The 57,671-nt window shown below is 71.8% G+C and carries 48 protein-coding genes, 1 tRNA gene and 1 pseudogene (2 of these 50 only partly in view); 28 read left to right on the top strand and 22 right to left on the bottom strand.

The window, feature by feature from the left end; all coding sequences use genetic code 11:
- The 7 genes from FLP10_RS06065 to FLP10_RS06035 form a co-directional block, all read right to left on the bottom strand.
- Nucleotides 1–325, bottom strand: partial view of a type II toxin-antitoxin system VapC family toxin gene (locus FLP10_RS06065; RefSeq protein WP_149160059.1) — the 5' portion only. Its footprint begins 92 nt before the window's first position; only the first 325 of its 417 coding nucleotides appear in the window; it begins with the start codon at nt 323–325; the stop codon falls past the left edge of the window.
- A gap of 79 nt (nt 326–404) precedes the next feature.
- Entirely contained in the window at nt 405–1,940 is a 1,536-nt protein-coding gene (dgt, locus tag FLP10_RS06060; protein ID WP_149160058.1) for a dGTP triphosphohydrolase, read from the bottom strand.
- Nucleotides 1,941–2,030: 90 nt separating this feature from the next.
- The gene (locus FLP10_RS17810) at nt 2,031–5,447 is read right to left on the bottom strand and encodes a glycosyl hydrolase 53 family protein (protein ID WP_149160057.1); all 3,417 of its coding nucleotides are present in this window, start codon (nt 5,445–5,447) and stop codon (nt 2,031–2,033) included.
- Between the two features lie 15 nt (nt 5,448–5,462).
- Entirely contained in the window at nt 5,463–6,398 is a 936-nt protein-coding gene (locus FLP10_RS06050) for a sugar ABC transporter permease (RefSeq protein ID WP_149160056.1), read from the bottom strand.
- Nucleotides 6,398–8,029: an ABC transporter permease subunit gene (locus FLP10_RS06045; RefSeq protein WP_149160055.1), complete on the bottom strand. Its 1,632-nt coding sequence runs from the start codon at nt 8,027–8,029 to the stop codon at nt 6,398–6,400. Before FLP10_RS06045 ends, FLP10_RS06050 begins: the two co-directional genes overlap by 1 nt.
- A gap of 94 nt (nt 8,030–8,123) precedes the next feature.
- On the bottom strand, nt 8,124–9,341 hold the full coding sequence (locus tag FLP10_RS06040; protein ID WP_149160054.1) for a sugar ABC transporter substrate-binding protein: 1,218 nt from the start codon (nt 9,339–9,341) through the stop codon (nt 8,124–8,126).
- Between the two features lie 147 nt (nt 9,342–9,488).
- Nucleotides 9,489–11,534: a beta-galactosidase gene (locus tag FLP10_RS06035; RefSeq protein WP_149160053.1), complete on the bottom strand. Its 2,046-nt coding sequence runs from the start codon at nt 11,532–11,534 to the stop codon at nt 9,489–9,491.
- Nucleotides 11,535–11,699: 165 nt separating this feature from the next.
- Between FLP10_RS06035 and FLP10_RS06030 the strand changes: the two genes are divergently transcribed.
- From FLP10_RS06030 to rplA, 6 genes are all read left to right on the top strand, one after another.
- Nucleotides 11,700–12,713, top strand: coding sequence for a LacI family DNA-binding transcriptional regulator (locus FLP10_RS06030; RefSeq protein WP_149160052.1), 1,014 nt, complete (start codon nt 11,700–11,702; stop codon nt 12,711–12,713).
- Nucleotides 12,714–12,879: 166 nt separating this feature from the next.
- A tRNA-Trp gene (locus FLP10_RS06025) sits at nt 12,880–12,952 on the top strand.
- A gap of 39 nt (nt 12,953–12,991) precedes the next feature.
- A complete protein-coding gene (secE, locus tag FLP10_RS06020) occupies nt 12,992–13,267 on the top strand; it encodes a preprotein translocase subunit SecE (RefSeq protein ID WP_149160051.1) in 276 nt (91 codons plus the stop codon).
- A gap of 70 nt (nt 13,268–13,337) precedes the next feature.
- A complete protein-coding gene (gene nusG, locus FLP10_RS06015; protein ID WP_149160050.1) occupies nt 13,338–14,264 on the top strand; it encodes a transcription termination/antitermination protein NusG in 927 nt (308 codons plus the stop codon).
- 132 nt (nt 14,265–14,396) lie between these two features.
- On the top strand, nt 14,397–14,825 hold the full coding sequence (gene rplK, locus FLP10_RS06010; protein ID WP_149160049.1) for a 50S ribosomal protein L11: 429 nt from the start codon (nt 14,397–14,399) through the stop codon (nt 14,823–14,825).
- Nucleotides 14,826–14,901: 76 nt separating this feature from the next.
- A complete protein-coding gene (rplA, locus tag FLP10_RS06005) occupies nt 14,902–15,591 on the top strand; it encodes a 50S ribosomal protein L1 (RefSeq protein ID WP_149160048.1) in 690 nt (229 codons plus the stop codon).
- A 160-nt stretch (nt 15,592–15,751) separates the two neighbouring features.
- Here rplA and FLP10_RS06000 read toward each other — a convergent pair whose 3' ends face one another.
- Nucleotides 15,752–16,021 carry an acylphosphatase gene (locus FLP10_RS06000; RefSeq protein WP_149160047.1) on the bottom strand — a complete coding sequence of 90 codons (270 nt, stop codon included), beginning with the start codon at nt 16,019–16,021 and terminating at the stop codon, nt 15,752–15,754.
- A 34-nt stretch (nt 16,022–16,055) separates the two neighbouring features.
- Here FLP10_RS06000 and FLP10_RS05995 point away from each other — a divergent pair, with 34 nt between their 5' ends.
- A complete protein-coding gene (locus FLP10_RS05995; protein ID WP_149160046.1) occupies nt 16,056–16,412 on the top strand; it encodes an iron chaperone in 357 nt (118 codons plus the stop codon).
- Complete coding sequence (locus tag FLP10_RS05990; protein WP_149160045.1) at nt 16,409–17,140, top strand: DsbA family protein; 732 nt, start codon at nt 16,409–16,411, stop codon at nt 17,138–17,140. The genes FLP10_RS05995 and FLP10_RS05990 overlap by 4 nt, the downstream gene beginning before the upstream one ends.
- Before the next feature lie 66 nt (nt 17,141–17,206).
- On the opposite strand, the gene FLP10_RS05985 is transcribed toward FLP10_RS05990, so the two are convergent.
- A complete protein-coding gene (locus FLP10_RS05985; protein WP_246150220.1) occupies nt 17,207–17,509 on the bottom strand; it encodes an acylphosphatase in 303 nt (100 codons plus the stop codon).
- Nucleotides 17,506–18,870 carry an NAD-dependent succinate-semialdehyde dehydrogenase gene (locus tag FLP10_RS05980; RefSeq protein WP_149160044.1) on the bottom strand — a complete coding sequence of 455 codons (1,365 nt, stop codon included), beginning with the start codon at nt 18,868–18,870 and terminating at the stop codon, nt 17,506–17,508. The genes FLP10_RS05985 and FLP10_RS05980 overlap by 4 nt, the downstream gene beginning before the upstream one ends.
- 348 nt (nt 18,871–19,218) lie before the next feature.
- Here FLP10_RS05980 and FLP10_RS05975 point away from each other — a divergent pair, with 348 nt between their 5' ends.
- A complete protein-coding gene (locus tag FLP10_RS05975) occupies nt 19,219–20,466 on the top strand; it encodes an acyl-CoA dehydrogenase family protein (RefSeq protein ID WP_149160043.1) in 1,248 nt (415 codons plus the stop codon).
- Between the two features lie 44 nt (nt 20,467–20,510).
- Here FLP10_RS05975 and FLP10_RS05970 read toward each other — a convergent pair whose 3' ends face one another.
- Nucleotides 20,511–20,837, bottom strand: coding sequence for a hypothetical protein (locus FLP10_RS05970; RefSeq protein ID WP_149160042.1), 327 nt, complete (start codon nt 20,835–20,837; stop codon nt 20,511–20,513).
- Nucleotides 20,838–21,018: 181 nt separating this feature from the next.
- On the opposite strand from FLP10_RS05970, the gene FLP10_RS05965 reads away from it, so the two are divergent.
- The gene (locus FLP10_RS05965; RefSeq protein WP_149160041.1) at nt 21,019–21,741 is read left to right on the top strand and encodes a Pr6Pr family membrane protein; all 723 of its coding nucleotides are present in this window, start codon (nt 21,019–21,021) and stop codon (nt 21,739–21,741) included.
- Here the strand turns inward: FLP10_RS05965 and FLP10_RS05960 are convergent.
- On the bottom strand, nt 21,638–23,158 hold the full coding sequence (locus tag FLP10_RS05960) for a flavin monoamine oxidase family protein (RefSeq protein WP_149160040.1): 1,521 nt from the start codon (nt 23,156–23,158) through the stop codon (nt 21,638–21,640). The two genes, FLP10_RS05965 and FLP10_RS05960, sit on opposite strands and share 104 nt — an antisense overlap.
- Before the next feature lie 141 nt (nt 23,159–23,299).
- On the opposite strand from FLP10_RS05960, the gene FLP10_RS05955 reads away from it, so the two are divergent.
- Together FLP10_RS05955 and FLP10_RS05950 are read left to right on the top strand one after the other, a co-directional pair.
- Nucleotides 23,300–23,758, top strand: a complete 459-nt coding sequence (locus tag FLP10_RS05955; RefSeq protein WP_149160039.1) for a VOC family protein — start codon at nt 23,300–23,302, stop codon at nt 23,756–23,758.
- Between the two features lie 13 nt (nt 23,759–23,771).
- Complete coding sequence (locus tag FLP10_RS05950; protein WP_246150219.1) at nt 23,772–24,503, top strand: winged helix-turn-helix transcriptional regulator; 732 nt, start codon at nt 23,772–23,774, stop codon at nt 24,501–24,503.
- A gap of 75 nt (nt 24,504–24,578) precedes the next feature.
- On the opposite strand, the gene FLP10_RS05945 is transcribed toward FLP10_RS05950, so the two are convergent.
- A complete protein-coding gene (locus FLP10_RS05945; protein WP_149160037.1) occupies nt 24,579–26,027 on the bottom strand; it encodes an NAD(P)/FAD-dependent oxidoreductase in 1,449 nt (482 codons plus the stop codon).
- A 551-nt stretch (nt 26,028–26,578) separates the two neighbouring features.
- On the opposite strand from FLP10_RS05945, the gene FLP10_RS05940 reads away from it, so the two are divergent.
- Nucleotides 26,579–27,028: a hypothetical protein gene (locus tag FLP10_RS05940; RefSeq protein WP_149160036.1), complete on the top strand. Its 450-nt coding sequence runs from the start codon at nt 26,579–26,581 to the stop codon at nt 27,026–27,028.
- Between the two features lie 11 nt (nt 27,029–27,039).
- Here the strand turns inward: FLP10_RS05940 and FLP10_RS17805 are convergent, their stop codons facing one another.
- Nucleotides 27,040–27,162, bottom strand: coding sequence for a hypothetical protein (locus FLP10_RS17805; RefSeq protein ID WP_281286468.1), 123 nt, complete (start codon nt 27,160–27,162; stop codon nt 27,040–27,042).
- Nucleotides 27,163–27,180: 18 nt separating this feature from the next.
- Entirely contained in the window at nt 27,181–28,695 is a 1,515-nt protein-coding gene (locus FLP10_RS05935; protein ID WP_149160035.1) for a helix-turn-helix transcriptional regulator, read from the bottom strand.
- A gap of 274 nt (nt 28,696–28,969) precedes the next feature.
- Here FLP10_RS05935 and FLP10_RS05930 point away from each other — a divergent pair, with 274 nt between their 5' ends.
- The 3 genes from FLP10_RS05930 to FLP10_RS05920 all read left to right on the top strand — a co-directional run bounded on the left by FLP10_RS05930 (nt 28,970) and on the right by FLP10_RS05920 (nt 33,112).
- Complete coding sequence (locus FLP10_RS05930) at nt 28,970–30,478, top strand: anaerobic C4-dicarboxylate transporter family protein (protein WP_149160034.1); 1,509 nt, start codon at nt 28,970–28,972, stop codon at nt 30,476–30,478.
- A 67-nt stretch (nt 30,479–30,545) separates the two neighbouring features.
- The gene (locus FLP10_RS05925; RefSeq protein WP_149160033.1) at nt 30,546–31,898 is read left to right on the top strand and encodes a M20/M25/M40 family metallo-hydrolase; all 1,353 of its coding nucleotides are present in this window, start codon (nt 30,546–30,548) and stop codon (nt 31,896–31,898) included.
- A gap of 203 nt (nt 31,899–32,101) precedes the next feature.
- Nucleotides 32,102–33,112, top strand: a complete 1,011-nt coding sequence (locus FLP10_RS05920) for a hypothetical protein (RefSeq protein WP_149160032.1) — start codon at nt 32,102–32,104, stop codon at nt 33,110–33,112.
- A gap of 220 nt (nt 33,113–33,332) precedes the next feature.
- Here FLP10_RS05920 and FLP10_RS17665 read toward each other — a convergent pair whose 3' ends face one another.
- The 4 genes and pseudogenes from FLP10_RS17665 to FLP10_RS05905 form a co-directional block, all read right to left on the bottom strand.
- The gene (locus FLP10_RS17665; RefSeq protein ID WP_246150217.1) at nt 33,333–33,884 is read right to left on the bottom strand and encodes a hypothetical protein; all 552 of its coding nucleotides are present in this window, start codon (nt 33,882–33,884) and stop codon (nt 33,333–33,335) included.
- 733 nt (nt 33,885–34,617) lie between these two features.
- Nucleotides 34,618–34,686, bottom strand: a pseudogene (locus tag FLP10_RS17660) (hypothetical protein); the annotation flags it as partial.
- Between the two features lie 92 nt (nt 34,687–34,778).
- On the bottom strand, nt 34,779–35,141 hold the full coding sequence (locus FLP10_RS05910) for a PadR family transcriptional regulator (RefSeq protein ID WP_149160031.1): 363 nt from the start codon (nt 35,139–35,141) through the stop codon (nt 34,779–34,781).
- A 95-nt stretch (nt 35,142–35,236) separates the two neighbouring features.
- Nucleotides 35,237–35,668 carry a VOC family protein gene (locus FLP10_RS05905; RefSeq protein ID WP_149160030.1) on the bottom strand — a complete coding sequence of 144 codons (432 nt, stop codon included), beginning with the start codon at nt 35,666–35,668 and terminating at the stop codon, nt 35,237–35,239.
- Between the two features lie 114 nt (nt 35,669–35,782).
- Between FLP10_RS05905 and FLP10_RS05900 the strand changes: the two genes are divergently transcribed.
- The gene (locus FLP10_RS05900; RefSeq protein ID WP_149160029.1) at nt 35,783–36,739 is read left to right on the top strand and encodes a helix-turn-helix transcriptional regulator; all 957 of its coding nucleotides are present in this window, start codon (nt 35,783–35,785) and stop codon (nt 36,737–36,739) included.
- 50 nt (nt 36,740–36,789) lie between these two features.
- Here the strand turns inward: FLP10_RS05900 and FLP10_RS05895 are convergent, their stop codons facing one another.
- Nucleotides 36,790–37,302: a DUF5684 domain-containing protein gene (locus FLP10_RS05895; protein WP_149160028.1), complete on the bottom strand. Its 513-nt coding sequence runs from the start codon at nt 37,300–37,302 to the stop codon at nt 36,790–36,792.
- 14 nt (nt 37,303–37,316) lie between these two features.
- Complete coding sequence (locus tag FLP10_RS05890; protein ID WP_149160027.1) at nt 37,317–38,090, bottom strand: hypothetical protein; 774 nt, start codon at nt 38,088–38,090, stop codon at nt 37,317–37,319.
- Nucleotides 38,091–38,237: 147 nt separating this feature from the next.
- Between FLP10_RS05890 and FLP10_RS05885 the strand changes: the two genes are divergently transcribed.
- The gene (locus tag FLP10_RS05885) at nt 38,238–39,086 is read left to right on the top strand and encodes an alpha/beta fold hydrolase (protein WP_246150215.1); all 849 of its coding nucleotides are present in this window, start codon (nt 38,238–38,240) and stop codon (nt 39,084–39,086) included.
- Nucleotides 39,087–39,201: 115 nt separating this feature from the next.
- Here FLP10_RS05885 and FLP10_RS05880 read toward each other — a convergent pair whose 3' ends face one another.
- Nucleotides 39,202–40,143, bottom strand: a complete 942-nt coding sequence (locus tag FLP10_RS05880; RefSeq protein WP_149160026.1) for a hypothetical protein — start codon at nt 40,141–40,143, stop codon at nt 39,202–39,204.
- Between the two features lie 281 nt (nt 40,144–40,424).
- Between FLP10_RS05880 and aceA the strand changes: the two genes are divergently transcribed.
- From aceA to FLP10_RS05830, 10 genes are all read left to right on the top strand, one after another.
- Nucleotides 40,425–41,765 carry an isocitrate lyase gene (gene aceA / locus FLP10_RS05875; RefSeq protein WP_149160025.1) on the top strand — a complete coding sequence of 447 codons (1,341 nt, stop codon included), beginning with the start codon at nt 40,425–40,427 and terminating at the stop codon, nt 41,763–41,765.
- A 130-nt stretch (nt 41,766–41,895) separates the two neighbouring features.
- Nucleotides 41,896–43,593, top strand: a complete 1,698-nt coding sequence (aceB, locus tag FLP10_RS05870; protein ID WP_149160024.1) for a malate synthase A — start codon at nt 41,896–41,898, stop codon at nt 43,591–43,593.
- Between the two features lie 102 nt (nt 43,594–43,695).
- Nucleotides 43,696–44,256, top strand: coding sequence for a GNAT family N-acetyltransferase (locus FLP10_RS05865; RefSeq protein ID WP_149160023.1), 561 nt, complete (start codon nt 43,696–43,698; stop codon nt 44,254–44,256).
- Between the two features lie 23 nt (nt 44,257–44,279).
- Nucleotides 44,280–45,212: an FHA domain-containing protein gene (locus tag FLP10_RS05860; protein WP_246150214.1), complete on the top strand. Its 933-nt coding sequence runs from the start codon at nt 44,280–44,282 to the stop codon at nt 45,210–45,212.
- Between the two features lie 18 nt (nt 45,213–45,230).
- Nucleotides 45,231–46,358 carry a serine/threonine-protein kinase gene (locus FLP10_RS05855; protein WP_149160022.1) on the top strand — a complete coding sequence of 376 codons (1,128 nt, stop codon included), beginning with the start codon at nt 45,231–45,233 and terminating at the stop codon, nt 46,356–46,358.
- The gene (locus tag FLP10_RS05850; RefSeq protein WP_149160021.1) at nt 46,358–52,417 is read left to right on the top strand and encodes an Ig-like domain-containing protein; all 6,060 of its coding nucleotides are present in this window, start codon (nt 46,358–46,360) and stop codon (nt 52,415–52,417) included. The genes FLP10_RS05855 and FLP10_RS05850 overlap by 1 nt, the downstream gene beginning before the upstream one ends.
- A 104-nt stretch (nt 52,418–52,521) precedes the next feature.
- The gene (locus FLP10_RS05845) at nt 52,522–53,487 is read left to right on the top strand and encodes an AAA family ATPase (protein WP_149160020.1); all 966 of its coding nucleotides are present in this window, start codon (nt 52,522–52,524) and stop codon (nt 53,485–53,487) included.
- Nucleotides 53,484–54,851, top strand: a complete 1,368-nt coding sequence (locus tag FLP10_RS05840; RefSeq protein WP_149160019.1) for a DUF58 domain-containing protein — start codon at nt 53,484–53,486, stop codon at nt 54,849–54,851. Before FLP10_RS05845 ends, FLP10_RS05840 begins: the two co-directional genes overlap by 4 nt.
- Nucleotides 54,848–57,388 carry a transglutaminase domain-containing protein gene (locus FLP10_RS05835; RefSeq protein ID WP_149160018.1) on the top strand — a complete coding sequence of 847 codons (2,541 nt, stop codon included), beginning with the start codon at nt 54,848–54,850 and terminating at the stop codon, nt 57,386–57,388. The genes FLP10_RS05840 and FLP10_RS05835 overlap by 4 nt, the downstream gene beginning before the upstream one ends.
- Nucleotides 57,385–57,671 carry the 5' portion of a DUF5684 domain-containing protein gene (locus tag FLP10_RS05830; RefSeq protein ID WP_149160017.1) on the top strand. Its footprint extends 1,315 nt past the window's final position, so 287 of the gene's 1,602 nt are visible here — the first part of the coding sequence; it begins with the start codon at nt 57,385–57,387; the stop codon falls past the right edge of the window. The genes FLP10_RS05835 and FLP10_RS05830 overlap by 4 nt, the downstream gene beginning before the upstream one ends.

Genomic DNA, 57,671 nt, shown 5'->3' with positions numbered 1-57,671 from the left:
GCAACGTGGCGACGGCGAGGTACTCGGCCGATCGGATGTCGCGGTGATCGAGCTGTCGGGCGATCCTCCATGCGGTCGCGCGAGAGACCCGGTCGCCCAGCAGACGGATCTTGAGCGTCGCGACGCGCTCGAGCGCGATGCGCGCCGTCGCCTCGTCCAACTGCCCATCGAGCGCCTCGCGATACAGCATCGACAGCACGTCGCTGCGCAGCATGGATGGCCCGACGAGTCGCTGCCGTGCCCCGATGCCGGGGTCGTCGCGCACGAGGCGGCGCGCCGTGATCGCGTCGATCGCGAAGCGCGTGCCGTGCTCGAGCCCTGCCATGCGCCCAGCCAACACCCGCCCGCCCGCAGACTCAACCGTCCCGGGTCGGTTCCCCTCCGCGCCCAGGGTCGCCGCGAGCCTAGAGGTTCTGCCCGATGTCCCAGAGCCGGTCGGGGCGGCCGTCGATGGCCTCCGACACGGCGAGGGCCTGGTCGTCCGACAGCGAGGCGACGTAGTCGATGACGCCGCGCCCGATGCCCAGGCGATGCACTTCGGATGCCTCGGGCACGGGCAGCCCGTCGGGCCGGGTCGCCCGCAGGCGCGCGTACCCCTCGGTGGCGAGGTCGACGAGTTCGCGCAGCCGGTGCGGCACGCGGTGCCGGTCGACGTCGTCGGTGATCCAGGCGGTGAGCCCCTTCACCGCCCGGGTGAGCACCCGGCTGAGTCCGCGCTGGTACATCGCGATGTCGGCGCGGTCGAGGATGAAGTGCCGGTGCACGAACTTCAGGATCTCGACCTCGTGCCATGCGCCGCGATCGAGCGTGACGAGCCCCGAGCGCACGACGCCCTCGGGGGCCGGCACCACCGAGGTCTGCAGGTGCGCGATCCACCGGTTCGTGAACGACGACAGGGCGCGCTCGGCGGCGATCGACCCGTCGAACGGCGACGCGAGCAGCCCGTCGACGAGGTCGTCGGCGACCACGTCGACCGCGTCGGCGAACGCATCGTCGGACGCGACCCAGGCGTCGCTGCGGTGGAGCTTGCGGCGCAGCGCCTCCAGCGCGGCGCCGGGCGGGGCGCTGCGGGCACCCAAGGCGGCCTCGTCGAGCGCACGCAGGCCTGCGGCATCCTCGATGAACCCGCGGAACTCGCGCGCGACCGCACCCTGGCTGAGCAGGCCCGCCCGATAGAAGTCGTCGACGTCGTGGATGGAGTACGCGATGTCGTCGGCGATGTCCATCACCGAGCACTCGAGCGACTGGGTGAGCGGCGGCAGCCCGCGGCGGGCGGCCTCGAGGTCGACGGCGTCGAGGTCGTACGCCGAGAACTTCGCGATCTCGACGCCGCCGCCGACGCGACGCATGCCGCGCGGCAGCGGCCCCGCCGGCAGCGAGCGGGCGTCGACGAACCTGGTCCACGGGTACTTCGCGGTCGCCGCCCGCACCGCGGCGGTCAGGTTGAGCCCGTGCGGGGCGTTCTCGGTGACGTCGAGCGTCGCGAGGATGCGGTACGTCTGCGCGTTGCCCTCGAACCCGTCGGCCAGGCCCAGCGTCTCGCGTGCGAGCCGGTCGAGCACCCGCTCGCCGAGGTGCCCGAACGGCGGATGCCCGAGGTCGTGCGCGCTCGCCGCGGCCTGCACCACGACCGCGTCGCACCCGTGCTCGACCGCGAGGGCATGGGCCGGCGACGCGGCATCCGCGAAGCCGACCGCGATCGCGCGCGCGACCGCGGTGACCTTGATCGAATGGGTGAGCCGGTTGTGGATGAGCGGACCCGCGCCGGGCTGCGCGATGACCTGCGTCACCGCCGACAGGCGCGAGAAGTAGGGCGAGAACCGGATGCGCTCCAGGTCGAGACGGAACTGCGAGTGCTCGCCGGTCACCTCGACGCTGGCGCGCGGCTCGGCGACCGCGCGCCTCGCGCGCTCGGTGGGCTGCGGGCTCGACTCGGTCATGGTGCGAGCCTACGGCTCGACCCCGCCACCCGGCCCACGCCGGTCGAGGAGCGCCGTCGCCACCCGGCCCACGCCGATCGAGGAGCCGGCCTACCGCAGCACCACGAGCGGCAGCACCGCGCTCTGCGTCACCCCCGCCGCGTTCTCGAACTCGACCCGGTAGGAGTACAGCCCGCTCGGCCGGTCGGGCACCGCGAACGTCGCGCGCTGCGCGTTCGGCGTGGCCGCGACGAGCCTGCCCGCGGCGATCTCCACCCCGTTCTCGAAGAACCGGTACGAGGTCGCGTTCGTGCCCCACCAGAGGTTCGCGGTGAGGGTGAACGCGCCATCGCCGTCCCAGTCGTCGTGGCTCAGCACGGGCACGCCGGGGGTCGCCTGCGTGACCGTGACGTTCAGCGGTGCGAGCGCCGTGGTGCCCGAGGCGTTCACGAGCTCGCCCGTGTACGTGTACGCGCCGTTCGGCTTGTCCGTGATCGGCACCGAGACCGACTGCGCCGCGACACCGCCGTACGCGAGCGGCACGATCGCGATGAGCGACCCGCCCTCGAAGAGCCGGAACGCGGTCGCGTTCTCGCCCCACCAGAGGTGCATCGACACGGTGTAGTCGCCGTCGAGGAGCCCGGTGTCCCAGCCGTTGTCGTGGCTCAGCGCCCCGAGGGCGGGCGGGCGCGTCGAGGTGTCGGTGGGGCCGGCGACCCGCACGACCCGAACCTGGTCGAGCGTGCCCCACGCGCCCGCGCCGAGCGAGAAGCGCGCGGTGACGGTGAGCACGCCGTCGGCGCCGACCGCGACCGGTGCGGTGGAGGCCGTGCGGAAGGTCTGCCAGCCCGCCAGTTCGAGCGGCGCGGACGCCGTCGCGGTCGAGCCGGATGCGTCGAGCGCGAGCTGCGCGACCTCGCCCGCGTCGCCGCCCTGGGTCACCGCGGACAGCACGTACTGACCGGGCAGCAGGCCGGTGAGGCGCTGCGACACCGAGAACGCGTACGGCTCCGCGGCCCAGAACGAGACCGCACGCGAGCCGGCCGCGGCGTCGGCGCTCGCGCCGATCGACGCCCCGGTGCCGGTGACCTGCCACATCGACGTGTCCGGGTCCTCGAAGCCGCCGTTGCGCACCACATCGCGTTCGACGACCGTGATGCGCGCGAGCGCGGCCAGACCCGACGCGGTCGTGCCGGTCAGCTCGTACTCGCCCGGCCCCGAGATCGCGGGCGCTTCGCCCGTCCACGCGACGGCCTCGTCGGTCGCGGTGCCGTCGTAGGCGGTCACGCGCACGGTCGCGGGCAGTCGCACGGGGTCGCCGTCCGGCACCGTCAGCGTCGCCGGGGCGACGGTCGGCGGCGGAGCCTCGCCGGCGAGTTCGAGCGCCGCGATCGCGTCGGTGAGCCGGGCGGTCGCGCTGGCGACGCGCTCGGCGGTCGGTGCGGACGCGGCCAGGACGACGGCGGCGATCGCGCGCGCCTCGTCGAGCACCGCGACGGATGCCTCGGTGTAGACGCTGCGGTCGATCGCGTCGGCGCGGGCGGCGGTGGCGCGGAGCGCCGCGGTGTCGGCCCCGGCCTCGGCGACCGGGGCGAGCACGACGTCGTCGATCGTGCCCCACGCGCCGGCCGGCAGGGTCGCGGTGATGGCGACCGTCACGGCGTCGCCCGAGGCGACCGCGACGGCGCCGGTCGTCGGCGTCGACCAGTTCCGCCAGCCGTCCAGCGCGAACGGCGCGGCGGCCGCCTTGCCGCCGGGCTCGGTCGACAGCGTGATCGAGACGGTGCCGGTGTCGCCCTCGCCGTCGCCCTGCAGCGACGCGGATGCCTCGTAGAGTCCCGGCGCGAGCCCGGTCACCTGCTGGTGCAGCGTGAACGCGAACGCCGAGTCCGAGTAGAAGTGCGTCGACCGCTCGCCCGTGCGCGGGTCATCCGTCGCACGCAGCGTCGCGCCCGTGCCCGAGAGCTGCCACATCGAGGCATCCGCGTCTTCGAAACCGGGGTTCGCGAGGTGATTGACGGGCTGCACCGCAACCGTCGCCGAGACGTCGCGGCCCGCCGCGGTGCGGCCGGGCACCTGGTAGGTGCCGACGCCGTCGATCCAGTCGGCCGCATCGGACCAGGCGACCGGCTCCTGCTCGACCGAACCGTCGTTGTAGGTCACGGCGACGCTCGCCGGCAGCACGACCGGGTCGCCGTCGGAGACTGTGATCGAGACCGCCTCGACCGAGACGACCTCGCGGGGCGCGACCGCCCCGGTGCGCGCGTACTCGAACACCCGCAGCGACTCGAGCGGCGTGCCGTCGGCGGCGAACATCGCCTGGTTGTCCCACGCCGAACCGCCGAACCAGAGCCCGGCGTCGTCGGGGTCGTACTCGCCGGCGTAGCTCGACGCCCAGCCCGAGCCGTGCGCCTCCCAGAGCAGCTTGTTCTGCTCGAGCGCCGAGGGCGGACCGACCGGCAGCCAGGCGGGCTCCCAGTAGAAGACGCCGAGACCGGCGTCGCCCACGTCGGTGACCGCCTGGATGACGTCGCGCACCGCGGTCGCCTGCCCCTGCACGCTGACCGGGTACTGCGTCGCCTCGCTCGGCAGGTCGATGACGTTGCCGTGGCCGTCGGCGTCGTCGAGCGTGGTCGCCCACGAGGTCTCGGCGACCATCACCTGCTTGCCGTACGTGTCCGCGACCTGCCGCAGCACCGAGGTGAGGTTGCCGAGCGTGCCGTGCCAGTACGGGTAGTACGACGACGCGAACACGTCGTAGTCGACCCCGTACCGGTCGAGGTTCGCGGCGTATCCCGCGTACCGGCCGGATGTCTCGGGGTTGGTGAAGTGCACCGCGACGAGCGCGTCGGGCACGGTCTCGCGCACCGCCGCCGACCCGGCGCTGAAGATGCGCGCCATCTCGGGCCATCCGCTGACGCCCGCGACCCCGTTGTTCGTCTCGTTGCCGACCTGCACCAGTTCGACGTCGACGCCCGCGGCGACCATGCGCGCGAGCGTGTCGGCGGTGAAGTCGTGCACGGCGTCGGCGCGCTCGTCGATCGAGAGTCCCGCCCATGCCTTCGGCGACTGCTGCTTCGCCGGGTCGGCCCAGAAGTCGGAGTAGTGGAAGTCGACGAGCACGCCGAGTCCCGCGGCGGTCGCCCGCTCGCCGATCTCGATCGCTCGATCGGCGTCGACGTTGCCGCCGCCGTAGCCGTTGCCGTCGGCGTCGAACGGGTCGTTCCAGACCCGGACGCGCACGTCGGTGATGCCGTGGTCGGCGAGCACCTCGAAGAGGTCGGCCGCGCCCGAGTCATCGCGGAACACCACCCCCGACTCCTCGAGCGACAGCACCGACGAGACATCCACGCCGTTGACGAAGTCGTCGCGCAGCCCGTCCACCTTCTGCACGACGATCCCGGCTTCGACCGGCCCGTCGTCGGGTTCGGCGGCGCTCGCCGCCGGTGCCGCCAAGCCGGCGCCCGCCAGCCCCGCCGCGATGAGGGCCGCGAGCGCGCCCCTCCGTCCAGACCTCGTCGTCTGCATGGTGTCCTCTCCGACCTATCCCTTGACCGACCCGGCGGTGAGCCCCCCGACGATGTACCGCTGCAGCGCGAGGAACAGCACCAGCACGGGCACCGCCGCGATCACGGCGCCGGCCGCGAACAGTCCCCAGCGACTGGTGAGCTGGTTCGATACCCACTGGTACATGCCGACCGCGAGGGTCCAGTTGTCCTCCGAGACCAGCACGATCTTCGCGAGGATGTAGTCGCCGAAGGCGGTGAGGAAGGCGAGCAGCCCCACCACGGCGAGGATCGGCGTGACGAGCGGGATGATCAGCTTCCAGAAGATCTGCGCGTGCGTGGCGCCGTCGATCTTCGCCGACTCGTCGATCTCCATCGGCACGGTGTTGAAGAACCCGTACATGAGGAACGTGTTCGCCCCGAGGGCGCCGGCGAGGTACACGCAGATGAGCGCGATCTTCGAGTTCAGCCCGAGCGCCGGCACGACCTCGCCGAGCGTGAGCAGCATCAGGAAGATCGCGACGAACGCGAGCGCCTGCGGGAACATCTGGATGATGAGCAACCCCGTGAGGCTCGCCCGTCGACCCGAGAACCGGAACCGCGAGAACGCGTACGCCCCGGCGGCGCCCATCAGCACGGCGCCGACCGCCGCGACGCTGCCCACGATGAGCGTGTTGCCCACCCAGGTCCAGTAGCGGGTCTCCGCGAGGGCCGCGTAGTTCGACAGGTCGAACGCGCTGAACAGCGCGCTCGAGGTCGACAGGGTGCCGCGGGGGTTGAGCGAGGCGGATGCCACGTACAGCAGCGGGAACACGGCGTAGAAGACGATGACCGCGGCGACGGGGTACTTCCACCCGACCTCCGCCCACCAGCGGCGGCGCCGGGCCGGCGTGCGATTCGAGGCATCCGCGCCCCGCGAGGGCGCCGGCGTGGGCGTCGAGGCGGTGCGCGGGGACGATCCGATGGTGGACATCACTGGTACTCCTCGAGCTTGCGGGTCTGTCGGAAGGCGAGTGCCGAGATGGCGCCGATCACGACGAAGACGATGATCGCGAGGGCGCTCGCGAGGCCGTAGTCGGCGGCGCCGCCCGAGACCCCCGAGATGTCGTAGATCGCCGAGATCAGGATGTCGGTCGCGCCGAGCGCGTACGGCGCACCCGGGATCGCGGGGCCGCCGTTGTTGAACATGTAGATGATCGTGAAGTTGTTGAAGTTGAACGCGAACGAGGCGATCGCCAACGGCCCGGTCGACACGAGCAGCAGCGGCAGGATGATCGCCCGGAACCGGCGCCACCGGCCGGCGCCGTCGATCTCGGCGGCCTCGAGGGTGTCGCCGGGCACCGCCTGGAGCGCTCCGGTGCACACCAGGAACCAGTAGGGGTAGGTGAGCCAGATGTTCACCCACAGCACCGCGAACCGGGCCAGCCACGGGTCGCCGAGCCAGTTGATGTCGGCGCCGAAGAAGAACAGGTCGTTCACGACGCCGAACTCGCTGTTGAACATGCCCCGGAACAGCAGCGCCGACATGAACGCCGGGAACGCGTACGGCAGGATGAACAGCGTTCGCAGCACCCGCCGCGCCCGCACCCGCGGGTCGTTGTAGATCAGCGCGAACAGCAGGCCGAGGCCGAAGCTCGCGCCGACCGACACCGCGGCGAACGCGAACGTCCAGAGGCTCACCATCAGCAGCGGCTGCACCAGGTCGGTGTCGGTGAAGAGCTTCACGAAATTGTCGAAGCCGACGTTCACGTACCAGCCGGCCGGCAGCCGGGTGCCGTCGTCGGCCACGAACGACCCGCGGTCGGTGGCGGCGTACACCGTGCCCGTCGCGGTGTCGGTGATGGTCTGCGCGTCGGGATCCCACACGAGCGTCGACAGGTAGACCGCTCCGGTCGTGCCGTCGCGGGTGCGCACCGAGCCGTCGTTCGGGTCGTCCGACACCGGCACCCGCAGCGAGATCGCCTGCTCCTGCAGGGCGGGGTCGCTCAGCAGCTCGGCGCGCGGCACGACCTGCCAGCCGGGCACCTCGGTCGGGGCGCCCGAGCTGCCGAGCTGTGCGCCGTCGACCTCGGCGAGCGGCTCGGTGGCCGTGCCGACCCGCACGTCGCCGTCGTCGTCGACGATCGCGAAGCCGAACTCGCCCAGGCGCTCGACGACCGACAGCGGGTACGTCGGCGAGTCGTCGACGCGCCGCTCGCCCTGGATGAGGGCCGCGTCGACGGCCTGCTCCATCGAGCCGGCGTGCCCGGTGCCGTAGTTGGTGAACGCGATGTACGCGGTGTAGCCGAACACGAACACCTGGAACACGAAGAGGAAGACCAGCCCGGGCAGCAGGTACTTCAGCGGCAGCGCGCGCTTGGTGAAGTAGACGACGTCGGCGATGACGACGAGCGCGGCCGCGATGCCGAGCACGATCCACGACTCGGCGCGGTACGCGGCGAGCACCGTCATCACGCCGAGCGCGTTGATCACGGCCATGATCGCGAGCTTCACGAGGAAGCCCCACCCGGGGCCGCGCCATGCACGGGCGTGCGACTCGCGTGGGCGCGCGCCCGGGTCGGGCACCGGGGCATCCGGTCGCGCCGTGTCCTCCTGGACCGTCATCTGTCTGCTCCTGGGTGCCTCGAGGAAAAAGGGAAATCGGGGTGGGCCGGCCGGCTCGCAGCGGGGGAGGCGCGGAGCCGGCCGGCCGGACGGGTCAACCGTCGAGCGCGGCCGTGAGGTCGGCGATCATGGTGTTCCACGTCGACGCGGGGTCGGCGCCGTTGATGATCTGCGACTGGGCGGCGTTCCAGAAGTCCCAGACCGAGCCCATCTCGGGGATCGAGGGCATCGGCACGCCGTTCTTCGAGGATGCGAGGAAGCCCGCGATGATCGGGTCGCTGGCGACCTCGTCGGCGATGGCGGTCCACGCGGGGATGCGCGGGTCGGCCTCGTACAGCGCGCGCTGGGCGTCCTCGGTGGCCAGGTAGTTCACGAGGAAGTCCTGCGCGAGCAGCGCGTTCTTCGACTGCGACGACAGGTAGAAGCCCTGCACGCCGACGAATGGCGCGGCGGGCTGGCCGCCGGCCGACGGGATCGGGTTCACCGCGACGTTCACGTCGGGGAACGCCGAGATCGCCCACGGACCCTGGATCGTGTACGGCGCCTTGCCGGTGTTGAACAGTTCGTTGTTGATGTCGTAGTCGACGGTCGTCGACAGGATCCCGGTGCCGGCCGCGCCGTTCGCGCCGAGCCACTGCGCGAAGGCCTCGCCGTTCGCGCCGCCCATGCCGACCTCGCTGGTGTACGAGCCCGAGTCGTCCTGCACGAACACGGGTGCACCGAACGAGGTCTGGAAGCCGTACATCGTGTAGGCGTCGCCGGTCTCGCCCGCGGTGTTGATGACGAAGGGCCGCTCGGTGCCTGCGGCGGTGCCCGTGGCGATCATCTCGTCCCACGTCGCCGGTGCCTCGGCGCCGACGAGGTCGACGTTCTGCACGAGCGCGATGGTCTCGAGCGAGTACGGCAGCGCGTAGAGCTGGCCGTCGTACGTCATCGCGTCGAGCGCGACCTGCTCGAACTCGCCGGACTTGTCGCCGAGGTCGATGGTGTCGACCACGCCGGCCGCGACGAGCGCGCCGAGCCAGTCGTGCGCGCCGACCGTGATGTCGGGGCCTTCGCCGGTCGGCACCTGCGCGATGAAGTCGTTGCGCAGGTCCTCGAAGTTCTTCTGCACGATCGTGACGGTCGCGCCGGACTCCTGCTCGAACGCTTTCGCGGCGTCGGTGATCGCCTGCTCGCGCTCGGCGTCGCTCCAGACGATGATCTCGGGGCCGTCGGAGGTGGCGGTCTCCTCGGGGGCAGCGTTGCTGCACCCCGCGAGGGTCAGGGCGGACGCGAGTGCGATCGCGCCGACTGCCATCTGCTTGCGCATGATGTTCCTTCCGGATTCGGGTCGCGGGCGGCTCGGTCGAGATCGCGCCGTTGCGACCGGTGGCGTCGAAGCGGATGCCTCGGACGCGTGGGTTGGGTGGGTGGGTCTGGGGTCGGATGACTCGTCAGGCGGCGTGGCGGCGGCGGCTCAGCGACCACCCCCTTCGCGCTCGACCCGTACGACGGCCACGCCGCCGGCGGGCACCTGGTACGCGCCGTCGACCTCGGTGCCGGTGAGCAGTTCGGTGCCGGTGAGCGGTTCGGCGCCCGACGCCTCGAGCCGCGCCGGCTCGTCGCGGTGGTTGATCGCGACGACGTAGTCGGCCGCGTCGCCGCGGCGGGTGACGACCTCGAGGCCGTCGGGATGCCCCGCCGGCGCGACGCCGGCATCGGCGTACACCTCGTGCATGAGCGTGCGCAGGCCTTCGGCGTCCAGCCGCGTGCCCGCGTACCATCCGACGCCCGCGCCGAACTCGTGGCGGGTGATCGCGGGCAGCCCCGCGCCGGGCCCGTCGAGGTGGGTGGCGATCGTCTCGGCGCCGGCGAGCGAGATCGCCTCGTGCCAGACATCCGCCGTGAGCGGAGCCTGCGCGTCGCCGCGCCAGGCGACCCGGGTCCGAACCCCCTCGCGCAGCGGCAGGAACTCCTCGACGGTGAGGCCGAGCGCGTCGCCCAGCGGTGCGACGTATCCTCCCGCATGCACCGCGTCGTGCTCGTCGACGATCGCAGAGAAGTACGAGACCACGAGCGTGCCGCCCTGCTCGACGTACCGGGTGAGATTGGCCGCGTCGGCCGCGCTCAGCAGGTACTGCGCCGGGGCGACGACCAGCCGGTACTTCGACAGGTCGTGGCCGGGCAGCGTGAAGTCGACCGTGATGCCGTCGCGCCAGAGCCGCTCGTAGTAGGCGCGCACCCGCTCGGCGTAGGAGAGATCCTCCGAGGGGCGCCACTCGAGGTCCTGCGCCCAGAACGACTCGAAGTCCCAGAGCATCGCCACGTTCGCCTCGACGACGCTGCCCTGCAGTTCGTCGAGTCGGTCGAGCTTGGACCCGAGGTCGACCACCTCGCGCCAGATGCGCGACGACGTGCCCGCGTGGGGCAGCATCGCCGAGTGGAACTTCTCGGCGCCCGAGCGCGACGCCCGCCACTGGAAGTACAGGATCGCGTCGGCGCCGCGCGCGAGGTGCGCGAGCGAGTTGCGCGCCATCTCGCCAGGGCGCTTCGCCACGTTGCGGGGCTGCCAGTTCACGGCCGACGTCGAGTGCTCCATGAGCACCCACGGCTTGCCGCCGCCGACCGACCGCGACAGGTCGGCGGCGATCGCGAGCCCGATCTCGCCCTCGGGGTCGGCCGCCCACAGGTAGTGGTCGTCGCTGACGACGTCGACCTCGCGGCCCCACGCCCACAGGTCGGCGACCCACGCCTGGTTGGCCATGAAGTTCGTGGTGATCGGCTGGTCGGCGTGCGCGCGGATGGCGTCGCGCTCGGCGCGGAAGCACTCGCGCAGTTGGTGGTCGGTGAAGCGCGCGAAGTCGAGGCGCTGGGCGGGATTCACGACCGAGGGAGCGACGGTCGGCGCGCCGATGTGCTGCCACGAGGTGTAGTGCTGGCCCCAGAACGCGGTGCCCCAGGCCGTGTTCAGCGCGTCGAGCGAGCCGTACCGCTCACGCAGCCACCCGCGGAACGCGACGACCGACTGCTCGGAGTAGTCCTCGCCGACCGGAACGCCGTACTCGTTGTGCACGTGCCAGAGCACCACCGCGGGGTGGTCGCCGTAGCGCTCGGCGAGCGCCGAGGCGATGCGCACGATCGCCTCGCGGTACGCGGGTGACGAGTGCGAGGCCATGCCGCGGGCGCCGAACCCCATGACGGTGCCGTCGCGGGTGATGACGCGGGCGTCGGGATGCTTCGCGAAGAACCAGGCGGGAGGCGACGCAGTGGGCGTACCGAGATCGACGCGGATGCCGTTGGCGTGCAGCAGGTCGAGCAGTTCGTCGAGCCACGAGAACTCGAACACGCCCTCGTCGGTCTCGATGAGGGCCCACGCGAAGATGCCCACGCTCACGAGGTCGACGCCGGCTTCGTGCATCAGCCGGACGTCCTCGTCCCACGTCTCGCGCGACCACTGCTCGGGGGTGTAGTCGCCGCCGTAGGCGATGCCCCGGATCGCGGGCCAGGTGGGCTGGGAACGCATGACACTCCATCGGGTCGGGATCGACTGTGACCGGTCACAGTCTGTTCCAGTCCGGCGGGCGGATGCGACATCCGACCGGGTCTCGTTATCGAACTGTGACCGGTCACAGGCATGTCGCGCGGACGATCCCGGTGATCCGGCCCCGGCGCGGTAGAGTCCGGGTTCGTGGAGCCCTCGAAGCCGAAGCGCAAGCCGACGATCCGCGACGTCGCCGCGGCAGCCGGCGTGTCGTACGGCACCGTCTCGCGCGTGATCAACGGCGGGCACTGGGTCTCCGACGACGCCCGCAGTGCCGTCGAGGCCGCCATCCGCGCGACCGGGTACACCGTGAGCCACGCCGCGCGCAGCCTCGCCACCGGGCGCAGCGACTCGATCGCCTTCCTGCTCACCGAGCCGCACCACCTGCTGTTCACCGACCCGACGTTCGCACTGCTGCTGCGCGGCGCGGCCGAAGCCCTCGCCCAGCGCTCGATGACGCTCGTGCTGCTCGTGGCCGGAACCCCTGCCGAACGCGCGAACGTCGCGAAGTTCGTGCGGGCCGGGCACGTCGACGGGGTGCTGCTCATCTCGTCCCACGAGGACGACCCGCTCATCGACTCGCTGCTCGACGCCAAAGTGCCGACGGTGTGCTGCGGACTGCCGCTCGGACACGTCGGCATGGTGCCAGCGGTGTCGATCGACGAGGCGGGCTCGGCGCGCACCATGACCCGGCACCTCATCGACCGCGGCCACCGGCGGATCGCGATGATCGCCGGTCCGCAGGACACCCCCGGCGGGCGCTACCGCCTCGAGGGGTATCGCGAGGAGCTCGGCGACGCGTTCGATCCCGCCCTGGTCGAGGCCGGCGACTACGGATTCGAGTCGGGCGCGACCGCGATGTCGGCGCTGCTCGCGCGAGCCCCCGACCTCGACGCGGTATTCGCGGCATCCGACAGCATGGCCGCCGGTGCAATCGCGACCCTGCGCCGGGCCGGCCTGCGCGTGCCCGAGGACGTCGCCGTCGCCGGCTTCGACGACTCGGGCCTGGCCGCCCAGCACGAACCGCCGCTGACCACCATGCGTCAGCCGTGGGACCGCATCAGCGGTGAGATGGTGTCACTGCTCGTCGACCAGATCCACGGCGTGCCCCACGAGGACGTCACCCTGCCGGCGTCGCTCGTGGTTCGCGAAAGCGCCTGACCGGCGCGACGCGGCGGCAACGCGCCCGGTTCGGGCGCGGTTTGGCCGCCGGGCATCCGTCGCCTAGACTTGCTGAGGTTGCCAAGCCGACCAAGCTTCTTCCTGCCCTTCGGGCGGGGCGTGGCGGGTGGGTGAGGCGATCGGATTCAGGGGTGAAACCCCCTGAAGGGCGGTAGTTCAATTGGTAGAGCAGCGGTCTCCAAAACCGCAAGTTGCAGGTTCGAGTCCTGTCCGCCCTGCGAGCCGGCAGTATCGCCGGCCCACGAAAGGGAATACGAGTGGCCCGGAAAGTCATCGACGAACCCAGTGAGGACGTCGTCGCCAACGCCAAGCGCGATCGCGCGGCACGGCGCAACCCGTTCTCGCGGATCGCCCTGTTCATCCGACAGGTCTTCGCCGAGCTGAAGAAGGTCGTCACCCCGACGCGGAAAGAGCTCGTGAGCTTCACCGTCGTGGTGCTCGTGTTCGTCATCATCATGATGGCCATCGTGTGGGGCTTCGACCAGTTGGCGGGCCTGCTGGTGCTGTACGTCTTCGGGCAGCCGGGCGTCTGATCGAGACCTCGGCTCCGAAGCGGAATCCCGGATCGGGTCTCCGATCCGGGCAGAGAGAGGGATCAACGAAGTGACGAAGTACGAGCGCGACGACGTCGACTGGGCGACCGCGGCCGAGCAGTCGTCCGAGGACGACGAGGCCCAAGAGGGCTCGACGCTCGAGCACGACGAGACGTCGGTCGAATCGGCTGAGCACATCGCCGTACACGTCGTCGACGACGAGGGCAACGACATCGACCTCGACGCCGTGCTCGACGCGATGGCCGAGGCCGCCGACCCCGAGGCCGACGCGGTCGTGGACGACGCCCTCGACATCGACTCCGAGGAAGAGGCGCTCGCCGCCGTCGAGGCGACCGAAGACGAGACCGAGGACGCCTTCGACCCGTACGAGGAGTTCCGTGCCGAGCTGCGGTTCCTGCCCGGCAAGTGGTACGTCGTGCACTCGTACGCCGGCTTCGAGCGCCGCGTGAAGGCGAACATCGAGCAGCGCCGCGAGACCATGGCCATGGCCGACTTCATCCACCAGGTCGAGGTGCCGATGGAAGACGTCGTCGAGATCAAGAACGGCCAGCGCAAGATGGTCACGCGCGTGCGCATCCCCGGTTACGTGCTCGTGCGCATGGAACTGAACGAGGAGAGCTGGTCGGTCATCCGCCACACCCCCGGCGTCACCGGCTTCGTGGGCAACGCCCACAACCCGACTCCGCTTCGCTTCGAAGAGGCCTTCAACATGCTGAAGAGCCTGGTCGAGCCGAAGGAGGTCGCTCCGGTCAAGGGCGCGAAGGGCGGCGTCGCCGCAGCTGCTGCGCGCCAGATTCCCGCTGAGGTCGACTTCGAGATCGGCGAGACGATCACCATCAAGGACGGCTCGTTCGCCGGCCTGCCCGGCACGATCAGCGAGATCAAGCCCGAGAGCGGCAAGCTCACCGTGCTCGTCTCGCTGTTCGAGCGCGAGACCCCGGTCGAGCTCTCGTTCGACCAGGTCACGAAGCTCTAAGGAATCCTCCGCTATCATTGACAGGTTGCGCGCCGCGTGCGCGCACCTCCCCATGCCACCGCGACCCGGAACCGCCGGGTCCGCGGGAGAGTGCCCGGGCCACCCGGGCGTTCGAACAGAAAGAGAGAAATCATGGCACCGAAGAAGAAGGTCACTGGTCTGATCAAGCTTCAGATCAACGCCGGCGCCGCCAACCCCGCTCCGCCGATCGGTCCGGCGCTGGGTCAGCACGGCGTGAACATCATGGAGTTCTGCAAGGCCTACAACGCGGCGACGGAGTCGCAGCGCGGCAACGTGATCCCCGTCGAGATCACCGTCTACGAAGACCGCAGCTTCACCTTCGTCCTGAAGACCCCGCCCGCTGCCGAGCTCATCAAGAAGGCCGCCGGCGTCGCCAAGGGCTCGGGCGTCCCGCACACCACCAAGGTCGGCAAGCTGACCCAGGACCAGGTGCGTGCGATCGCCGAGCAGAAGATGGTCGACCTCAACGCGAACGACCTCGACGCCGCCTCGAAGATCATCGCGGGCACCGCCCGTTCGATGGGCATCACGGTCGAATAAGACCGCTTCACCAGAACTCTCATTCGTGGCAGCGCCGGCCAGGCGCGATGACCACACTCTCGCTAGGAGAATCCACATGGCACAGAAGTCCAAGGCCTACCGGGCCGCGGTCGAGAAGATCGAGGCCGGCAAGTACTACACCCCGACCGACGCCGTCGCGCTCGCGAAGCAGACCGGCTCGGGCAAGTTCGACTCGACCGTCGAGGTCGCGCTGAAGCTCGGCGTCGACCCGCGCAAGGCCGACCAGATGGTGCGCGGCACCGTCATCCTCCCGCACGGCACCGGCAAGACCGCCCGGGTCATCGTGTTCGCGACCGGCCCCGCGGCCGAGGCTGCGATCGCGGCGGGCGCCGACGAGGTCGGCGGCGCCGAGCTCATCGAGAAGGTCGCCGGCGGCTACACCGCGTTCGACGCCGCCGTCTCGACCCCCGAGCTCATGGGCCAGGTCGGCCGTCTCGGCAAGGTGCTCGGCCCGCGCGGCCTCATGCCGAACCCGAAGACCGGCACCGTGACCCCCAACCCGGCCAAGGCCGTGGAAGAGATCAAGGGCGGCAAGATCGAGTTCCGCGTCGACAAGCACGCCAACGTGCACTTCGTCGTCGGCAAGGCCTCGTTCTCGCAGGAGCAGCTGGACGACAACCTGAAGGCCGCCCTCGAAGAGGTCGTGCGTCTCAAGCCGTCGAGCGCCAAGGGCCGCTACATCCAGAAGGGCGCCGTGTCGACCACGTTCGGCCCCGGCATCCCGCTGGACGTCAACGCCATCTGACGCACTCTGCGTCCCGAAGGCCCCGCCGTTTCGGCGGGGCCTTCGTCGTCTCTCGGTCGGTGCGGCCCCGCCGCCCCCGCTCCTACAAAGGCCGTGATGTCCTACAAAGCCCGCGGTGTCCGACGAACGGCGCGGTGTCCTACGAACAGCTTGGCTCCGGTCAGGAGAGGACGCGGAAGCCGGGTTCTCCGGTCGGCTCGAGGTCGCTGCTCGTCATCGAGCTGACGGATGCCCCGGGCGGCCCCTCGTCGAACCACGCGAGCATGCGGTCGATCGCGGCGGGTTCGCCTTCGAGTTCGGCTTCGACCGCGCCATCCGACCGATTCCGCACCCACCCGGTGACGCCGTGCCGCTGCGCCTCGACCCGAGCGCTGAAACGGAACCCCACGCCCTGCACCATTCCGTGCACGACGACGTGGACTCGCACCATGCAGCGAGGATAGCCCCGCGGGTACTATGCCGCCATGGGGGACGTGTCCGACTACCTGAACGAGCTCGACGGCGCCGATCGGGCGCTGATCGGGGCCATCCTGACGAGGGCCGCCGAACTGGTGCCCGAGGCATCCGAAGGGCGCAGCTACGGCATGCCCGCGTTGCGCTACCGCGACTCGCCGCTCCTCAGCGTGATGAGTACGAAGGACCACATCGGGCTGTATCCCTTCAGCCCCGGAGTGATCGACGCGTTCGCCGGCGAGCTCGACGGCTACTCGCGATCGAAAGGCACGATCCGCTTCACCGCCGAGCACCCGCTGCCCTCGTCGTTGGTCGAACGCATCGTGCTCGCGCGCCGTGACGAGATCGACGCGGCGAAGGCGCGATGAGCCGGGGCCGCACGCGCGCACTCGGGTCGCTGGTCGCGATCGCCACGGCGGTCGTGTTCGCGCTGTCGGGATGCGCGTCGGCGTCGGACGGTTCATCGGGCGATGTCGGGTCGACCGCCGGCCAGGTCGCGACCGAGGCTCCCGAGGGGGTCGTCGACGATGCCTTCCAGACGGGCGATGGCCAGATCGTGGTCGACCTGTTCACCGATGCATCGTGCCCGCACTGCCGCGATTTCGACGCGACCGCGGGCGACGAACTGCGGGCGCGAGCCGAGGCGGGCGAGATCACCCTGCGCATCCATCCCGTCAACTTCGTCAGCGCGAGGCGCGGGGACGACACCGACTTCTCGACCCGGGTCATGAACCTGCTCGCGGTCGCGTCGGATCACGGGCAGGGCGACGTGGTTCCGGCGGTGTACTCGGCAGCGATCGCCGAGCAGGCGCCGACCCTGGACGACCCGATGCCCGACGACGTTCGACTCATCGAACTCGCCGGGAGCGCGGGCCTGCAGGTCGACGACGGCATGCGCGACGAGATCACCGGCGGCACGTGGAACGCGTGGGTGCAGGACGTCAACGACCGCACCGTGGGCCAGCCGATCGGCGACACCGGCGAGGTGCTCACGGGGGTTCCGACCCTGCTCGTCGACGGCGTTCGCTTCGCCATCACCGAGGACGGCACCGACCTCGCGCGGCTGCAGCAGACGCTCGACGACGCGGTCGGCTGAGCGGGTCGGGCTCGAACCACACGGATGGGCTGGATGCCTCGGGCCGCGTCGGCCCGAGGCATCCGCTCATCGCACGATCTGGAACTCGCGTTCACCGGTCGTGGCTACCTCGTCGACCTCGATGCGGGTGACCTGGGCGCCGGGCGGTCCGGCCTCCAGCCGGCGCAGCATGGTCGCGACGGATGCCTCGGAGCCCTCGATCTCGGCGGCGACGCTGCCGTCGGGCAGGTTCCGCACCCAGCCGGAGATGCCGAGTCGGCGTGCGTGCTTGCGTGCGAGGTAGCGGTACCCGACGCCCTGCACCCGCCCGTGCACGACAACACGTCGACGCACGGGCGGGGCGGGGTCGGTCTCGCGGGGCGCGCTCACCCGATGCGGATGAGCTTCTTGTTCACGAACTCGTCGGCGCCGAGCCGGCCCATCTCACGGCCGGTGCCGCTGCGCTTCACGCCGCCGAACGGCAGCTCGGCGCCGTCGGCGAGTACGACGTTCACGAACACCATGCCGGCGTCGATGCGGTCGGCTACGCGCTGCGCCTGCTCGGGGTCGGTGGTGTAGAGGTACGACCCGAGCCCGAACGGGGTGTCGTTCGCGATGCGGATCGCGTCGGCCTCGTCGGTCGCGCGATACACCTGCGCCACCGGCCCGAAGAACTCCTCCTTCGATGCGGGGTTCTCGGGCGTGACATCCGTCAGCACTGTCGTCTCGAAGAAGGCGCCGTTGCGCGAGCCGCCGTGCACCAGGGTGGCGCCGTGCTCGACCGCGCGCTTGACCTGCTCGTCGAGGTTCTCGGCGGCCTTCAGCGACGACAGCGGCCCGAGCGCGGTGTCGGCCGAGGTGGGGTCGCCCGCTTCGACCTCGGCGAGCTTCGCCGTGAACTTCTCGAGGAACGGCGTGTACAGCTCGTCGATCACGATGAACCGCTTGGCCGCGTTGCACGACTGGCCGCTGTTGTCGAGGCGAGCATCGACGGCATTCTGCACCGCCTCGTCGAGGTCGTTCGTCGACAGCAGGATGAACGGGTCACTGCCGCCGAGCTCGAGCACGACCTTCTTGAGGTGCTTGCCCGCGATCTGCGCGACCGCGGCGCCCGCGCGCTCGGAGCCGGTCAGCGACACGCCCTGCACGCGCGGGTCGGCGATGACCTGCTCGATCTGGTCGTGCGACGCGAAGACGTTGACGTAGGCGCCGGCCGGGAAGCCCGCGTCGTGGAAGATGTCGGCGATCGCGGCGGCCGACTCGGGGCACTGCTCGGCGTGCTTCAGCAGGATCGTGTTGCCGATCACGAGGTTCGGGCCGGCGAACCGCGCGACCTGGTAGTACGGGAAGTTCCACGGCATGATGCCGAGCAGCACACCGAGCGGCGAGCGGCGCACCACCGCGGTGCCCTCGCCCGCGAGCAGCTCGATCGGCTCGTCCTTCGTGAAGTCGGCGGCGTGATCGGCGTAGTACTCGTAGATCGCGCCGGCGAAGTCGACCTCGCCGAGCGCCTGCTCGATCGGCTTGCCCATCTCGCGCACGATGATCTCGGCGAGCTGCTCACGTCGCTCGACGTGCAGTTCGCCGACGCGGCGGATCAGCGCGGCGCGATCGTCGACCGTCGTCGTCGGCACCCACTCGCGGTAGGCGGCGGAGGCGGCGGCGATCGCGTCGGCCAACTCGGCGTCGGTGATCGTCGGGTAGGTCTTGATCGTCTCTCCGGTAGCCGGATTGACCACGGCGTAGCTCATGGTGCTCCTTCTCAGACGGTGCACGACCAGGGCCGGGAACGGCGTCGATGCACACTCGGGGCCACCAGCCTATGCCGACGCGCCCGCTGCGGGAACTCGCCGGCACGGCGCATCCGAGTCATCCATTCGACGCGCGGTACACCCGGTCGCACCCTGCCCGCCGGTATCGTGGCGAACGCCGGCCGAGGAGGACGCGATGACGGGTCGCAGGGTGCTCGGCGACGTGCGCGTCGCCGACTGCTCGCGCGTGCTCGCCGGGTATCCCGCTCGCGCCGCGCGAAGCCGCGTCGCGTCGCGTTCTTCGCCCACTCGATGTGCGGGCGCCGCCGCCCACCGGAAGGACCGACCATGACCGCTGCCGCTCGCATCGACGAACTCATCGCCATCGACGCGCTCCTGACCGACGAGGAGCGCACCTGGCGCGATCGGGCCCGCGGGTTCGTACGCGAGCACGTGCTGCCCACGATCGCCGACGACTACGAGCAGGCGCGGTTCCGCGTCGAGCTCGCGCACGAACTCGGCGACGGCGGATTCCTCGGCATGCACCTGAGCGGGTTCGGCTGCGCCGGGGCGGGCGCCGTCGCCTACGGGCTGGTGTGCCACGAGCTCGAGTTCGGCGACTCGGGCGTGCGCACGTTCGCGTCGGTGCAGGGATCGCTCGCGATGAGCGCGATCCGCAAGCACGGCTCCGACGAGCAGCGCTGGAAGTGGCTGCCCGGCATGGCCGCGGGCGAGACGATCGGATGCTTCGCCCTCACCGAACCGCAGGGCGGCAGCGATCCCGCGGCGATGACCACCACGGCACGGCGCGAGGGCGACGGCTGGGTGCTCGACGGGCGCAAGCGCTGGATCGGGCTCGCCTCGGTCGCGGACGTCGCGATCGTGTGGGCGAAGGTGGTCGACGGGTCGGATGCCTCTGAGCCCGGCTCGTCCGCCGCGGCCGCCGCGCCGCCAGCCGCCGCCGCGGCCGCCGCGGGCGGGAGCGCGGTGCGCGGGTTCATCGTGCCGACCTCGACTCCGGGCTTCACGGCGACCCCCATCGCGGGCAAGCTCTCGATGCGCGCGTCGGTGCAGTGCGATGTCGTGCTCGACGGGGTGCGGGTGGCTGCGGACGCGCTGCTGCCCGGGGCATCCGGGTTGTCCGGTCCGTTCTCGTGCCTGAACGAGGCACGCTATGGCATCGTGTGGGGCGCGCTCGGCGCCGCCCGCGCCTGCCTCGAGGCGGCGCTCGACCGCTCGGTGTCGCGCGAGGTGTTCGGCCGGCCGATCGGCGGATACCAGCTCACGCAGGCCAAGGTCGCCGACCTCGTCGTCGAGTACCAGAAGGGCATGCTGCTCGCGCTGCACCTCGGGCGCCTGAAGGAGGCCGGCCGGTTGGCGCCCGCGCAGATCTCGACGGGCAAGTTGAACAGCGTGCGCGAGGCGCTGCGGATCGCGCACGAGTGCCGCACGATCCTCGGCGGCGACGGCATCACCGCGGAGTTCCCCGTGATGCGGCACGCGGCCAACCTCGAGTCGGTGCGCACCTACGAGGGCACCGACGAGATCCACCAGCTCGTGATCGGCCGGGCCCTGACCGGTCTGAACGCGTTCTGACGCAGGTCGGGCCCGGCCGGCTCACCGAGGCCGCGCCCGCGGGCTCAGTTGACGCCGGGGATCACCAGCCAGCGGTTGACGAGCACGAGGTAGACGACCACGAGCACGAGGGCGGCGACGGTGATGCCGAGGCCCTGCCGGCCGCGCAGCACGAGCCCGACGACGAGCACGACGAGCAGCACGACGGCGAGCACGACCGACCCCAGCGGAATGCCGGCGAAGAACAGCGAGAGCAGGAACAACGCGGCGACGACGAGCTCGATGATGCCGAGGACCGAGCTGCCGCGGCCGCGCAGTCGCAGGATGCCGTCGATGAGGCCGAGGATGCCGCCCGCGAGGGCGATGACGAGGAGCCAGCTGAGGGTGATCATGGTGTCTCCGGTTCGGGAGCGCTCCTTGGGGGAGCGGTGAGCGCGGGGATCCGCGCGTCGTCGGGGGTGACGACTCCGCCACGGTAGCGAGGCCGTCTCGGGGGCCGCGAGGGGTTGCGCCCGCTCGCCGGATGCCGGTATGCCGCCGACGGCATGCGACCCGGCCGCGTACCGTTGAGTCATGTCCCCGCGCACGGCGCGCCGGCTCCTCGGCGGAACCCGACTCGCCGTCGCGGCCGTCGAGATCGTCGCGCTGGTGGGCAACTTCGAGTACGTGCTCGGGTTCCGCCTGTTCGCAACGGCCAACTTCTTCAGCTACTTCACCGTGCAATCGGCATTCGCCGCGGTCGTGGTGCTGATCGTGGCCGGGTGGTTTGCGCTCACCGCCCCGAAGGATCCGCCGTGGCTCGGGGTGGTGCGCACGTGCGTGACGGTCTACGTCATCGTGTCGGGCATCGTGTTCGGGGTGATCGTCGCCCAGGCGTCGTCGTACTCGTACCGAGTCGACGTGCCGTGGTCGGACACGCTGCTGCACTTCGTGGTGCCCGCGCTCATCGGCCTGACGTGGACCGTCGACAGCATCCTCGCGGTGAACCCGCCCGTGCCCTGGACGACCGTCGGGTGGGTGCTGCTGTTCCCGTCGGCGTGGTTGGTGTTCGCACTCTGGCGCGGGGCCGACGTCGGCTGGTACCCCTACTTCTTCCTCGACGAGACGCAGGTGGGCGGCTGGTCGGGCGTCGTGTTCTGGTGCGTGGTGTGCCTGGTGATCTTCGTCACGGTGACCGCGGCCCTCGTGGCGGTCAATCGGTGGCTGTGGCGAAGGGCGCGAGCGCGGCGAGCACCTCGTCTTGGAACTCGTCGTCGTCGAGCGACTCCAGTCGCGTCGCCTGCGCCGCGGCGATGACCCCGACGATGACGGGCTCGCCGGTGGGACGGCCGATGTCGATCCAGGCTGCGACGGTGGGGCTCGTGCCGACGACGGTGAGCACGTCGGGCGTCGCGGCGGGCGCGTCGGCGTCGGGCATCGACGCCGACGCATCGCCGCTCGGCGCGTCGGTGCGCCAGAACGCCTCCTCGAACCGCAGCCACACGGTGTCGAGCACGCCCATGCCGAGCAGCGAGATGGCGCGCTGGTGGGTGAGCGGCAAGCGCGGCTCGAAGCGGATCGTCGAGGTCTTCAGCACCCCGAGCGGCGCGGTGACGATCACCCGGTCGGCGGTGATCGACTCGCCTGTGCCGAGCCGCAGGCTCACCCGATCGTCGGAGTACGCGATGTGGGTGACGGTGCTCGACACCGCGATGTCGACCTCGGCGGTGAGGGCGTCGATCACGTCGCCGAGCCGGCCCTGCACCACGCGCAGGGTGCGTCTCAGTCGGTCGCGGTCGATGCTCACGGCCGAGACCCTGGACGTGGGCGCGCCCGTGGCGACTTCGACGCCGCTCGAGATCGCATGGGCGAGCCAGTCGGTCGCACGCACGCCGTGCGCGTCGGGCGTGCTCGAGAGCGCGGCGGCTGCACCAGATCCGACGAGCGCGGTCGCGATCGAGACATCCTGCGGCTGGGTGAGGGCCCAGTCGTGCGCCTCGGCGATCGCCTCGACCCCGGCGGGGTCGATCGGCACCCAGTCGCGGTCGGTCGCGAGCGCCGTGGCCGGCACATCGATCAGGAGCGTGTCGACGGATGCCTCGTCGAGGAGTTCGGCGACCGCGTCGGCGTCCTCGCCGACGAGGAGGGCGCCGAGCTGCGCGGATCCGCCGAAGTCGTCGTCGTCGACCGAGTCGACGCGCCCGCCCGCCCGGTCGCGCGCTTCGACGACGACGACCCGCAGGCCGCGGCGCACCAGCGCATTCGCCGCGGTGAGGCCCGCGAGTCCGGCACCGACGACGACTACGCGTTCGTCGTCTCCCGCACGCACGGCGACCGCTGCGGCAGCGGCCTCACCCGAGGCGATCGCGCCCTGCATGGTGCCGGGCGCGTCGGTCGAGCAGGCCTCGCCGGCGAACCAGACGCGATCGCGCACCGGGCGTGACAGCGCGACCCGGAGTTGTTCGGTGCTGCCGACGTCGTCGTAGCTGAATGCGCCGAGGGCGTACGGGTCGGCGCCCCAGCGCGACCGCCGCATGGCCGTGAGGCGGGGCAGGCCGTCAGGCCCGGGGCGCGGGGTGAAGGTCGGCGAGGGCGACGGCGACGGGCTCGGTGAGCCGGTGGGTGAGGGCTCGGGCGTGCAGCTCGCCAGCACGACCGTCGTGACGCCGGCGAGTGCCGCCGCGAGGAAGGTGCGACGCGGCATCCCCTCGCGCGGTCGCCCCCTGGAGTCCATGGATTCAGGCTAGCCGCGCTTCGCGCGCGGCGGCGGCTCGTGGCATCCAGTCGCTTACTTGCTATTGACAAGTGAACTTGCAAAGAGCAAGCTGAAGCTCGAACCCGACATCGCACCGTACACGATTCACCGGAGGACACCATGACCCTGAGCATCTTCGTCAACATCCCGACGACCGACCTCGAGCGCTCGAAGGCCTTCTACGAGGCGCTCGGCTTCACCATCAACCCGCTCTTCACCGACGACAACGCCGCGTGCGTCGTGCTGAGCGACACGATCTACTTCATGGTCGTGACCCGCGACTACCTGCAGACGTTCACCGACAAGCCGATCATCGATCCGAAGACCAGCGCGCAGACGCAGATCTCGCTCACGCGCGACTCGCGCGAAGCGGTCGACGAGATCGTGGCGAAGGCCGTCGCGGCCGGCGGCACCGAGCCCCGCGAGGCGCAGGACTACGGCTTCATGTATTCGCGCGACCTCGAGGACCCCGACGGCAACCTCATCGGCTTCCTCTACATGGACCAGGCCGCCGTCGAGCAGGGGCCTGATGCGTACCTCGCCCAGCAGGGCGCAGGCGCGCCGCAGGCGTCGGCCTGAGCCGGGCCACCGCGTGGGCACGCGCGTCGCGCGCGGCTTCGGCCAGTACAGCGGCGTGGCCAGGGCCGTCGAGCGGGTCGGGGAGCGGTGGGCACTGCTCATCGTCCGCGACCTGCTCGCCGGCGCGCGCCGGTACAGCGATCTCAAGGCATCGCTGCCGCGCATCCCGACGAACATCCTGAGCGACCGGCTCAAAGAGCTGCAAGAGGCGGGCGTCGTCCGGCGCGTGCCGACGGTGCGCGGCGGGTACGAGCTCACCGACGCCGGGCGCGCGCTCGAACCCGTCGTGCTCGCGCTCGAGCGGTGGGGATGGCACGTGCTGGGCGAACCCGCCGAAGGCGAGGTCGTCTCGGCGGACGCGCTCGCGGTCTCACTGCACGCGGCGTTCCGCCCCGAGGTCGCCTCGGCGCTGCCACCGACCGAGTACGTGTTGCACGTCGGCGGCGCCAGCCTGTCGGCGGTCGTCGCGGGCGCGGTGCTCGACGTAGTGCCGATCGGCCCGGGCGCACTGCCGCAGCCGCGGCGGCGCACCGCCGTGGCGGCCCCCGAAGACGTGGTCGAACTCGCGGTGGCGCCGGCCGGATTCCGCGACCTGCTCGCGGGCGCATCGGTCGGGCCCGAGGATTCGCCGACGGTGCTGGCCGGGCCACCCGCGCTCGTCGCGCGGTTCGGCGTGACGTTCTGCATCGAGCCGGCCGCACCCGGTGACTCGGGCGAGGCGGCAGGCGAGGCATCCGTGGCGTAGTGGTGCCGCGCGTGCGCCGCCGCGCGTGTGCTGCACGACGGGCGCGCACGACGCGACCTGCGCGCCGCTTGCGTCCTACGAATCGAACCCCAGCCCGAGCGCGTCGAGCGTGCGCAGCAGCGCACCGCGGCGCCCGACCGCATGGTCGGCCCGGTCGAGCGCGCGTCGCACCGTGTCGATGGCGACGCCGGCGGCCGGCTCGGGCGGGAACGGCATGGGCCGCTCGCGAACCATCCGCAGCGACGTGCGCTCGTTCTCGCGACCCTCGAGCAGGTCGAGCATCACCTCGGCCGCGAACCGCGTCGCACCCACACCGAGGCCGGTGAACCCGGCCGCGTAGGCGACGCGACCCTCGCGCGCCGTGCCGTAGAACGCGCAGAACCGCGTGCAGGTGTCGATCGCGCCCGCCCAGCGGTGCGTGAACCGCACCCCCTCGAGTTGCGGGAACATCGTGAGGAAGTGGCTCGCCAACCGCTCGAAGCTCTCGGGGCGGTCTTCGTACTCGGGGCGGATCAAGCCGCCACGGTGGTACACGGCGTCGTAACCGCCGAACAGGATGCGGTCGCCGCTCCGCCGCAGATAGTGGAACTGGTTCGCCAGGTCGCTCACGCCCTGCCGGCCGTGCCAGCCGATCTCGGCGAGCTGCGCCGCGCTCAGCGGCTCGGTCATCAGCGCGTAGTCGTACACCGGAACGGTCATCAGGCGGTTGCGGCGCAGCAGCGACGGGAAGACGTTCGTCGCGAGGACCGCTCGCTTGGCGAGCAGCCGTCCGTCGTCGGTGACGAGCTCGACCGCGCCGGTGGATCCGGGCGTCTCGACCCTGCGCACCGCGGCGTGCTCGAAGACCTCGACGCCCGCTTCCTCGGCCGCGCGCGCCAACTCGGCGGCGAGCTTCGCCGGGTGCACCAGCGCGCTGGTGCGGCGTTCCCACACGGCACCCAGCACGATCGGCGACGCGAACGCCTCGCGCGCGGCGTGCTCGTCGAGGAGGGTCACCTCGTCGGCTTCGCCGCGGGCGGATGCCTCGGCCGCCCACTCGTGCAGCCACTCGACCTGGTGCGGTTCGACGGCCACCCCGAGGGTGCCGGTGCGCTGCCAGTCGGCGTCGACGCCCCACGCGTCGAGGTCCGCCTCGAACGCGTCGAGGTTCTCACGACCGAGCCGCTCGAGCAGGTCGATCTCGTCGGGCCAGCGGCTCGCGCCGTTCTCACGGCCGTGCGTGAGGGATGCCTCGCAGAACCCGCCGTTGCGGCCCGACGCCGCCCAGCCGATCGACTTCGCCTCGAGCACGACGACCCGGGCGTCGGGCTCGCGGCGCTTCGCGAGCAGCGCCGTCCACAGGCCCGTGTACCCGCCGCCGACCACCGCGAGCTCGGCGACGCTGCGGCCCGTGAGCCTCGGGCGGCCGCCGACCGCACCGGCGGGCAGATCATCGAGCCAGAACACCGACTGGCGGGAGTCGGCGAGCGCGTGGGTGATGACGGATGCCGGCGGCCGGCGCCGTTCGTAGACGGTGGTTGCCATGGGCACTCGCATCCAGTCGGTCGTCGTGGTGCCATCCTCTCGCACCTCGCCCCAGCCCGCCACGAGCCCCGCTCCTGGTAGGCGATTCAGGTCGGGAGGCGTGTCGTGCCGGCGACACGCCGGGCCCGCACCCGACACGCCGTGCGCGAACCTGAATTGCGTACAGGGGTGGGGGTAGGGAGCGATGGGCACTGCTCATCCTCCGCGACCTGCTCGCCGGCGCGCGTCGGTACAGCGACCTCAAGGCCCGCCGGAGGCGATCCTCGAGCTCATGCTCGATCCAGAACGATTCGGCGACCTGCTCGCGGGCACGGCCGACCCGTCGGCGGTGTCGATCCTCGCCGGGCGCCGAGAGTTCCTCATGAGGTTCACGCGCACGTTCCGCATCGATCCCGTCGTGCCCGACCGGTCGAGCGAAGCGGCGGGCGCCGAGGCATCCGTCGCGGAGGGTTCCCCTTCGCGCGCAGCCTTGGCAGAATCCGAAGCGTACTTTCGATTCCCGACGGGTGAGGAGCCAGAGGATGAGGATGAGGCATGCAGGGTATGCGGCGGTGAGTGCCGGAGCGCTCGTGGCGGGTCTGCTGATCGGGGCGGCGCCCGCGCACGCCTCGGGAAGCGGGTGCGACAGCGCCGACCGCCCGCCCTCGGCCAACACCTGGTACGACCAGAGCAACAACTACCGGGGCACTCGTTCGTCCTATCGCTACAACACCTACCACCTCTCGACCGTCGTCTACGAGACGTTCGGCCCGAACTACTACCAGGCAGAGGTGTGGTTCGAGGGCGGCATGCAGCCGCCGCAGCGCGTCGACTGTCAACGTAAGCCCGACACGCCGAAGCCGACGCAGCCGAACCCCCAGCCGATGAACGTCGGCGGAGTCGCAGGGGGCGGCGTGTTCCTGCCGACCGGTGGAATGACGATCTGGATGTCGAATCCGGTCATCCGCACGGGGACAGTCAACGTGGGCCAGCCGACGCCGGTAGACACCCTCGTGGAGTAGCGGCCCGGCGCCTACCGAGGCGCGATGTACACCGTGCGGAGCGTCTCGCGCACGGTCCACGCGGTACCCGCGTCGAGCGCGAGCGACGAGGCATCCGTCACCGCCCCGGCTCTGAGTCGCGCAGTGCCGTTCACGAATCGGTCCGTCCCGATTCACCCGCGCGGGGCGTGCGCCTCGAGGAACTGGAACACCTCGGTCTGGTCGACGCCGGGAAACGTGCCCGTCGGCAGCGCCGCGAGCAACGAGGTGGGTGTGCGCGCGGCCGGCCACGAGGCATCCGCCCACTTCTCGGCCAGGCCCGCCGGGGCCTGGCAGCACGCCGGGTCGGGGCAGCGCGACACCGCACGATGCGGTGTCTCACGCCCGCGGAACCACTTCACGTGCTCGAACGGCACGCCGACCGAGACCGAGTACTCGCCCTCCTTCGCCTTCTCGATGCGCGACGTGCACCAGAACGTGCCGGCGGGCGTGTCGGTGTACTGGTACCAGGGGCTGAACCGGTCTTCGACGTCGAACACCGTGCGCGCCGTCCAGTTGCGGCACATCGTGGTGCCCTCGATCGCGCCGAGCGCGTCGGACGGGAAGCGCACCTTGTCGTTCTCGTACGCCTTGATGATCGTGCCCGACTCGTGCACCTTCGTGAAGTGCACGGGGATGCCGAGCCGAGCCGTCGCGAGATTCGTGAACCGGTGCGCCGCGGTCTCGTACGACACGGCGAACGCGTCGCGCAAGTCCTCCATCGAGATGCGGCGCAGGTTCTTCGCCTCGGTGAGGAACCGCACCGCGTCGGCCTCGGGCAGCAGGATCGCCGCGGTGAGGTAGTTCGTCTCGATGCGCTGGCGCAGGAACTCGCCGTAGCTGGCGGGTTCGGCGTGGCCGAGCAGGTGCGACGAGATCGCCTGGAGGATCGGCGAGCGCGAGTCGCGAGAGGGCGACAACTGGGTCGGCAGGTAGATGCGCCCGTGCCGCTTGTCGGTCACCGACCGGGTCGAGTGCGGCAGATCGCCGACGTAGTGCAGCGAGAATCCGAGGTGCGAGGCCATGTCGGCGACGAGCTGGTTCGAGAGCGGGCCGCCGGTGTGCCCGACGGCTTCGAGGAGCTGGGATGCCTCGCGCTCGAGCTCGGGGTAGAAATTGTCGCGGGCGCGCATCTCGGCGCGCAGCTGTGCGTTGGCGCGTCGCGCCTCCTCAGGGGTTGCTGCGCGTTCGCGGTGCAGGCGGGTGATCTCGTCGTGCAGCGACAGGATCGTCTGCAGCGTCGCATCGCTCATCGACTTCGCGACCCGGAACGGCTCGAGCCCGAGGGTGTCGAACACCGGACCGCGCATGGCGCGTTCGACGGCGATCTCGAGCGCCGCGCGTTCGGACGGGGCATCGGGCTGCAGCAGTTCGTCGGCGGTCGTGCCGAGCGCGAGCGCGATGGTGCGCAGCATCGACAGCCGCGGCTCGCGCTTGCCGTTCTCGATCGCGCTGACCTGCGACGGTGCCCGATCGATGGCGGCGGCCAGTTCGCCGAGCGTCATGCTTCGGGCGAGGCGGCGGTCGCGGATGCGTCGGCCGAGTGTCAGCGCGTCGACCTCGGTCTCGTCGGGCTCGGGTGCCGGGTCGGCGAGCGCCGCCGCGAGCGAGCCGTGGCGGGCTGGGGTGAGGCGATCGGCGGTGACCATGCCTCATGGTCACACGCGGAGTACCGCACTGCAAACAGAACAATCAGGGAAGTTCACACGGATGCTGCGCTCTGCGCCGAACAGGAGGGCGCTCGCGTGGCATCCGACTGTGAAGAATCGTCTGGATTCTGAGCGCCGTCCGGCGGCCCTCCAGCTCGCCGCCGCCCGGGCGCGACGACTCGTGAGCCTCGGATCCTCGCCCCGGACCGGTCTGCGGCGATACGCTCCCCCCAGACCTCATTGACCGCGGTCCTAGCTCAGGGGGAGAGCTCGCATGGAAATCGTGCTCGTGGTGTTGCAGGCCGTCGTCGTCATCGGGGCGATCGTGCTCGGTGTTCGCGTCGGGGGAGTCGGTCTGGGGCTCTGGGGTGTGGTCGGCACCCTGATCCTCGTGTTCGTGTTCCGGCTGCCGCCGGGCAGCCCACCCGTCGACGCCTTCTTCATCATCATCGCGGTGATCACGGCGTCGGCCGCCATGCAGGCCGCCGGCGGCATCGACTACCTCGTGTCCATCGCGTCGAAGGTCATCCAGGCGAATCCGAAGCGACTCACCTACGTCGCCCCGCTCGTCGCGTTCGTGTTCACGCTGCTGTCGGGCACGTCGAACATCTTCTTCGCGCTCATCCCGGTGATCTACGAGACCGCGTACCGCAACGGCCAGCGGCCCGAGCGCGCGCTCGCCGCGTCGACCGTCACGAGCGCCCTCGGCATCACCTCGAGCCCCGTGTCGGCGGCGATGGCGGCCTACCTCGTGCTCATGGACGGGTCGGGGTTCGCGCTGCCGCGGATCCTCGCGATCACCATCCCCGCGGCGATCGTGGCGTGCCTCGTCACGTCGTTCGTGCAGCAGCGCATCGGCAAGGAGCTGCTCGACGACCCCGTGTTCCTCGAGCGGGTCAGACAGGGCCGGATCGAGATCCCGGCGGCGCTCGCCGAGCAGGCTGCGGCGCGCGGGCTCATTGCGGGCGGCGCCGCGAGCGGTGCGGATGCCTCCGGTGCGGATGCCTCCGGCGCGGCCACCCCCGGTGCGGACGCCTCCGGCGCGGCCGCCTCCGGGTCGACGCGGACGGGCAAGCGCGGCAGCGACGCGGCACCCGCTTCGACGAAGCACATCGAGCACGCGGTGCCGCCCGGCGGCGCGACCGCCGCGTGGATCTTCCTCACCGGCACGTTCCTCGTCGTCCTGCTGGGGCTCTTCCCGGGCCTGCGGCCGGCGTTCCCGACGGGCGAGGACGGCACGCTCGAACCGCTCGGCATGTCGCCCGTGATCGAGATGATCATGTTCAGCGTGGCGCTCGCGATCATCCTCGTGCGCAAGGTGAAGCCGGCGGCGATCGTCGAGCAGTCGTTGCTGAAGGCCGGCTTCGTCGCCGCGATCGCACTCTTCGGCATCGCGTGGATGGCCGACACCTTCATCAGCGCCAACCAGGAGACCATCATCGACCCGCTCGGCGACCTGATCGATGCGGTGCCGATCCTGCTCGCGGTCGCCCTGTTCCTCGTGGCCGGCCTCACGACCAGCCAGTCGGCCACGACGAACACGCTCATCCCGATCGCGCTCGCCGCCGGGCTCGCGCCCGGGGTCATCACCGCGATGTGGCCCTCGCTCGTCGGCGTCTGGCTGTTCCCCGCGAACGGGTCGCAGATCGCCGCCGTCGAAACCGACCTCACCGGCTCCACGAAGCTCACCCAGGTGCCGGTGTGGCACTCGTTCACGATCCCGATGCTGGTGTCGTGGGTGACCGTGGTGGTCGTGGGCCTGCTCGTCCAGCTCGTCGTCTGAGCGGCGCCGACCCGTCGCATCCGGGCACGAAGGCCCGTCGCATCCGATCAGGAAGAAGGAAGCCGAAATGACCGACACCTCCGACCTCGCCGCGCGGGCGGCCGCGCTCATGCCCGAGGTGATCGAGCGCCTCGAGGCGCTCGTGCGCATCCCGTCGGTCGCGTTCCCGGGGTTCGACCCCGCGCCCGTGCACGAGATGGGGCAGGCCGTCGTCGACCTGTTCACCGCGGCCGGCGCGACCGACGTCGCGCTGCTCGACGTGCCCGACGGCTACCCGTGCGTCTACGCCGACCTGCCCGGGCCCGAGGGGTCGCCGACCGTGCTGCTCTACGCGCACTACGACGTGCAGCCGGCGCCGAAGGAGCAGGGCTGGACGAGCGAGCCGTTCGAACCCGTCACCAAGGACGACGGACGCATCTACGGTCGCGGCGCGGCCGACGACAAGTCGGGCCTCGTCATGCACTACGGCACGCTGAAGCTGCTCGGACCCGACCGACCCTGCCGCATCAAACTGCTCGTGGAGGGCGAGGAGGAGACGATCTCTCACCTCGAGGCGTTCGTCGAGGCCAACCCCGAACGGTTCGCCGCCGACGCGTACGTGATCGGCGACATCGGCCCGCAAGAGGTCGGCAAGCCGGGCCTCACGACCGCGCTGCGCGGCGACGTCGCGTGCACGGTCACGGTGCGCACGCTCGCGAACCCCGTGCACTCGGGTCTGTTCGGCGGTGCGGCGCCCGACGCGCTCACCGCCATGATCCGCATCCTCGACACGCTGCACGACGAGCACGGCGACACCGTGTTCCCCGGCGTCGACGGGGTCGGGGCGTCGTGGCCCGGCGCCGAGATGGACGAGCAGGTCTACCGCGACGGGTCGGCCATCCTGCCCGGCGTCGAATTCCTCGGCACGGGCTCGCTCAGCGACCGGCTGTGGGCCAAACCCAGCGTGACCGTGCTCGGCATGGACGTGCCGAACACGCAGGAGGCCTCGAACGTGCTGCTGCCGCAGGTCACCGCGAAGCTGTCGATGCGCATCGTGCCCGGCAGCGACGGCGAGGGCCAGCTCGAGGCGCTGATGACCCACCTGCGCTCGCAGCGGCCGTGGAACGTCGAGGTCGAGGTCGAACGGGTCAAGGTCGGCCACGCGTTCGCGGTCGACGAGTCGCACCCCGCGATCGTCGCCGCCGAGGGTGCGCTCGAGGAGGCGTACGGCGCGCCGGTCGAGCTCATCGGCAGCGGCGCGTCGATTCCGCTCGTGGCGTCGCTGCAGAAGGTGTCGCCCGGAGCCGCGATCATCCTGTGGGGTGCGGAGGACACCGCGAAGGCGCGCATCCACGCGTCCGACGAGTCGGTCGACCCGAAGGAGATCGAGCGCATGATCGTCGCGCAGACGCGGTTCATCCAGAAGCTCGCCGCGCGCTGAGCGCGCTCCCGCGCTCCCGCGCTCCCGCGCTCCCGCGTCGGGGACGCTCGTGGTCGCTCAGGAGCGCGCTGCGCGACAACCAGCGTCCCCGGCGCGGTGGTGCCGTTCGGCGCGGCCGCCCACACCATTCCCGCGGGGACGCTTCTCGTCGTTTGCGGCTCGGGCGAGCGACCACGAGCGTCCCCGCACGGGTCGTCTTCGGCGTGGGCGGGGTCGACGCGAGTACTCCGCGCGGCGACCGTGGAGAACGCGGATGCTCCACAATCGATGCCGCCGCGGGCCAGGGTGCCTCGGGTAGCTTCGATGCTGGGCGGATGCCACGTCCTCTGCCATTGCCTGACGGATTCGATGTCTTCCCGTTCGCGGTCGCGGATGCTCTCGCGGCGGGAGCGTCGCGGAGGAGGATGCGCGCGACCGACCTGCATGCCCCCTACCGGGGTGTGCGCACCGTCGTCGGAATGCCCGAGTCGTTCGAGCGGCGATGCGCCGAATACGCCGTCATCATGTCGCCCACGCACGCCTTCTCGCACGCGACGGCGGCCCGATTGCACGGGATGCCGCTGCCGTTGCGACTCCAACAGGATGCGCGATTGCATGTCACGGCGCGCGGTGGCCGGCGCGCCCCGAGAGCTTCGGGCATCGCCGGGCACAAGACGTCCGTGAACGTGGCGATCCGCCGTGTTCACGGACTGATCGCATTCTCGCCGGCCGACACCTGGTGTTCGCTGGCCTCGCAATCGTCCGTCGACGAACTGATCGTCGCCGGAGACCGCCTGCTCGGGCTGCCGTATCCGATCGCGACGACCTCGGAGATCGATGCTGCAATCGCGCGGTATGGTGCCCGAACCGGCGCAGACCGGCTGCATCGCGCCCGGCTCGAACTGCGGGCCGAGGTGTACTCGGCACGGGAGACGACGACCCGGCTCGTCCTCGTGCGGGCGGGTCTGCCGGAGCCCGAGCCGAACGGTGTCATCGTCCTGCGCCGCGGTCGGCGGACTCGCGGTGATCTCGTGTTCCGCCAATGGAAGGTGCTCGTCGAGTACGAGGGCGAGCACCATCTCACCGACGTGAAGCAGTGGCACACCGACGTCGACCGTCTCAACGATCTGATCGAGGACGGCTGGCGCGTGATCCGCGTCACGAAGGCGACGACGGCAGCCGAGATCGTGGAGCGCACGCGCCTCGCCCTCATCGAGCGCGGATGGAGCGGATGACGTCGTCGGGGTCGCTCGTTGTCGGGTCGCCGGGGTCGAAGCGGCAACGAGCGTCCCCGGCGGGGAGGGGTGCGGCGACGAGCGTCCCCGGCGCGGGAGGGGTGCGGCGACGAGCGTCCCCGGCGCGGGAGGGGTGCGGCAACGAGCGTCCCCGGCGGGGAGGGGTGCGGCGACGAGCGTCCCCGGCACAAGGAGGAGGGGCAGCGGAAGCGGCCGCGCGTCACTCGAACGCGAACAGCGGCGGGAAGACGACCACCACGACCAGCGCCCACGCGAGGTAGACCGGCAGGTAGGCGGTCTGCCAGCGCTCGAGCGCCGCGAACGGCCGTCGCCCGCGAAGGAACCCGAGCTGCAGCCAGGCCGCCCAGGCGAGATTCGCCAGCAGGATGAGGTTGAGCCCGAGCGAGGCCGTCTTGTTGGCGCTCCATCCGAACTCGCCGGTGCGCGCGATCATCGCGACGAGCACGAGGGCGTCGATAATGAGCGCGCTGGCGAGCATGACGAGCTGCAGTCGGTCGAACCATCCGGGCCGAAGCAGCGGGTCGCGCGCCGAGTACGAGTAGACGAGCAGCGCGAGCACGACCACGAGCACGAGGTCGAACGCGATGAGCAGGTCGCGGCTCGCGTCGACGAGGTTCCACTGCAGGATCGCGGCGACGATGAGCGCGAGCATCATCAGCGTGAAGAGCGGCGTGAAGACCTTCGTGAGCACGGGCGCGATGTTCTCGATCACCCGCTGCTTCGCCTCGACGAGCCAGGCGGCGACGAGCACCGCGCCGGCGGCGCCGCACGGGATGACCCATTCGTTGACGAACCACGTGATGTCGACGCCGATCGACGAGAAGACGCCGACGGTCAGGGCGGTGAGCCCGGCCCCCCCCGAGCGCGATGAGCAGGTAGTAGACGAACCACTCGCCGCTGAAGCGGACGAAGTCCATGCGGGCCCGCCCCGAGCGCCAGTCGCCGTCGGCGTAGGCGAGGCCGACGGCGAGCCAGAGCACGACGACCGCGTGCACCGAGGCAAGCAGTTCGGTCGCCGCGACGGGCGCGCCGAACGCTTCCATCGCCGCGGTCGAGTCGAACGGGGAGACGTTGAGGATGATCGCCACGAGTGCGAAGGCACCGGCGACGACGGCGGTCGCGCCGACGCCGAGGGCACGCCGCCAGACGAAGTAGGCGGCGACGAAGGGCAGGACGAGCAGCGACCAGTTCCGCACGAAGAACGCGGGGTCGTCGGCGACGTCGAGGCCGAACGCTTCGGGCGCCTTCACCGCGAGCCCGGCGCCGACGCCGAGCCCGAGCGCGACCCAGAGCGAGCGGATGCCTCGTGGCCGGGTCGCTCGATCGCGCGCCTCGTCCGAGGCATCCGAACTCGTGGGCCCGCGCGAGGCGTCGCCGTCGGAGAGGACGAGCTGCTTCCAGAGTCGCTCGGAGTGCTCGCGGGCGTACTCGCGCGAGAGCTCGTCGACGGCTCCGAGTCGCTTCACCGCGATGAGGAACGCCTCGTCGTCGGAGAGGCCCGCGCTGCGGAACGCGTCGACCCGGTCGCGGAGGTGGCCTTCGAGTTCGTCCATGTCCTGCGACGTGAGGGAGTCGCCGGCGCTGACCCAGTCGCGCCACGACGAGATGAGCTCGTCGAGCTCGTGCCGCTCGTCGGTCGCCATGGTCACGCACCCCCCAGGGCGAAGCGCGCGCCCGGGTCGCGGCCGTCCCACACCTTGCCGAGCACCTCGCCCACGACCGCCCACTGCCGACGCTGGTCGGCGAGGGCGGCGGCGCCCTGCGCACTCAGGCGGTAGTGCTTGCGCGGGCGACCGGCGTCGGACTGCTTCCACTCGCTGTCGACGTGGCCGAGGCGCTCGAGGCGGTGCAGCAGCGGGTAGAGCATGCCGTCGCTCCACTGCAGCTCGCCGTCGGACAGCTCGGTGATGCGCTGCAGGATCGCGTAGCCGTAGGAGTCGCCCTCGGCCAGGATGCCGAGAACGACGGGCGTCGCGGCGGCCGCGACCAGGTCTTTGCCGATGCGCATGGGGTGCCTCCGGGGGTGCGTCGTACGGATGCCTCGTGGTTCTAGATACCCCGCACTGCAAGGTATCTAGAACCGCAAGGTATCATGGCCGGCCCTCAGGAGTCGAGCATGTGCAGGTAGTGCACGTTCGTCATCACGCCGAGCACGTTGCCGAATGGATCGACGACCGAAGCGGTGACGAACCCCTCGCCTCGCGGGGTGATGGGATCGAGCACGGATGCGCCGAGGTCGAGCAGCCTGGCGACAGCGGACTCGAGGTCGTTCACGTGCCAGTGGATGACGGCGCCGGCCGGGGCCGCCGGGTCGTCGTTCCGAGCGGGGGTCGCGAACGATGCCGGCGCGAATCGGCGGTCGATGAAGCCGAGCTCCTGCTGGTGATCGCCGATGCGGAACTCGACGTAGGCGGGCCGCCCCTCGGGACCCTCGCGGGTGAAGTACGGCTCGATGCCGAGGACCTCGGCGTACCAGTCGGCCGCCGCGGCCGGGTCCTCGACGTAGACGTTCACGGTGGCGATGCCTCGCAGCATGGGGTTCCTCCTGGATGGTCGGGGCCGGATGTCGCCGGCCCTTGGTGTCGATGCATCCATGGTCGAACGGAGAAGTGCTCACCTTCTGACCACTTTTCCGAGGAGAATCGGAACATGCGTGCAGACCGGCTCGTGGCCACGCTCCTCGTCATGCAGGCGCGCGGCCGGGTGACCGCGGCCGAGCTGGCCGAGGAGCTCGAGGTCTCGGTCGCGACTGCTCGCCGCGACCTGCTCGCCCTGTCGAGCGCCGGCGTGCCGGTCTACCCGCAGCCGGGCCGCGGCGGCGGGTGGTCGCTGCTGGGCGGCGGTCGCACCGACCTCAGCGGGTTCACGGCCGGCGAGGCGCGGGCGCTCCTGCTGCTGCTCGGGCCGCGGGCGGATGCCTCGGAAGTCGGCCGTTCGGCCCTGCGCAAGGTGCTCCGGGCGCTGCCCGAGCCGTTCCGGCGGGATGCGCAGGCGGCATCGGCCGCGGTGGTCGTCGGCGGTCGGGACTGGCGCGAGGCATCCGTGCCCGAGCACCTCGACGCTCTACAGCACGCGGTGATCGACCGCCGCGCCGTGCGGTTCGACTACACCGCTTGGGGTCGCGAGCCGGGCGCACGGCTGGCGCGCCCCCTCGGACTCGGCGACCGCGGCGGCACCTGGTACCTGCTGGCCGACACGGATGCCGGCCGACGCACGTATCGACTCGATCGCATGGCACGGCTCGAAATCCTCGACGATCGGTTCGACCCACCCGCCGGTTTCGACCTGGATGAGGCGTGGGCCGAGCTCGGCGAGGTCGCGCGAGCCGCAGGTTCGCGGGCCACCGCGGTCGTGCTGGTCGAGGCCGACCTTCTCGCGGAGTTCCGCGGCTGGGTCGGCCCGGCCGACCGGCTGCCGTCGCTGCCGGGCGACGGCGATCGGGTGCGCGTGCGGGTCGGCGGGCATTCGATGGAGGTGCTCGCGCGGCGCCTCGCCGGTTGGGCCGAGGTCGCCGCCGTCGTCGAGCCCGCCGAGCTGCGGGTGCGGCTCGGCGAACTGGGCGCCGCGCTCGCCCGCCGATACCCGACGGATGCCCCGCAGTCGTGAGCGGGCTCGGGCGGCGGTGGTCCCGGGATCAGACTCCCGCCCGGCGCGACTCAGGCCGGCGGAACGGGAGGGGCCTGGTACGTCTGGGGCGGGAAGGGCTGGGCGGGCTGGGCGACGGGCGGGAGGTACGCGGGCACCGGCTGCGGGTACCCGCCGGCCGGCGGCTGCAGGCCGCGCCAGGGCGACCCGCCGAACCCGATGAGCGCCATCCAGACGAGCGGCAGGAAGACGTACAGCACCGTGTGGCCGACGCCCTTGCCGAAGCCCTCGTTGACCTTGTGCACGGCCATGATCAGGAACACGACGGCGACGATGTTCGCGCCGGGCACGAACGACAGCAACGCGATCCAGCCCTGCTGGCCGCCGAGCTCGAGCAGCCTCCAAGAGCTGTAGAGGGGCACCCAGGCCGGCCAGCCGGGCTGGCCGGTCGCCTGGAACACCTTGGAGAGGAGCACGCCCGTGGCGACGTACGTGGCCACCAGGATGAGGCCGATGAGCGCCCAGATGACGACGAACATGCCGATGCTGGCGGCGAGCGCGTCGGTGGCTGCGAGGTGAGTCATGACGGTGTCTCCGGTCAGATCAGCGAGAGCGTGAGGTGGGTGGCGACGTCGCCCGACAGGGCCTCGTCGAGCGATTCGGTCGTCGGGCACTCGACGTAGATCATCACGCCCTCGCCGGCGGGCGAGAAGGTGCGTGCGATCACGGCGATCTGCGAGGCATCCGTCGTGAAGTACTCGATGACCGCCTCGGCCTCACCGACCGGCTCGCCGACCACGTCGCCGTGCACGATGCTCGTCGTGAACGAGTCGGGGTCGGGCTCGGTGTCGAACATCCACTCGATGAACCCGTGGCTGGTGGCCTGGTCGCCCTGCGAGCGGTCGATCTCATCGGGCAGCGACCCGTTCTCGTACGAGACCGCGCACCCGGTCGACGCGTTCGTGTAGCCGAGGTAGCCGATGGCGCCCTCGGTGGTGGGCGTCCACGCGTCGACGGCGGTGAGCGTGTCGTTGACGCCCGCGTACACGCCCTCGGGCACCTCGACGTCGAACGGCAGATCGACCGGCAGGTCGGGGCCGACGGCGAGGTCGGTGGGATCGGAGCCGGCCTCGGAGTCGATGCCGAGCCCGGTGCCGTCGGCCTGGTCGCGCACCTCGCTCTGCACGGCGGCGATCGTGGCGAACGTGGTCGCCAGCACGCCGACCACGTAGACCGGCACGAGGATGACGGGCAGCGCCGTCACCACGATGGCGAGGGCCATCGCCCAGCCGAAGCCGGGCTTGCGCGGGGGGCGCGGGGGTTGCGGCTGCGGTGGCACGGGCATGCCGATCGTCGGCGGGGCAGCGGTCACTGCGGCTCCTCGAGGGGTTGGGGGCGGCGGCCGAACACGGGCCGTCGCCCGATGCTATGCGATGGCGGGGCGACGTGTGCGACCGCATCGCGGAGCTGTTGACAACTCGCCCGTCGCGATCCGTCGGGGTCGGCTACCGTCGATCGGGTGCAGACCTTCGTCGCCGCAGACGGCGCCCCGATCGCCTACCACGTCCTCGGCGAGCCGAGCGCCGGCGAACCGGGCGCCGGCGAACCCGCACTCCTCGTTCCCGGCGGGCCCTGCCGCGGCGTCGACTACCTCGAAGACCTCGCCGGCGTGGCATCCGACCGCCCGATCGCGGTGCTGCACCCGCGCGGCACCCCGACGACCGGCGGCCGTTCACGCGGCTGGTGGACCGACGCCGACGACCTCGTCGCGTTCGCCGACCACCTCGGGCTCGACGCCGTGGACGTGGTCGCGCACTCGGCCGGCACCCGGCTCGCGCTCGCCGCGCTGGCGCGGCACCCGGCGCGCATCCGCAGCCTCGCGCTGGTGACCCCGCCCGCGGCATGGTTGACGGGCGTCGCGTACGACGGCGATGCGCTCGCCCGGGCGCGTCGCGACCCGCTGGTGGATGCCGCGTTCGCCTCGATCACGGGCGACGGGCCGCGCGATCAGGCGGAGTTCGAGCGCGCCCGCGTGACCGAGGGCCCCGCGGGCTACGCGCGCTGGACCGAGCGCGAGCGGGCGCACGCGACGGTCGGAGCCTGGCGGCTCTCGTCGATCGAGGCCTACTTCACCGGCATTCCGGATGACGCGGCCGCCCGTATCCTCGCGGCGCCCCGCCGCCCGACCCTCGTGGTCGCCGGCGACGGGGACATCCTGGTCGGCGTGGGCCCGGTGCGGGCGTACGCCGACGCGCTCGGAGCCGACCTGCGGATGCTCGCCGAGTGCGGACACTACCCGTGGGTCGAGCAACCTGCGGCGTTCCGCACGGCGCTCGAGGGGTGGCGGGCATCCGGGTCGAGCCGGTAGCCCCGACCAGGAGTATCGCGGTCGAACGCGGCGGCACGCCCGGCGGCGAGCCGAGCGTGCGCCGACGCACGGAGGGGCCGGTCGTCGCGCGAGGACCGGCCCCGCGGTTCTGTGCTCAGTACCCGAAGGCGTGGTCGCCCGGCTCGAGCGTCGCGCCGGTCTCGATGCGCACGAGGTCGGCGCCCGCGATGCCGTCGGTGCGGTCGGCGTCGTACCAGACCACCACGGCGCCGTCGTCGGTCGTGCCGGTGAACGTGCGGCCGCCGCTCTCGTAGCAGTTGCGCACCTCGAGCGAGGTGAGGTCGTCGAAGCCCTCGGCTGCCACGGTGCGGACCGTGTGCGACTTCGGAGTGTCGTTCGGCACGGTGATCTCGAGCAGCTCGCCGTCGCCGGTCGAGCCGTAGAGGGTGCGAATCGGGTCGGTGTAGGAGCCGTAGACCGCGGCGAGTTGCTCGATCGCGCCGAGCTGACGGCTGTTGCCGACCGTGCCCGGGTTCGTGAAGACGCCCGGTTCGTCCCAGCCGTTGAACTCGAACCGCCACAGCACGCCCTGCGGCGTCGTCGACGTCGGCAGGGTGCGCAGGGAGAACAGGTAGGGCCCTGCGACGGTGAGCGGCGCGCCGCCCGCCTGGCCGGAGTCGGTGATCTCGAGACGGTCGGGCTCGCCGAGGTGCGTGCGGTACTCGACCTCGAGCAGGCGACCGGTCGGCGAGACCGCGAGGTAGCTCCCATGGCCGCCCTCCTCGTCGCCCGAGCCGCCGATCCACACGAGATCGCGCGGCACGAAGTCGAAGGTGTCGCTGCCCTCGGGCGACTCGGAGCGGGCCACCTCGCCCGGCGCTCGGGTGGAGTTCACGACGAGCGTCTCGAGGGCGCCGTCGGCGGTCACGATGCTCAGCGCGCCCTGGCAGTCGGCGGGCAGGTCGGCGAGGGTCGGCGCCGGGTCTGCGGCGACGGCGGGTGCGGTGCCGGAGGCCACGAGTGCGGCGGCGGCTGCGGCACCGAGCAGGGCGATGCGGGCGGGGCGTCGGGTGACGACGTGCTCCTGTTCGTTCATCGGGAAGGGTCCGACGCAACGATACGGACTCCCTGCGCCGCATCCGATGGGGAGCACTCCCCGGCCGTGCACGGCGGCAGGGCGCGAGGCCCGAGCCCGCTGAGAGCGGGTTCCTTCCGCGGCGCAGAAGAACCGCGGAAGTTCACCCCCCGAATCCTCGGTCGCACCCCCGGCACGCCCCGCACAGTGGAGGACACAGGCCACCGGATGCCCCGTCGCACGCCGCCGACCACGGCCGGCCGAGGCACGAGGCATCCGATCACCACCGAAGGAGCACGACGATGAGCACCCAGCCCGCCCGCCCCGGCGACCAGACCCAGACCGCTGCCGAGCTGCAGCTCGAGTGGGACGCGAACCCGCGCTGGGAGGGCGTCACGCGCGACTACACCGCCGAGGACGTCATCGCCCTGCGCGGCCCGGTGCGCGAGGAGCGCACGCTCGCCCGCCGCGGCGCCGAGAAGCTGTGGGAGGACATCCAGCGCAACACCGGCACCGCGTTCGACCGCATGGATGACCCCGAGTGGTCGGCGGCACTCGGCGCCCTCACCGGCAACCAGGCCGTGCAGCAGGTGCGCGCGGGTCTGAAGGCGATCTACCTGAGCGGCTGGCAGGTCGCGGCCGACGCGAACCTCAGCGGCCAGACGTACCCCGACCAGTCGCTCTACCCGGCCAACTCGGTGCCCGCGGTCGTGCGCCGCATCAACAACGCGTTGCTGCGCGCCGGCCAGATCGAGCAGGGCACCGACGGCCCCGACGGCGAGCGCGACTGGTTGGCCCCGATCGTCGCGGACGCCGAGGCCGGCTTCGGCGGACCGCTGAACGCCTACGAGCTCATGCACCAGATGATCGAGGCGGGCGCCGCCGGCGTGCACTGGGAGGACCAGCTCGCGAGCGAGAAGAAGTGCGGCCACATGGGCGGCAAGGTGCTGATCCCGACGTCGCAGCACATCCGCACGATCAACGCGGCGCGCCTTGCGGCCGACGTGGCCGGCGTGCCATCCGTCATCATCGCCCGCACCGACGCGCTCGCCGCGACCCTGCTGACGAGCGATCACGACGAGCGCGACCGCCCCTTCGTGACGGGCGAGCGCACCGCCGAGGGCTTCTACGAGGTGCAGAACGGCATCGAGCCGGTCATCGCCCGCGGCCTGGCCTACGCCGAGTACGCCGACCTGCTGTGGGTCGAGTCGGCCGAGCCCGACCTCGACCTCGCTCGCCGGTTCGCCGAGGCCGTGCACGCGAAGTTCCCGGGCAAGCGCCTGAGCTACAACTGCTCGCCGTCGTTCAACTGGAAGCGCCACCTCGACGACGACCAGATCGCGAAGTTCCAGCGCGAGCTCGCGAGCATGGGCTACGCGTTCCAGTTCATCACCCTCGCGGGCTTCCACGCCCTCAACCACTCCATGTTCACGCTCGCGAAGGACTACAGCGAGCGGCACATGAGCGCATACGTCGAGCTCCAGGAGGCGGAATTCGCCTCGGAGGCATCCGGATACACCGCCACGCGCCACCAGCGCGAGGTCGGCACCGGCTACTTCGACCAGATCGCCACGGCGCTGAACCCCACCAGCGCGACGCTCGCCCTCGTCGGATCGACCGAGGAAGACCAGTTCACCCACTGACCCGAGCGGTTCGCCCCTGAACTCTTTTCAGGAGGAACCGCCCGAAACGGTCGCTTTTCAGGAGGAATCGCCGCGTCGCGCGACGATCGACGCGATTCCTCCTGAGAAAAGCATTCAAGGAGACGAGACCATGAATACGCTCACCATCGAACGAACGGATGCTCCGCCGCAGGCGGCGCGCCGCAGCCCGCGCACGGGCGCGCCGACGACCGGCAGCTTCGCGACCGTCGCACCGCGGATCGAGGTCACCGGCGCCGCCGGCGAGCGGTACGACGAGATCCTCACACCGGGCGCACTGGAGTTCCTCGCCGAACTCCACGACCGCTTCGCCCACACCCGGCACGATCTGCTCGCCGCGCGCCTGCAGAACCGGGTGGACGCCGCGAACGGCCGCGACCCGAAGTTCCTCCCCGAGACCGAGCAGATCCGCCGCGACCCGTCGTGGCGCGTCGCCGGCCCCGGCCCGGGCCTCGAGGACCGCCGCGTCGAGATCACCGGCCCCACCGACCGCAAGATGGCCATCAACGCGCTGAACAGCGACGCGAAGGTCTGGCTCGCCGACCAGGAGGATGCCACGAGCCCCACCTGGCGGAACGTGATCGAGGGGCAGCTCAGCCTGTTCGACGCGCTGCGCGGCGACCTCGAGTACACGAGCCCCGAGGGCAAGCAGTACCGCGTGGCCCGCGACATCCGCGAGACGCCCACGATCGTGATGCGTCCGCGCGGATGGCACCTCACCGAGAAGCACATCCGCTTCCACGACCGCGCCGGCCGCGACATGCAGGCGTCGGGGTCGTTGGTCGACTTCGGGCTGTACTTCTTCCACAACGCGAAGAAGCTCATCGAGCTCGGCCGGGGGCCCTACTTCTACCTGCCGAAGCTCGAGTCGCACCGCGAGGCGAAGCTGTGGAACGACATCTTCGTCTACGCGCAGGATCGGCTCGGCATCCCGCACGGCACGATCCGCGCGACCGTGCTCATCGAGACGATCCAGGCCGCGTTCGAGATGGAGGAGATCCTCTTCGAGCTGCGCGACCACTGCGCTGGCCTGAACGCCGGCCGCTGGGACTACATCTTCTCGATCGTGAAGACGTTCCGCAGCCGGGGCCGGCGCTGGACGCTGCCCGACCGCAAGCAGATCACGATGACGGTGCCGTTCATGCGCGCCTACACCGAACTGCTCGTCGCGACCTGCCACAAGCGGGGTGCGCACGCGATCGGCGGCATGAGCGCGTTCATCCCGAACCGCCGCGACTCCGAGGTCACCGAGCGCGCCCTGCAGGCCGTCTCGGCCGACAAACGCCGCGAGGCATCCGACGGCTTCGACGGCACGTGGGTGGCGCACCCCGATCTGATCGCGACGGCGCGCGCCGAATTCGACGCAGTGCTCGGCGATCGGCCGAACCAGGTCGACCGCCTGCGCGACGACGTGAGCGTGACGGCCGCCGACCTGCTCGACATCCCGTCCGCGGGCGGTCAGGTCACCGAGGCGGGCGTCGTCGACAACATCTCGATCGCGATCCGCTACCTCGAGTCGTGGCTGCGCGGCGTGGGGGCCGCCGCCATCGACAACCTCATGGAGGATGCCGCGACCGCGGAGATCTCGCGCTCGCAGATCTGGCAGTGGCTGCACGAGAACACGGTGACGGCCGAGGGCGTCCGCATCGACCAGACGTTCATCGTGGGGGCGATGGGCGAGGCGGTGCGCGCGCTGCCGCGGTTCGACGGCGACCGATTCGACGACGCGATCCAGGTGTTCCGCTCGGTCGCGCTCGAGCCCGAGTTCCCGACGTTCCTGACGCTGGGGGCGTACGCCAGGTTCCTCTGAGGTCGATCACGGCGGATGCCTCGCCCGGGCCGACCCCGGGCGAGGCATCCGTCTGCGTCGGAGCACGGCAGACCGCCCGCACGACAGGATTAGGCTGACGGGATGACCGGAGTCCAGGTGCGTCGGGCGACGCCCCACGATGCGGACGCGCTCGCCGCGGTCGCGGCCATCACCTTTCCGCTGGCCTGCCCGCCGTCGACGACGGATGCTGCGAAGCAGGCCTTCATCGCCGCCCATTTGACCCGTGAGCGGTTCGCCGACTACCTCGCCGACCCCGCGCGACTGCTGTTCATCGCCGAGGACGCCGACGGCGCGCTCGGGTACACCATGCTCATCTTCGGCGAGCCGCGCGACCGCGACGTCGCCGCGGCGATCAGCCTGCGACCGACGGTCGAGCTGTCCAAGTGCTACACGCTGCCCCGTGCGCACGGGTCGGGCGCGGCATCCGAGCTCATGACCGCGTCGCTGGCTGCGCTCGCCGACCTCGCCGAGCGCCCCGCGGGCGTCTGGCTCGGCGTCAACCAAGAGAACGAGCGCGCCCAGCGGTTCTACCGCAAGCACGGGTTCGAGCGGGTGGGCGTGAAGCGGTTCCTCGTCGGCGACCGCTGGGAGAACGACTTCGTCTACGAGCGGCGTCTCGCGCTCGTCGCCGTCGCGAGCTGACCCCGCTCGGGTACAGTCGAGATGTGTTCGAGTACGCCCCCGCGCCCGACGGCTCCGCGCCCGGGTTCGCGATCGTGACCGAGCGCTTCGTCACCCTGCTCGGCCGAGACAGCGGCGCCGAGTTCGCGGGCGAGCTGTACGCGCTGCTCGAGGGCGAAGACGCAGAGCTCGCCGATGTGCTCGACCTGCTCGCCCTCGAGGGCGGTCCGCGCGACTGCGGCATCGTCGAGGTCGCCGACGAACAGGCGCGTCGGGTGCACGTCGCGGTCCGCGGCGCGGTCGACGTGGCGATGGACGGTGTGGCGTCGACCCGGTTCTCGGGGCCGGAGGGCGGGGCATGGGTGCTCGGCGAGGCGTCGGGCATCGACGCGCTGCGGCTCGCGATCGGCGCTTCGGCCCGGGCGGGCGCGCGGCTTCCGATGCATCGCGGCGTGGTGCGCACGTCCGAGATCGCGATGGCGCAGGTACGGCGTCCCGCGCCGACGCGGCGCGACCCGGCGACCCGGCCGATCGAGCTGCCGATGCCCGCTGCGGTCGCCGAGGTGGTCGCAGCCGCGATCGGGCCGGATGCCTCGGGCGAGGCGCTCACCGACTGGATCGTGCGCCTTCCCGACGGCGGCGAGGTGCGCCCTCCGGTCGTGTTCGGTCGCCGCCCGTCGGCCGTGCCGGGCGAGAGCGGCGTGCACGTGGTGACGCCGTCGCCCCGCCGCGAGATCTCGGGGCGCCACCTGCAGGTGCTCGTCGTCGACGGCGTGCCGGTCGCGATCGACCTCGCGTCGACGAACGGAACCCTCGTGCGTGCCCCGGGCAGGGCGCCTCACCTGCTCATCCACAACGCTCAGGTTGCGCTTTCGCCGGGTGATATCCTCGACCTCGGCGAGTCGTACCTCGTGACCGTGGGGGAGGCGGGGGCGACGCGTTCGGAGGAGCAATTCGGGTCGGTCAGCCCGGGCTGACACGGGAGGGACTCGAAGGTGGCACCACGGCGCACGGCGACGCCTCCGGTCATCGCGGGCTACACCTACGTCCGCCCGCTCGGTTCCGGCGGGTTCGCCGACGTCTTCCTCTACGAACAGGACATGCCGCGTCGGGTGACCGCGGTCAAGGTGCTGCGCGCCGACGCGATCGACCCCGAGGTGCGGCGCAGCTTCAACGCCGAGGCCGACGTCATGGCACGGCTCTCGACGCATCCGGCGATCGTCACCATCCACCAGGCCTCGATCTCGTCCGACGGCCGGCCCTACCTCGCGATGGAGTTCTGCCCCGAGACGATGGCGGCCCGCTACAAGCGCGCCCCGCTGCCCGTCGCCGAGGTGCTCGATGTCGGCGTGCGACTCGCCGGTGCGCTCGAGACCGCGCACCGGGCGGGGCTGCTGCACCGCGACATCAAGCCGTCGAACGTGCTCATCAACGCCTACGGCGCTCCCGTGCTGGCCGACTTCGGCATCGCCGCGGCCGCGCACGGCGACGACGAGAGCGAGGTGTTCGCGATGTCCGTGCCGTGGAGCGCGCCCGAGGTGCTGCGCGAAGAGGTATCGGGCACCGTCGCGAGCGAGATCTGGAGCCTCGCGGCGACGCTGTACACGCTCGCGGCCGGCCGAAGCCCGTTCGAGGTCGACGACCGCGCCCGCAACACGAGCGAGCAGCTCATGAAGCGCATCGCCCGGGCGAACTACCCGCAGATCCCCGTGCCGGGAACACCGGCCGAACTCGACCGGGTGCTCGCGACGGCGATGACGCGCGAGCCGGCCCGCCGCCCCGCGTCGATGGCGGCGTTCGCCGACCTGCTGCGCGACGCGCAGTACCGCCTCGGTCTGCCCGTCACCGCGTTCGAGGTCGCCGCGCCCGAATGGGCCGGCGCCGCGCCGGTGCGGTTCTCCGACGCCTCGGTGCGGGGGCCCGTGATCACCACGGTGGCACCGAACTCGCGACGTGCGCAGCGCGCGGCGAAGCGCCTCGCCGCAGGCGTCGACCGTGACGGCCTGCCGGTGGCGGCCGTGGCGCCGAAGCGGTCGATGACGGCCGGGCTCGTCGGCGCCGGCGTGGGCGTGGTCGTGGTGGGTCTCGCGGTGGTCGTCCTCGAACTCACCGGGCTCATCTGATGGCCGCGGGTACCGAGCGCCGCGGGCCGCGGCGCGGGGCGATCGCGGCCCTCGTCGCCGCGGTCGCGGTCGTCGGCACCGTCGCCGGATTCGCCATCACCTCGGCCGGTTACCAGGCGCAAGAGGTGCCGCGGCTCGAATCCTCGGTGTGGGTGACACGCGACGACGGCAAGTACGCGCGCGTCAACACCGACCTCGCCGAGCTCGACACGGTGCGCACCGTCGACGACCCCAGCGGCGTCGCCCAGTCGGGCGCCGACGGCGTGGTGTTCAGCGGCGGGTTCCGCGAGCGCTGGTCGATCGACGCCGCGTCCCCCGCCGACCTCGTCGACGCCCGGGCGGTCGCCGAGCCCGCCGCCGAAGCCGACCCGGCCGGCGGCGTCGTGGCCGTGCCCGACCCGACTCCCGAGGGCACGCGCGAGGTCGTTTCGGCCGGCCGGCATCTCGTGTACCGCAGCGATTCGGGGCGCGTCTCGGTCGGGTCGCTCGACTCGGCCGACGTCGCCGCGGTCGACCCGTTCGCTGCCGAGGCGCGCGAGGAGGGCGGCGAGGCGGCGGTCGTCTACTCGGCCGACGCCGTCGGCATCGACGCGTCGGGCCGCCTCGTCGCGTACTCGGCCGCCGAGGGCGCCGTGCGGGCGTTCGACGCCGACACCCTCGAGTTCGTCGCCGATCCGGTCGAGCTCGCCGACGCTCCCGGCACCGAGGCGGGGCTGCAGCTCGCGATGGTCGGCGGGCGATGGGTTCTCGTCGAGGCCGCCGAGGGGCGCGCGTGGGTCGAGGGGCTCGACGAGCCGATCGACGTCGACGTCCTGGGCGATGCGCGACTCCAGCAGAGTTCGATCGCGGGCGAGTCGGCGCTCGTCGCCGACAGCTCGGGGCTCGTCGAGATCGACCTCGCGACCGGCGCCGTCACGCGCACCGTGCAGACCTCCGGCGTGCCGGCCGCGCCCGTGCGGGTCGGCGACGATGCGTTCGCCGGCTGGATCGCCGAGCGCGCGGGGATGCTCTGGTCGGCGTCGCGCGGCGAGGTGCCGCTGACGGTTCCCGACGACGCGCTCGAATCGGTGCCCGCGATCGTGCCCGAACTGCGCTCCAACGGCGACCGCGTCGTGCTCAACGAGACGACCAGCGGGCTCGTGTGGACGGCGCCCGATGGCCGGGCCGTGCCGCTCGGGCAGTGGGAGGCCGACGACGACGCCGAGCAGCAGGGTTCGCTCGTCGTCGACGATGTCGCCGAGCAGAAGCCGCCGGTCGCGGTCGCCGACGCGTTCGGTGTGCGCGCGGGCCAGCTCGTGCGGCTGCCCGTGCTGCTGAACGACCACGACCCCAACCGCTCCGACGTGCTCACGATCGATCGTGGATCGCTGGGTCAGCCGGCCGACGGCGGATTCGGCACCGTGTCGCTCGTCGCGAACAGCCAGACCCTCGTCGTCGACGTGCAGGCGACGTCGGGCACCACGACGTTCCAGTACGCGGTCTCCGACGGGCAGGCGGTGTCGGCGCCGGTCACCGTGACCCTCACCGTCATCGGCGACGACCAGAACTCGCCACCCGACTGGTGTGGGGTCGACGAGTGCCGTCAGGTGTGGCCCTCGCCGCAGGTGCTGCCCGGCGGCACGGCGATCGTGCCCGTGCTCGAGGCGTGGGTCGACCCCGAGGGCGACCCCGTCGTGCTCACCGACGCGCGCGCCGTCCAGCCCGACGCCCCCGTCACCGTGGTGCCGCGCGCCGACGGCCGGGTGGCGATCCGGCACACCGATCCCAACGCCGACGACGCATCCATCCCGATCACGGTGACCGTGACCGACGCGCACGGCGCGTCCTCCGAGAAGACCCTCGAGCTCGTGGTCTCTGCGGCGTCGCCGCTCGTGGCCGAGGCGGTCGCCGTGACCGCGGGTGCCGGCGAGACGGTCGCGGTCGAGGTCGCCGATCACGTCTCGGGCGGTTCGGGCGCGTTCCGGCTGCTCGACGCGGTCGACGCCAAGGCCGGGGCATCCGGCCTCATCGTGACCCCGAACCCGGCCTCCGGCGAGATCGAACTGGGTGCGCCCGAACCGGGCGAGCACGTGGTGACCTACACCGTGGTCGACTCGGTGTCGCAGGCCGAGCAGTCGGCGACCATCCGGTTGACGGTCGTCGATCGGGGCGCTCCGCTCGGCATCGCTCCGATCTCGGCGTTCGTCCGACCCGGCGAGGACACCACGGTCGACGTGCTGCGCGCCGTGCAGAACTCGAGTGGGCGCGTACTGCTGCTGTCCGAGGCGTCGAGCTCCACGGGCGACCTCAGCGTCGGCATCGTCAGCGCCTCGCACTTGCGGGTCGCCATCGCGGGCGGATCGGTGCCGGTCGGCGCGAACGCCATGCTCGGGCGTGCGCGAGTCACCGTGACCGACGGCACGGGCGCATCGGTCGTCGGCGTCGTGAACGTCTTCCTCGCCGCCGATGCCGGCGACGAGGCTCCGATCGCCCTGCCCGACAGTGTGACCGTGCGTGCCGGCGAGCTCGCCGACATCCCCGTGCTCGCGAACGACGTCAGCCCCCGCGGAGCACGACTGCTGGTCGGGCACGACGTCGTCGGCTCCGGAACCGACGGCGAACTGGTCTTCGCCTCGGGCGACCTGCTGCGGTACGTGGCGCCCAAAGTCCCCGGCACCTACCGGCTCACGTACTCGGTCGCCCTCGAAGCCGACCCCACGCGCACCGACCACGCCGCGGTGACCGTGACCGTGCTGCCGGCCGGCGCCAACCGCCCGCCCCGCCCGCCCGTGCTGTCGGCGCGCGTGCTGAGCGGGCAGAGCGTCGAGATCCCCGTGCCGCTCTCGGGCATCGACCCCGACGGCGACCGCGTGGTGCTCTCGGGCATCGGCCAGCCGGCTGCGGGTGCGGGAACCGCGTCGATCGGGGCCGAGGGCGATGCCATCGTCTACCGCGCGCCGGAGTCGGGCGTGGTCGGCGGCCAACTCGAGTTCGTGTACACCGTGCGCGACGGGTCGGGTGCCGAGGAGACCTCCACCGTACGGGTGGGGGTGCTCGACGCCGGGCTCTCCGACGCGGCGCCGGTCACGTTCAGCGACTACGTGCGCACCACCCGCGGATCCGGCACCCCGATCACCGTGCAGCCGCTCGGCAACGACCGCGATCCGGCGCTCGGGTCGCTCGAGCTCATCGACGTCGTGCCGAACGCGCCGACCGGCAGTTCCGAGTACGACCGGCTCGCTGCGCTGATCGACCCCGCAACCTCCTTCGGCGAGGGTCGGGTGGTGCTCCGCGCTGGCGACGTGGTGGGCACGAACTCCTACCTGTATACGGCCCGGGCGTCGTCGACCTCGTCGACCGCGCAGGGGTTGATCGTGCTCGGCGTCGGCGAATCCGCGGCGGTCGATCACCCAGTCGTGAGCGACACCGTCGTCACCGCCCGCAACCGAGCCGACTTCGAGCGCGGCGGGCTCGATGTGGTCACCGGAAAGGTCGCCTGGCCGAACGGCGACCTGCAGAGCCTCGAGGTCGAGCTCTGGGGTTCGGCGGCGGCGCGCTACGACGTCGACGGATGGCGGGTCTCGGGCGAGCTCCCCGCTCGCGGCGACCTGGTGCCGTTCCGTGTGACCTCGCGCGATGACGACGCGATCGAGGCGTACGGGATCCTGCGGATCCCCGGGTTCGACGACCTGCCGGTGCAGCTGCGGGCCGACCTCGACCCGGTCGACGTCGGCGAAGAGAAGACGGCGGCCTTCGATGTGCGCGAGCTGCTCGACCTGCCGGCGTCAGACCAGGTGCAGCTGGGCGACGGCCCGTTCACGGTGCAGCGTGCGAACTCGTCGTGCACGGTCGCCGGCGGCAACCGCGCGCAGTACCAGGCGGGCCGCGAGGCGCCGTGGACCGATACCTGCCTCATCCCCGTTCGGCTCGAGGGGCAGCAGCGGTGGTCGTCGATCGCCGTGCCGATCGAGATCGAGCCGAAGAACCCGCAGGCGCAGCTGTCGGCGATCTCGCGCACCGTGGTGCCCGGCGCCACCGAGACGGTGGCGCTCTACGACGCGATGACCTCGTGGGAGGGCGGCCGCGAAGGCGACCGCGCGGCCCTCGACTACCGGGTCTCGTACAGCGGGGCGTCGTTCGTGCAGCAGGGTGCGGGCGACCAGGTGACCTTCGAGGCCCGCGCCGATGCGGTGCCCGGCACCCGCGAGACGGCGACCGTCTCGGTGTCCGCGTTCGGGGGCCTGAGTGCGACGATCACGCTCGTGGTCGGCGCGGCGCCGCCCGACGCGCCCCGCGGAGCGTCCTTCACCAAGGAGTGCACCGTCAGCGACGGCAGCTGCTCGATCCCGGTCACCGGTGTCGGCGGCGAGTACGACCCGTTCGCGGGAAAGCCCGGCGCGGGCCTGCACCTCGTGTCGATCGGCGTGAGCGGCGGCGGGGTGCGTTGTGACGCGGCATCCGTCTCGGTCGTGGGCGACGCGGTCGTTGCGACCTTCCCCTCGGGCAAGACCGCCTTCGGCGGCACCTGCACCGTGCCGTACACCGTGCGCGATGCGCAGAACCGCACGGGGCAGGGCACGCTCACGATCGACGTGCTCGGGTACCCGCAGGCGCCGCAGACGATCTCGACGGTCGGGTACACGGGCTCGAGCGTGACGCTCGAGATCCCGCTCGGCGAGGCGGCGAAGGCGCACCCGCCGGTCACGGGCGTCACGATCCAGCGAGACGGCCGCGCCCAGGATGCCTCGTGCTCGGCCGAGCTCGCGGGGGTCTGGCGCTGCACCGTCGCGGGGCTCGAGAACGGCCAGCGCTCGCACTACACCGCACGCGCCGTCAACTCGGTCGGCGAGTCGGTCGAGACGAGCGCGGTCGAGAGCTGGGCCTACCGGGCACCCGAGATCGTCGACCTGTCGTCGCGACCGATCTTCGACGAGGGAACCAGCCGTGATCGCGCGATCGTCGAGCTCACCGTGCGCTCGTCGGCTGACTCCCAGGGGTTCCGCATCGTCGAGCTGAACCGGCCGCTCGAGCGTCAGGGCGACGTCTCGACGTACCGGCTCGAGCTCTCGCCCGGCAACCAGATGCTGACCCTCGTGCCGTCGAGCCGCTTCCAGCCGCCGATCGCCGGGTCGGTCGACGGCAGTTCGCGATCCATCGCGGTTGAGGCCGCGGGCGCGCCGAAGCTCCGCAGCGATATCGGCGCGGGGGCCAAGTCCGATACCTCGGTCGAGGTGACCGGCGGCGAGGTCGACCCGAACGGCTCGAGCAAGCCGATCGAGGCCCGATACATCGCCTGGCGCGGTGGCGGCGAGCCGCAGTGCGCGGTGTCCTCGAGCGGCGGCGGGTTGACCGTCTCGGGCGGTTCGGGCGCCGTGGTCTCCGAGACGTCCGTGATCTCGGGGCTCGAGTCGTACCAGGAGTACCGCGTGAAGGCGTGCGCGTCGAACGGCTTCGGCGTGGTCGTCTCGAACACGGTGTCGGTCGACGTGGTCGTCACGCCGCCGAAGCCGGGCGGCACCACCACCTACTCGGTCAAGACGACGCCCGAACAGAGCGGGTCGCAGTACTTCTACGGCATCGCTCGCGCACCCGACATCCAGGTGCCGAGCAACTACAACCAGCGCCAGTTCAAGATCTACGGCGATTGGACCGACAGCTTCCAGCTCGACCCCGAGCAGGCGCCGTCGCAGGTGCAGGTGCGCGGCTGCTGGCGCTGGGGCATCCGCTGCTCCGACGCGGCGACGGCCACGCCCGAGACGGCGCCCACGACCGTCGTCGTGACGTTCGCCGACCGGTGTCCGGCCGAGGCCGCCGCCGACCTCGTGGCCATCTCGCGCGCCGCGCGAGACTCGGCCACGGTGAACTGGGTGACGGCGGAGGACGGGAAGTCCGCGGTCTACACGGTCGCGTTCACGGGCGCCTACGCGTCGCTGCAGTCGATCGAACGCACCGTGGCGCTCTGCCCGCCCGAGCCCGAGCCCGAACCCGAGCCTGAACCGACCGATCCGCCGACCGAGCCGACCGCCCCCCCGACGACGGAGCCGACCGATCCCGGCGGCGGAACCGGCACCGGCGGCTGACTCGGCTCCAGTCGAGACATCCGCCGGGGCCCCGCCCGAGACATCCGCCCGAGACATCCGACCCGACCCGACCGGCGCCCAGCCCATCCGAGAGGACCGCCACCATGACGATCGCCCAAGTCCAGACGACCTGGTTCGCCGAGACGTTCGCGCTGCTCGCCGACAACGTCGAACAGGCGATCCTCGGCAAGCGCCACGTCATCGAGCTCGTGCTCGCCACCGCGATCAGCAAGGGCCACGTGCTGCTCGAGGACTACCCGGGCACCGGCAAGACCGCGCTCGCCCGCTCGATCGCCCAGACCATCCACGGCACGAACGCGCGCATCCAGTTCACGCCCGACCTGCTGCCCGGCGACGTCACCGGCATCACGGTGTTCGACCAGAAGCGCGGCGAGTTCGAGTTCCACGCCGGGCCGGTGTTCGCGAACATCGTGCTCGCCGACGAGATCAACCGCGCCAGCCCGAAGACCCAGTCGGCGCTGCTCGAGGTGATGGAGGAGGGCAACGTCACGGTCGACGGCGTGACCCGACCGGTCGGCGACCCGTTCCTCGTGATCGCGACGCAGAACCCGATCGAGCAGGGCGGCACCTACCGCCTGCCCGAGGCGCAGCTCGACCGGTTCATGATCAAGACCTCGGTCGGGTACCCCGACGAGGCGGCGACGCTGCGCATCCTGCAGGGCGTGGCCGAACCGCGCGGCGAGCTCGACGCGGTCGCCTCGACCGACACGATCATCGCGATGAGCGACCTCGCCCGCGGCGTCTACGTGAACCCGCTCATCTCCGACTACATCATGCGGATCGTCGACGCCACGCGCCGCGCGACCGAGGTGCGCCTCGGCGTGAGCGTGCGCGGCGCGATCGCGCTCTCGAAGCTCGTGATGACCTGGGCGGCCGCGCACGGGCGCAGCTTCGTCACGCCCGACGACGTGCGCGAGCTGGCCGTGCCCGCGCTCGCCCACCGGCTGGTGCTCGAGCCCGAGGCCGAGTTCGACGGCGTCACCGCGGTCGCGGTCGTCGGCCAGATCCTGCTCGACGTCGCTCCGCCCCGGGAGAACGGCACGCTGTGACCTTCCACACCGAGTCGCGGCTGACGCGCACCGCCGCCGCCACGGGCACCGTGACCCGTGCCGGCACGGTGACGCGCGTCTCGAGCGTGCGCCGCGGCCCGGTGGCGAACACGGTCTGGCGGGTACGCGTGGCCTGGCTGCGCACGCGCGTCGCGGTGCGCGCGGCGGCCGGATGGCTCCGCGACACGGTCTCGCCGGCCGGTGCGGTGCTCGCCCTCGTCGCGGTCGCCGGCCTCGTCGCGGGTGCGGCGTACGGGTGGGTCGAGGCGTGGGCGGCCGCCGCCGTCGCGGCGATCCTCTTGGTGCTGTGCGTGCCGTTCCTGCTCGGGGCCCACGAGTACCGACTGCAGCTCGTGCTCGACCGCGACCGGGTGGTCGCCGGTTCCGAGGTGTACGGGCGACTCGACCTGGTCAACGCCGGCAATCGCACCGCGCTGCCCGGCGTGGTCGACATCCCGGTGGGCGCGGGGCTCGTCGAGGTGCACGTGCCGCTGCTGCGAGGGGGCGCGCACCACTCGCACGACCTCGCGATCGCGGCCGAACGGCGGGGCATCATCGACGTCGGTCCGATGACGGTCTCGCGCGGCGACCCGATCGGCATCCTCCGGCGCGAACAGCGCTGGCCCGAGGTGCAGCGGGTGCACGTGCACCCCGTGACGGCGCGCATCCCCTCGATGAGCGCCGGACTCGTGCGCGACCTCGAGGGCACGCCGACCGGCACGCTCGTCGACGCCGACCTGTCGTTCCACGCCGTGCGCGAGTACGTGCCCGGCGACTCGCAGCGGCACGTGCACTGGAAGGCGACGGCGCGCACCGGCCGGCTGATGGTGCGCCAGTACGAGGAGTCTCGGCATGCCCGCATCGCGGTGCTGCTCGATGTCGACCGCGCCGAGTTCTTCGACGATGACGAGTTCGAGACCGCGGTGAGCGCGGCCGCGTCGATCGGCGTCCAGGCGGTGCGCGAAGGCCGCGAGGTGTCGGCGGGCGTGGGCGGCGCGCTGCCCGACTTCGGCGGCGACGTGCTGACGCTGCGCACACTGCCGACGCTGACGCCGCGCGCGTTCCTCGACGCGATGTCGGGCGTCGAGTCGGGCGACCGGGTGACCAGGGTCGAACAGGTCGCAGCCCTCGCCGCGCAGACCTACGAGCACCTCTCGGTCGTCTTCCTCGTCACGGGCTCGCAGCTGCCGCTGCAGCGGTTGCGGCAGGCGGCGGTCGCGCTGCCCGCGGGCGTCGGCGCGATCGCGGTGCGCTGCGAGCTGGGCGCGGAGCCGTCGCTGCGACGTACCCGCGAGGTCACGGTGCTCACGATCGGTGCGCTCGGAGACCTCACCAGGATGCTCGCCAAGGGGGTGCTCGGATGACCCGCGTGGAGCCGGTGCGTTCGCGTGCGACGCGCGGCGGGCACGCCGAGGGCGCCGCGGTGCGGTGGCTCGGGTTCGGCTACCTGCTCGCGGGCGCCGTGCTGGCCGCGTGGGCGGCCTGGCCGATCCACCAGGTCTGGCGCGTCTGGCTGGTCGCGGCGGCGGGCGTCGGCATCGGTATCGGCGCCGCGCTGCTCGGTCGCCGGCTCGGCGGCCGGCGGCTGCTCGGTGGCCTGGTCTCGGCCGCGCTCGCCCTGATCGGGTACGCGCTCGTCGTGGTGCCGGTCGCGGTGCCGAGCGCGATGGGCGCGCTCGAGTCGTGGGCGCGAGGCATCCGCGACGGCGCGACGGGCGTCGTGCTCGGCTGGAAGCAGGTGCTCACCCTCGAGCCGCCGCTCGGCGACTACCAGGCCGTGCTGGTGCCGTTCCTCGTCGTGACCCTGGTCGCCTCGACCGTCGCCGCCGTCCTCATCGTTCGCGGCGGCACGACGGCGCCGTTCGCCGTCGTTCCGGTGCTCGCGATGAGCGTGTACGGCATCGCGTTCGGCACGAGCGCGGTCAGCGAGCCGCTTCGGCTTCTCGGCGTCGCGCTGCCTGCGGCGCGCGAGATCGCGATCGGCGTCGCAGGGCTGGCGGCGGCGGCCGGATGGCTCGTCGCACGATCCCGGATGCTGCGCCGCCGGTCGTTGGCGCGCGCCCGCGCCGCGACGGTGCGCCAGGGGGCTGCGTCGGCCGGGCCCGCCCTGCGCCGCAACCTGCTCGCCGCGTCGCTGGTCGTCGTCGCCCTGGTCGGCGGCGTCGCCGCGGCCCCGGCGGTCGCGTCACTCGGTTCGCGCACCGCCCTGCGCGACGAGGTCGAGCCCGCGGTCGTGGTGCAGCGCCAGACCAGCCCGCTCGCGGGGTACCGGTCGTGGTTCACGGCCGACCGCCTCGATGAGACGGTGGTCACCGTGTCGGGCGATCTCGAGGCGTTCGACCGGCTGCCGTTCGCGGCGCTCGAGCGGTTCGACGGCGAGGTGTTCCATGTCGACCCCGAGGCCAGGTACACCCGGCTCCCGCGCAGCGCGGACTCGGGCGCCGGGCTGGCCTCGCTCGAAGTCGTCGTGGGCGACGCCTACTCGGGCGTCTGGGTGCCGGCGCCGGCGACGCTCGCGGCGGCACCGGTCTTCGACGGCGCGCGCGCCGAGGTGTTGGCCGACGGCTTCCACGTGACCGCGGACGGCGGCGCGGTCGAGGTCGCCGATGACGACGGCGCCACGGGTCTGCGCGGGGGCGACCACTACCGGCTCGTCGCCGAACCGACGGCTGGTTCCGACGACACCCGCACGTCGTTCGCCGCGGCGCCCGGAAGCGACACCGACCTCGACGCCGAGGCATACCCCTCGCTCACCGAATGGGTCGGGCTGCAGGACGTGTCGCGCACCGGCGCCGGCTACCTCGAGCTCGTCGACCGTCTGCGCGCTCGCGGCTACCTCAGCCACGCGGTGCTCGCCGACGACGAGTCTGAGCCCTGGATCTCGCGACTCGCCGACGAGAGCGGGTACGAGTTCCTGCCGAGCTACGCCGGGCACTCGCGCGCGCGCATCGAGGAGCTGTTCGCCGAACTGGTCGAGCAGCAGCGCCGAGCCGGTGCCGACGCGGGTGACGACCTGCTCGTCGCCGGCGTGGGCGACGACGAGCAGTTCGCCGCGGCCGCGGCACTGCTGGCCCGGCAGTTCGGGTTCGAGTCGCGGGTCGTACTCGGCGTCCGGCTGCCGGGCGCCGGCGCATCGACCGCGGCCGCGCCCGTCTGCGACGGCACGTGCACCGGCGCGACGATGACCGCCTGGGCCGAGGTGCGCGCCGACTCGGGCGGATGGGTCACGGTGGATGCCTCGCCGCAGTTCGCCGTGCCGCCGAGTCGCCTCGCCGAGGGCGAGCAGCTGCCGAAGCATCCGACCGTGCCCGACGACGCCCGCAGCGAACCGCTCGACCCGCCCCGTGCCGAGAACGACGCCGCCGACACCGTGCCGCCCGAAGCCGACGATCCGACCGCCGCCCGCGAGGCCTGGGTGCGCACCGTGTGGTATGGCGTGGGCGGAGTGCTCGCCGCGCTGCTCATCGCGCTGCCGTTCGTCGCCGTCATCGTCGCCAAGAACGCGCGCGCACGTGCCCGCCGGTCGCTCGGCGACCCCGAACTCTCGACCGTCTCAGCCTGGGAGGAACTGCGCGATCGCTACGCGGATGTCGGGATCGTGCTCGATGACCGCGGCGGACGAGCGAACGCCGCGATCGCGGTCGGGCGGCCGCGTGCGGTGGCGCTCGCCGAGCTGGTCGATCGCGCCGTGTTCGCCGCCGACGCCGCCGACCCGGTGCTCGCCGACGAGGCCTGGCGGCTCGTCGACGCCGAGCGGCGCGAGCTCGCCGCCGATCGCCGCCGATTCGCCAGGCTGCGCGCAGCCCTGACACTTCGTTCGCTCATGCAGCGGGTGCGGCGGACCACCGCGCCTCGCACGAATGCGAACCGACTGACCCATCCGAAGGAGATCACCCCGTGACCGATCCTGATGCCGCTGCCGGCGCGGCCCTGGTACTGCTGGCACTGATCGCGGTCGAACTGTTGTTCCTCGCGGCCTGGTACGTGTGGACGGGCCTCTCGTTCTCGCGCCTGTTCCGACGGATGTCGGCCGAGCCCTGGCGCGGCTGGGTGCCCGTGCTGAACACCGCCGAGGTGCTCGCGCTCGGCGGTGTCTCGCGCTGGTGGGTGCTGCTGTTCGCCGTGCCGATCGCGAATCTCTATGCGCTGTTCCTGTACATCGTGGCGGCGAACCGCGTGGGTCG

The organism is Agromyces intestinalis (assembly GCF_008365295.1).
GTDB classification, from domain to species: domain Bacteria; phylum Actinomycetota; class Actinomycetes; order Actinomycetales; family Microbacteriaceae; genus Agromyces; species Agromyces intestinalis.
Note: the sequence above shows the minus strand (reverse complement) of the source record. Positions and strands in the feature narration are given on the sequence as shown.

Excerpts from the sequence above, each read along its gene's own strand:
- dgt (WP_149160058.1), bottom strand. The coding sequence starts at position 1,940 with ATGACCGAGTCGAGCCCGCAGCCCACCGAGCGCGCGAGGCGCGCGGTC.
- FLP10_RS17810 (WP_149160057.1), bottom strand. The coding sequence starts at position 5,447 with ATGCAGACGACGAGGTCTGGACGGAGGGGCGCGCTCGCGGCCCTCATC.
- FLP10_RS06050 (WP_149160056.1), bottom strand. The coding sequence starts at position 6,398 with ATGTCCACCATCGGATCGTCCCCGCGCACCGCCTCGACGCCCACGCCG.
- FLP10_RS06045 (WP_149160055.1), bottom strand. The coding sequence starts at position 8,029 with ATGACGGTCCAGGAGGACACGGCGCGACCGGATGCCCCGGTGCCCGAC.
- FLP10_RS06040 (WP_149160054.1), bottom strand. The coding sequence starts at position 9,341 with ATGCGCAAGCAGATGGCAGTCGGCGCGATCGCACTCGCGTCCGCCCTG.
- FLP10_RS06035 (WP_149160053.1), bottom strand. The coding sequence starts at position 11,534 with ATGCGTTCCCAGCCCACCTGGCCCGCGATCCGGGGCATCGCCTACGGC.
- rplK (WP_149160049.1), top strand. The coding sequence starts at position 14,397 with ATGGCACCGAAGAAGAAGGTCACTGGTCTGATCAAGCTTCAGATCAAC.
- rplA (WP_149160048.1), top strand. The coding sequence starts at position 14,902 with ATGGCACAGAAGTCCAAGGCCTACCGGGCCGCGGTCGAGAAGATCGAG.
- FLP10_RS06000 (WP_149160047.1), bottom strand. The coding sequence starts at position 16,021 with ATGGTGCGAGTCCACGTCGTCGTGCACGGAATGGTGCAGGGCGTGGGG.
- FLP10_RS05995 (WP_149160046.1), top strand. The coding sequence starts at position 16,056 with ATGGGGGACGTGTCCGACTACCTGAACGAGCTCGACGGCGCCGATCGG.
- FLP10_RS05990 (WP_149160045.1), top strand. The coding sequence starts at position 16,409 with ATGAGCCGGGGCCGCACGCGCGCACTCGGGTCGCTGGTCGCGATCGCC.
- FLP10_RS05980 (WP_149160044.1), bottom strand. The coding sequence starts at position 18,870 with ATGAGCTACGCCGTGGTCAATCCGGCTACCGGAGAGACGATCAAGACC.
- FLP10_RS05975 (WP_149160043.1), top strand. The coding sequence starts at position 19,219 with ATGACCGCTGCCGCTCGCATCGACGAACTCATCGCCATCGACGCGCTC.
- FLP10_RS05970 (WP_149160042.1), bottom strand. The coding sequence starts at position 20,837 with ATGATCACCCTCAGCTGGCTCCTCGTCATCGCCCTCGCGGGCGGCATC.
- FLP10_RS05965 (WP_149160041.1), top strand. The coding sequence starts at position 21,019 with ATGTCCCCGCGCACGGCGCGCCGGCTCCTCGGCGGAACCCGACTCGCC.
- FLP10_RS05960 (WP_149160040.1), bottom strand. The coding sequence starts at position 23,158 with ATGGACTCCAGGGGGCGACCGCGCGAGGGGATGCCGCGTCGCACCTTC.
- FLP10_RS05955 (WP_149160039.1), top strand. The coding sequence starts at position 23,300 with ATGACCCTGAGCATCTTCGTCAACATCCCGACGACCGACCTCGAGCGC.
- FLP10_RS05945 (WP_149160037.1), bottom strand. The coding sequence starts at position 26,027 with ATGGCAACCACCGTCTACGAACGGCGCCGGCCGCCGGCATCCGTCATC.
- FLP10_RS05935 (WP_149160035.1), bottom strand. The coding sequence starts at position 28,695 with ATGGTCACCGCCGATCGCCTCACCCCAGCCCGCCACGGCTCGCTCGCG.
- FLP10_RS05930 (WP_149160034.1), top strand. The coding sequence starts at position 28,970 with ATGGAAATCGTGCTCGTGGTGTTGCAGGCCGTCGTCGTCATCGGGGCG.
- FLP10_RS05925 (WP_149160033.1), top strand. The coding sequence starts at position 30,546 with ATGACCGACACCTCCGACCTCGCCGCGCGGGCGGCCGCGCTCATGCCC.
- FLP10_RS05910 (WP_149160031.1), bottom strand. The coding sequence starts at position 35,141 with ATGCGCATCGGCAAAGACCTGGTCGCGGCCGCCGCGACGCCCGTCGTT.
- FLP10_RS05905 (WP_149160030.1), bottom strand. The coding sequence starts at position 35,668 with ATGCTGCGAGGCATCGCCACCGTGAACGTCTACGTCGAGGACCCGGCC.
- FLP10_RS05900 (WP_149160029.1), top strand. The coding sequence starts at position 35,783 with ATGCGTGCAGACCGGCTCGTGGCCACGCTCCTCGTCATGCAGGCGCGC.
- FLP10_RS05895 (WP_149160028.1), bottom strand. The coding sequence starts at position 37,302 with ATGACTCACCTCGCAGCCACCGACGCGCTCGCCGCCAGCATCGGCATG.
- FLP10_RS05880 (WP_149160026.1), bottom strand. The coding sequence starts at position 40,143 with ATGAACGAACAGGAGCACGTCGTCACCCGACGCCCCGCCCGCATCGCC.
- aceA (WP_149160025.1), top strand. The coding sequence starts at position 40,425 with ATGAGCACCCAGCCCGCCCGCCCCGGCGACCAGACCCAGACCGCTGCC.
- aceB (WP_149160024.1), top strand. The coding sequence starts at position 41,896 with ATGAATACGCTCACCATCGAACGAACGGATGCTCCGCCGCAGGCGGCG.
- FLP10_RS05865 (WP_149160023.1), top strand. The coding sequence starts at position 43,696 with ATGACCGGAGTCCAGGTGCGTCGGGCGACGCCCCACGATGCGGACGCG.
- FLP10_RS05850 (WP_149160021.1), top strand. The coding sequence starts at position 46,358 with ATGGCCGCGGGTACCGAGCGCCGCGGGCCGCGGCGCGGGGCGATCGCG.
- FLP10_RS05845 (WP_149160020.1), top strand. The coding sequence starts at position 52,522 with ATGACGATCGCCCAAGTCCAGACGACCTGGTTCGCCGAGACGTTCGCG.
- FLP10_RS05835 (WP_149160018.1), top strand. The coding sequence starts at position 54,848 with ATGACCCGCGTGGAGCCGGTGCGTTCGCGTGCGACGCGCGGCGGGCAC.